Source organism: Kitasatospora sp. NPDC001603, from assembly GCF_040298365.1.
In the GTDB taxonomy this organism is placed as follows: domain Bacteria; phylum Actinomycetota; class Actinomycetes; order Streptomycetales; family Streptomycetaceae; genus Kitasatospora.
The window spans coordinates 1-45,230 of record NZ_JBEPAA010000064.1; the positions used below are offsets into that span (position 1 = coordinate 1).

Here is a 45,230-nt window from a genome sequence, read left to right on the forward strand (position 1 = left end):
CGGCGGCCCGCCGCCGTCCGGGATCTTCCGGACGGCGGCGGGCGCCGCTGCCTTCGCCGAGGGCCGAGCGCCTGGGGCCGAGCGCCGGGCTGTGAGCGCCGGGCCGCGAGCACCGCACCGCCCCGGCCCCGCCCCGCGCGTCAGAGCGTGCGGAACCACTCCGCCGTTCGCTCCAGCCCCTCGCGCAGCGCCACCGGCCGGACGTCCGGGAAGAGCTCGCGCAGCCGCGCGTTGTCGGCCTGCGAGTCCCGGACGTCGCCGGGCCGCGGGTCGGTGTGGGTCACCGCGACCGGCCGCCCCAGCACCGACTCCATCGTGCCGACCAGCTCCAGCAGCGACGTCCGGGTGCCGAAGGCCAGGTTGACCGGATCGGCGTGCACCACCCGGCGCAGCACCGCCTCGGTGATCACCTCGGTGACGGTGCCGATGTAGGTGAAGTCCCGGCTCTGGCCGCCGTCCCCGTGCACCGTCACCGGCCGCCCGGCCAGGGCCGCGTCCAGGAAGGCCGGTACCACGGCCGCGTAGGCGTGCCCGGCGGGCTGGAGCGGGCCGAAGACGTTGAAGAACCGCAGCGGCAGCACGCCCAGCCCGTAGCAGTGGTGGTAGGCGGCCAGGTAGGACTCGGAGGCCAGCTTGCTGACCGCGTAGGGGCTCATCGGCGCGGTGCGCATGGTCTCGCGCTTGGGCAGCTCGCGGTTGGCGCCGTAGACCGAGGACGAGGAGGCGGCGGCCACGTACAGCCCGCCGGCCCGGCGGGCCGCCTCCAGCACCTCCAGGGTGCCGGTCGCGTTGGCGTGGTGGCTGGCCAGCGGGTCCGCGACGGAGCGCGGGACGGACGGCAGGGCGGCCAGGTGCACCACCGCGTCGGCGCCCGCGAAGGCCTCGTCCAGCAGGGCGGGGTCGAGGATGCTGCCCTCGTACAGGGCGGCGTCGACGCCGGCCAGGTTCGCCTTGTGGCCCGTGGACAGGTTGTCCACCACCCGGACCAGCTCCACCTCGGGGCGGGCCAGCAGGGCCCGGACCAGGTTGGCCCCGATGAATCCGGCTCCGCCGGTGACGACCACGCGCATGGCTGGGGCTCCCCCTCCGCACCCGCCCGGCCCGCCCGGCCCGGCCCTGTGCCGATGGTAGCCGGGTGGTCACCCGCGGTGGGGCGGAACGGCGAGAAGGGTCCGGCGGTCCCGGCCCGCTCAGTCCTTGCGCTGGCGGTACGCCTCCTCGGCCGCGTCCAGGACCGCGGCGAGGTCGCCGCCGGCGGTGGCCGTCGCGACCGCGGCCACCGCGCCCTCCACGAACGGTGCGTCGGCGAACCGGACCGGGAACGGCAGCCCGTGCTCGTCCGCGTCGGAGAGCAGGGCCCGGACGGTGGTCACCGCGCTGCCGAGGTCGGCGAGCATCACCACCCCGTGCCCCTGGTCGACCCGGCGGGTGGCGGCGGACACCAGGACGGCGCTGATGCCCGGACCGGAGTCCGGGTCGCCGCCGGTCGCGGCCACCGGGGAGGGGGAGTCGGTACCGGCCAGCGCGAGCGCCAGGGCGCGTACCGCGGCGGCCAGCTCCTGGCTGTGCGAGACCAGGACGACCCCGACCCGTCCGTGCAGGGGCGGCCGGCCGGGGGCCGACCGGGGCAGGGGGGTGCGCGCGGGCGGGGTGCGGGGCGCCGGGGGGTGGGCCGAGGGGGCCTCGGAGATGGGGATGACATCGGCGCTGGTGCCGTCCCGGCGGCTCATCGGCTGCTCCTGGGGGCGTCGGGGTGCGGGCCCTCCTCACTCTGGCAGCTCGGGCGCCGCCCGGCGGGGCGGGACACGCTCCGGACGGGGCGCCCGGCCCGATCGACGGACGCTTTCCGGCCGTGGGCCCTAGGTGTGTGCGCCGCGGCCTGATCCGACGCGACTTCGCCCCCATCCCCTAGCACAGCGCGGCGGCCCGCGGGGCCCGCCGGCGGAGCGCCGCCCCCGGTCGGGGGAGTCCTCGGCAACCCGCTGACCGGGGCGGCGGCGGTGACTAGGCTGGCCTCGAAAGCCGTCGGGAGGAGACCAGTAATGGCAGCCAATATCGGGACTGACGTGGAGTCGGCCGTGGGCACGGGCGTCGAGGTGCCCGCACCGTCGCCGGAGCTCGCGCCGAGCGGGAAGCCGAAGGTGGACTTCACCGGGGCGACCTGGCTGTGCAGCAGTCAGGGGGTCGGGGATGTCCAGATCGCGTTCGTGGACGGCTACATCGGCATGCGGGACGGCCGCCAGGAGGACGGGCCGGTCCTGGTCTTCACACCGGGCGAGTGGCGGGCCTTCGTGCTCGGCGCCCGGGACGGCGAGTTCGACCTCACCTGAGGCCCGCCCGGCCCGCCCGGCCTGCCCGACCCGCCTGATCGCCCGTCCTGGCCGCCGCGCACCGGCCGGGGCGCAGGGAGGGAAGTGCCGGAACGGGTCCCGTGAGGGGCCCGTTCCCATCTTGTGATCAGCCTTGAGCGTACCCGGTCATAAATTCTGTTGACTGTTAGACAAGCGCAGCTCAGAGTATGAGCACAGGCAGACGCCGTGCCCACCGCCCCCACGCGGCCAGACACGGCGCCTGCTGTGCAGCCCGGCAGTCACGCCGGACCTGCCTCCCAGTCATCCCCTGCGCACCGGGGGTGCGTTGGCCGGTCCCGGCCCACAAGGGGCCGGCAGTCGCCGGGAGGCTGACACCGCTGCCGAGAGCGACTCGACGTCGGTGCCGGGTGCTCGGGACCCGCACGCCCCCACGCGGCGGCGTCCCGAGCAGATCCGCGGGAGCGACGGGCCGGGGCCCCGCGGACCTTGCTTGTGTGGCTTCGAACTGCTGGCTTGTGTGCTGTGCTGTGTGCGACGACGAAGCTGGGTGCTCGGCGGATCGGCACGACGATGTGCACAGTGAGGGATACGCGTGTAGGGCCGCGTTGCGACATGCCGTCCCCCCGAAGGGTGAAACCCAGAACGGCTGTCGTGCTGAACCGAACGTAGCCCGGACGGTTGCTCAGAGTCAACATTGGTCTCTGAGCGTGGATCTCCGTCCAGCGCCCCACCCACCCCGCGAGAGTGGTGTGCCGGGCACGTACGATGTTCCCATGTCTTTTCTCCGCCGTCGCTCCGGACAGCCCACCGGCCCGGACTTCGACGTGCTCGCCATGGACCCGGGCGACTGGCCCGGCGACTTCGGCGCGGCCATGATGACCGGCCCGGACGGCTCCTGTCAGGGGATTTTCCTCCGCTACGACCTGTTCGGAGGCAGAGGCCCGGCGATGTTCATCGGCAACCTCCCCGAGGGCTCGCCGGCCCGCGAGACCGGGGACGAGGTGCCCTTCGAGGTCCGGCAGCTGCTCGCGGCGCTGGAGAACGAAGAACCGGTCGAGTTCGTCTCGGCGGAGGACTTCCCGGTGATGCTCGGGGACGACCTGCTGATCGTGAAGAAGGTCAAGGTCAGCGAGGGCCGGGTGTTCTGCTCGCAGTTCGGCCGCAGCGACGGCGTCCAGGTCACCATCGCCTCCTGGGACCGACCGATTTCGGACGACCTCTACCAGCTGCTCAAGCCGCTCCCGGCGGACATGTTCCAGCAGGGCTGACCGGCACTCCCGCGGCGGCGCGGCCGGGGCCGTTCCGCGCTCCGGGCACTGCTTGACGGTTTCGATCATCGCTTCGTACAGTCGCGAACATGTCGTGCCGTCTCCCGCTGCTGACCCGTCGCAGCTACCTGGACCTGCGGCGCACCGCAAGCGCGGCGTGTCCGGGCCACTGAGGGGGATCCGTCCCCGAGGCGGCGGGTGCCCGGCCGAGTGGCCGGCGCCGATCCGGGGGCGGGTGTTGCGCTGACTTCCGGGGCCGTCCACCGGTACCGCGCGCCCGTCCGGCGTGCCGCCCGCACTTGCCGAGCCCACGCTGCCGCCCGGAGGCACCAGCACCATGACCACCACCGCTGCCGATCAGTCGCCCGTCGCCGCCGCCCTCGCCGGGCTGCCCCGGGTCGTGGACCTGCTGGCGGCCCGCGCCGAGGAACACGACCGCGACGCCACCTTCCCCTACCAGGGCATCGAGGCGGTGCACGAGGCCGGTCTGCTCACCCTCACCGTCGGACAGCGGTACGGCGGCCCCGGCGGCACGCTCGCCGACACCGTCCGGGTGCTCGCCCAACTCGGCAGGGGGGACGCCTCGGTGGCCGTGGTCACCGCCTTCACGCTGCTGCAGCACGCCGAGCAGGCCCGGGTGGCCGCCTGGCCGGCGGCCGGCTACCGGCGGCTGCTCACCGAGTCCCGCCGGGGGCCCGCCCTGGTCAACACCCTGCGCGCGGAGCCGGGCGGCCAGGGCGGCGCCCAGCCGGCCACGGTGGCCAGGCGGGACGGTGACGGCTGGCTGCTCAGTGGCCGAAAGACGTACTGCGCCGGTGCCGAGGCGCTGGCCTGGATGGCCGTCACCGCACGGACCGAGGAGCCGGTGCCGCGGATCGGCACCTTCCTGGTGCGCGGGGACAGCGAGGGCATCGAGGTCGATCCGACCTGGGACCAGCTCGGCCTGCGGGCCAGCGCCAGCCACGACGTCGTCCTGGACGCCGTCCGGGTGCCGGGCGAACTCGCGCTCGGACTCACCGCCCCGAGGGGCACCGGCCCGAGGACCACCGGCCGGGCCGGCGGGCCCGCCCGCGCCGGAACCGCGCCGTCCGGTGCCGAGGCCAGGGGCGTCGAGGTCAGGGGCGCCGAGGCCGGCGGCATCGAGGACGCGGGTGCCGCGGCCGCGGTGCCCGCCGCCGAACTCACCCGCGCCTGGCACGATCTGGCCCTGTCCGCGGTCGCCCTCGGGGTCGCCCGCGCCGCCGAGCAGTGGCTGGTCCGCTTCCTCCACCAGCGCACTCCGGCCAACCTCACCGAGCCGCTCGGCAGCCTGCCCCGGTACCGCTGCGCGCTGGGCGAGATCGAGGCCCAGCTGATCGGCGCCGAGGAACTGGTCAACGGACTGGCACCGCGGGTGGACCGGGCCGAACCGGACGCCGTCGCCCGGACCGGTCCGGCACAACTGCTCGCCACCCGGGCGGCGATAGCGGCCGTCCAGCAGGCGGTCTCGCTCACCGGCAACCCCGGCCTGAGCCGGCGTCACCCGCTGGAGCGCTATCTGCGGGACGTGCTCAGCAGCCGTGTCCACTTCGCCCCGGACGAGGCCGTCCTGGACGCCGCCGGCCGGGCCGCCCTGGAGCGCGGGCGACGCCTCTGACCGGCCTGGCCCGGCCGCGGCCCGAACGGCCCGGGCCCCGACCGATCGTGCGCGAGCGGTCGGGGCCCGGGCCGTTCGCCCGGCTCAGCGGGTGCCGACGGCGGCGCGGACGGCCCGGCGGGCCAGCGCCGCGTCGTCGTACAGCCGGCGGATCATGATCCGCTGCTCCTCGCCGGCGCCGGGCACGTCGTACAGCCGGATCTCCCGCATCAGCACGAGCACCAGGTTCACCAGGAACGCGTCCCGGGCCAGTGTGCCGCCGCTCTGCGCGAGTTGGCTGATCTGCCGGCGGGCGGCGGTGTCCCCGGAGAGGACGCTCCAGAGCACGGCCAGGTCGTAGCCCGGCAGGTACCAGCCGGCCTGCTCCCAGTCGACCAGGACCGGCCCGGAGGGCGCCAGCAGCATGTTGCTGAGCAGGGCGTCGCCGTGACAGAGCTGGAGCGGGGCGTGGCTCAGGCCGTGCAGCAGGCCGCGCAGGTCGCCGGCGTCCCGGTCGGTGAGCTGTCCCACCGAGTGGTAGCGGGCGATCTCCACCTGGTAGTCCAGCCGTGGCTGGAAGACGTCGGTCGGCGGCCGCCACAGGTTGAGCGTGCGGACCGCGCCGAGCAGCGCCCGCACCTCGCCCGGGGTCGGCGCGTTGGCGGGGTGGCGCTCCCGGGCGGCGGGCCGGCCGGGCACGCGCTCCATGACGAGCACGCAGCGGTCGTGGTCGGCCGCGACCAGCCGGGGCAGCCGCACCGGCGGGCGGTGCCGGACGAAGGCGCGGTAGACCGCGACCTCGTGGTGGAAGTCGGCCACCAGCTGCTCGAAGTACTCGCTCCGCACCGCCTGCGGGGCCAGGCACTTGGCGACCACCGGCGCGCGCCCGATGGTGCCCGCCACCAGGATGTGGCGGCTGCCCTCGCGCAGCACCTGGCGCGGGGTGAAGGCGGGGCATATCCGGGCGACACCCGCCAGCGCGGCCCGTACGGCCGGGGTCTGCAGCGCCGCCGGGTCGATCCGCTCGGGGGCACCGGGCTGACCGGGCCGCATCGGCGGGCGGAGCATCCGGCCGTCGCCGGGCCGGACGGCCGGCATCCGGGCGCCCGGGGGCAGGACGGACTCGGGGGCGCGCAGCCCCAGCGCCGTCCGGGCGGCCTGGCCCCGCGCGTCCGTGGTCCGGCCGTCGGCGCCGCGCGGCACCGCGGGGCGGCTCGGCGGCAGCTGCTTCGGACCGGGACGGCCGGCGGCCGCGCCCGGGGGGCGCAGCGGGGTGCGGGTCGCGGTCGGCGTGGGGGAGGTCGCGGAGGAGTACATGGGGTGAGGGTGGTCCCTTTCTGTCCGTCGGCGGGTGCGCCCCGCGGTGCGGGGAGGGCCGGTGCCGCGTGCTTGCTGGCGTGACGGCGGCCCTGTCTCGGTGCGGTGGGTGGAGCGCGGGCGCCGGGCACGGACGCGGGGGCCGGAGCCCCTTGCTTCGGCGGTGACCCGGTCGTTCCGCACCCTGGGGAATGCGGACGACCGGACTGCCGTGGCCGTGCCCGGCGCCCCCGCGCCACCCGGCCGCGCCACCCCCTCGGGTGAGGACCGGGGACGCCCCGTGACACGGTCGGGGGAGCACCCCCCACCTGCCCGGGGCGCCGCCCGACCCGAGGGGCGAGGTGGCGCACCTCTACATCACACCCGGACGGCACTGGTTAGTAATGTGGCGGACCCTGGCGAAGCCTGGCGAATGCTCGCCTGGCACATGACGGAGCATCTAGCCTGAACCAGCCGAGGAACCTGGGGGCTTCACGTGAGCAGGGGACCCAACACCCGACTCGCCGATCTGTTCGTCCTGGCCGGATGGTCGAAGGGCGAGCTCGCACGGCTGGTCAACCGGCGTGGTGCGGCCATGGGAGAGCAGCAGCTGTCCACCGACACCTCGCGGGTCCGGCGCTGGATCGAGCACGGAGAGATCCCGCGCGATCCGGTGCCGAGGGTACTGGCGTCCGTGTTCACGGAGCGGCTCGGCCGTGTCGTCACCATTGAGGACCTCGGTCTGGAACGACACCGGCCCACCAGGACCGGAGCGGCGCAGTCCGCAGCACATCCATGGGAGCCGGATCGTACGGCCGCGGTCCTCACCGAGTTCACGGGAATGGACCTCATGCTCAACCGACGTGGATTGGTGGGTGCGGGCGCCGCGCTCACGGCCGGGGCGGTCATCGCCGACACTCTCAAGGGCTGGCTGGGCGGGGACGCCGTCGCGTACGCGGCCGCCGCGCCGGGCCCCCGACAGGTGGTCACCCAGGGCGGGGCCCGCCCGGTGGTGGACGTGTACGACGCGGGCCCGGTCGGGCTCGACGAGGTGGAGGCACTGGAGCGCTCGGTCCAGGTGTTCCGCGCCTGGGACGCGGCGCGCGGCGGCGGCCTCCAGCGCAAGGCGGTGGTGGGACAGCTCAACGAGGTGGGCGGGCTGCTGACGCACCGCCACGGCCAGGCCGTGGAGCAGCGGCTCTGGCTGGTCGCGGCCAACCTCGCGGTGCTGGCCGGCTGGATGTCGCACGACGTCGGCCTGGAGTCGACCGCGCAGAAGTACTTCATGATCGCCGCCGAGTCGGCCAAGGAGGCCGGCGACCGCCCCCGGGCCGGTGAGGCGATCTCCCGGGCCGCCCGCCAGATGGTGCACCTGGGCCGCGCCGACGACGCGATCGACCTGATGGCCGCGGCCCGGGCGAGCGGCGGCCGGGTGCTGCCCAGAACCCGGGCGATGCTGAACACCGTGGAGGCCTGGGCGCACGCCTCGGTCGGGCACTCGCAGGACACCCGGCGGCTGCTCGGCGAGGCCGAGGACCTCTTCGCCGAGGACGTGTCCGAGCCGCCGCCCTCCTGGATGCAGCTCTTCGACGAGGCCGAGCTGCGCGGGATGCAGGCGCTGGTGCTGCGCACCCTGGCCGAGCACGACCTGACGGCCGCCCTGGAGGCGCGCCGCCAGGCCGAGCGGGTGATCAAGCTGCGCGAGGGCACCGGTCAGCTGCGTTCGGCGCTGTTCGACCGGATCACGCTCGCCTCGGTGCACTGGCTCAGCGGGGAGCCCGACGCGGCGGAACTCCAGGCCAAGATGGTGATGAACCTGATCGGCCAGAACTCCTCGCACCGCACCTGGGACCGGTTGCGCGAGATGTACCGGCTGACCGCCCGCTACCGGGGGCTGCCGGTGGTGGACGAGCTGCGGGTGGAGCTCGGGCGGGAGTTGCGGCAGGCGGACGCCAAGAACCGGCCCAGGTTCGCCTGAGCCGGTCGCGGTCCGTCCGAGCCGCCCGGTGCTCCGGGCGTTCGGGGCTGTGAGCCGCCCGGGGCTGTGAGCCGTCCGGGGCCCGGCGTCGGCCGGGGGCGGCCTGCGTCAGTCGGGGTCGGCGGGGCGCAGCAGCATCCGCAGCGCCGTCACGGTGCCGTCGTTCCCGAGGACCGGCTCGCCCGCGCACTCCACCGTGGTGCGCTCACCGTCGGGGTGGCTGACCTGGAGGGTGCCGAAGGCGTGGCGGCCGTGCACCAGGGCGTCGGTCATCATCCGGCGCAGCTGCGGCCGGTCCGCCTCGGCGAGCCGGTCGGGCAGCCGGTCGAGGCTGAGCGGTCCGTGCCCCGGGTCGCAGCCGAGCAGCCGGTACACCTCGGCGGACCACCGGACGTCGTCGGTGAGGAGGTCCCACTCGGCGGAGCCGACCACGGGACCGGAGTGCGCCTGCGTCGTGCCGTCCACTCTGCCGCCCACCGACCCGTCGTCCGCCCCGGTGTCCGTCCGTCGGGCATCGCTGCGGCGGGCGGCCCGGCGGGCGGCAGTGGCAGGCATGCTCATGGCGATTCCATCGGGTCGAGGCCGGCTCCGGGCCGGCGGAGAGGGAGGTGGGGAGGGTGGCCGCGGGGTGGCCGTGAGGTGGGAAGCTGTCAAGCAGTGAGAAGACTGTCGCACAGCGGAGTCACCCTCGTGGGGGATTTGAGCAGATCTCTGGCAAAATTCCCCCGGCATATGCCACTGCGGCAGGAGGGTCGATCGCCCTGTGTGCGGCGAGGTGTCCGAGGCGGTAACCTTCGGTGATTCCGGCGCCCGGGCGCCCACCGCAGTACCGACCACCGACCCCGGCGACGGAAATCCCGTTGCCACTACGACCGCCGCAACGGATGCTGACCTCATGTTCGAGCCAGTGATAGCACCCAGTGCCAGCCTCCTCGGCCTCCTTCAGCGAGGCCGCGGTGACGGGCAGCTCCACGCGCTGGCCGCCGACCGCACCGACGCCATCGCCGCGCTCCAGGAGTGCGTCACCAGGGACCCGAGAGCCGACTGGCAGGTCGAGAACCGCTCCCTCTACTACGCGCGCCTCTACATGGAACTGGAGGCGCCGCTCGACGGCATCGAGGACCACCTCCACGACCCGGAGGACCTCCTCGACGACGACGAGTACCGCACCGGTCTCGCCCTGTCCGTCCTGGGCCACCTCGCCGCGTACGGCCGGCGCGACGCGCTGCTGATGCTGCGCGAGTACGCCGCCACCGGCACCAACTGGGCCTGGGCGCTGGACGAGCTCGCGCTGCGCGACGACGACCGCGGCCTGCTGCTGCTCGGTACCGCGGTGCTGGACCGGTTCCCGCCGGGCCCCGAGGGCGACGCCGAGCTGCGTGAGTTCATCCGCGGCGCGTACGAGCCACGGCCGTGGCGGCTCTGGGCGGCCTACCACCCGCGGGTCGCGGCGGCGAGCGAGCAGTCCCCGTTCGACCTCTGGCAGCGCCAGGTGAACCGCACCGGCGTGACCCCGGGCTGGTCCACCGCCGACGTGCTCGTCTGGGCCGACCAGGGCGAGCTCGGCGGCCTCGGCGCCGCCGCCTTCGCCGGCCGGCCCGACCGCCCGGAGCCCGCCCGCGACGGCGGTGATCCCGCCGGCCCCGATGCCGTGGACCGCAGGGCCGCCGCCGCCGCCCGCTGCCTGGCCGCCGTGGTCCGCCCCGAGGACCGCCCCGCCGTGCTGGAGGCCGCGCGGAACGGACTGCCCGGTGCCCGCCGGGCCGCCCTGCGCTACCTGGTCGACCAGCGGGACCCGGCCGCCGCCGGCCTGATCGAGGCCGCCGCCGCCGATGTCGACGACCGGACGGTGCGCGCCGCCCTGGAACTGATCGGCCGGATGCGCGGCCCCGAGGCGCTGGCCCACGCCCGCCGCTGGGCCGACCCGGCCACCGGCGGCGCGGACAGCGCCCTCGGCGAGGCCGCCGTCCAACTGCTCGCCGACGCCGGGGAGCCCGGCGACGCGGCGCTCGTGGTGGCCGGGCTGCGCCGCTGGATCTCGGTCCGCGGGGTCGGCGGCCCCGGGCTCGGGTCGCTGGTCGACGGTGCGGGGCGGCTTGCCGCCGCCGAGGCCGTCCCCGTCCTGCGCCACATCTACGGCGAGGCCGCCTCCTCCGAGCTGCGCGGCCGGGCCGCCCGCGCGCTCGCCGCGACCGACGTGGCCTTTCCCGAGGGCCCGGCCGTCGAGTGCCTCTGGGACTGCGAGGAATCCACCCGTGAGCTCGCCGCGAGGCACGTCGCCACCACCGGCGACGCCCGCGTGCTGGAGCGCCTGCGCCGCCTCGCGGCCGACCCGGCCGAGGAGGCCGAGGTCCACGCCGCCGTGCGCGGCCGGCTGACCGCCGCCCGCGAGCGAAGTCGGTAGGACCCCCCGACACCACACCCGGGGCGACACCCCGATCCCGGGTACGACGAAGCGGGCCGGGCACCAGATCAGGTGCCCGGCCCGCTTCGTCGTCCCGGGAGGTCCTCGGTGGAACCGCGTTCTACTTCACCACGCCGGCGTCGGCCGCCAGGGTGCCGGTGCTGACCAGGACGATGATCAGAATGCCCAGCGCCACCCGGTACACCACGAACGGCATGAAGCTGTTGTTCGAGATGTACTTCAGGAACCACGCGATCGCCGCGTAGCCGACCGCGAAGGCGATCAGGGTGGCCAGGATGGTCGGCCCCCACGCCGGTGAGGGGCCCTCGCCGATCTTGGTCAGCTCCAGCAGGCCGGAGGCCAGCACGGCCGGGATGGCGAGCAGGAACGAGTACCGGGCGGCCGCCTCGCGGCTGTAGCCGAGCAGCAGCCCGGCGCTGATGGTGCCGCCGGAGCGGGAGACGCCGGGGATCAGCGCGAGTGCCTGCGCCATGCCGTAGGCGGCGGCGTGCGGCAGGGTCAGGTCGGTGATCGGCTTGGCGTGCCGGACGGCCCGGGTCCGGTCGGCCACCGCCAGGATCAGACCGAAGACGATCAGCGTGGTGCCGATGATCCGCAGGTCGCGGAGGTTGGTCTCGATGGTGTCCTGGAACAGCTTGCCGAGGATGCCGATCGGCAGCGTGCCGATGATCACGAACCAGCCCATCCGGGCGTCCTGGTGCGAGCGCAGCGCCGGGCGGAACAGCGAGAGCGTCCAGGTCTTCACGATCGAGGCGATGTCCCGGCGGAAGTAGATCAGCACGGCGGACTCGGTGCCGAGCTGGGTCACGGCGGTGAACGCCGCACCCGGGTCGTCCCAGCCCAGCAGGGCCGAGAAGACCCGCAGGTGGGCACTGGAGGAGATCGGCAGGAACTCGGTGAGCCCCTGGATCAGGCCGAGGACGGCTCCGTGGAACCAGTCGATCACCGGACACCCGCCCGGGGTATCCGTCGCTCGATGAGCATCAGCGGTCCTTGTAGGTCGGTGCGGGAGCATGCCGTCGGCATGCACGGGGCACATGCCGATGGCATGCGAACCGCCGGGTCCGCCCGGCGCTCGGGCTGCGCGGGCCCGGCGCGCGCCTGATGCTACGCGGTGAAGGTGACAGCCTCGCTTCCGCCCCCGTTCCGGCCTGCCCGGTCCGGCGGCGGCCCGGCTCCGTTCAGTGCGGGACGGGGCGGGCCCGGACCCAGGTCCGGTCCTCGGTCAGGTGGGCGTCCACGGCCAGCCCCGACTCGGCCAGGGCCCGCTCGAACGCGGCGGTGTCGAGCGGGCGGGACAGGAAGGTCTGGGTCCAGCGCGCGTCCGGGAACTCGTACTCGACGTGCACCGAGTTCACGCCGTCCCCGACCGGGGTGACCGACGCCACCCGCACCAGCCCGTCCCGGCCCAGCGGACGCTCGCGCGGCACGTCGCGCATCCAGTCCTCGCCCTCGCGCTGCAGCAGCACCAGGCCGTCGTCCGCGACGTGCCGCCGGCAGGTGTCCAGCAGCCCGCGCCGGACGGCCGGGTCGCCGGCGTGCACCAGGAAGGAGGCGAGCAGGACGACGTCGAACCGCTCGCCGAGGTCCAGCCGCTCGATCGGGCTGCGCACCGTCCGGGCGCCCCGGACCCGGGCCAGCATCTCGGCGGACTCGTCCACGGCCGTCACCGTGAAGCCGAGGTCGAGCAGGGGGTGGGTCATCCGGCCCACCCCGCAGCCCAGCTCCAGGATGCGGGCTCCGGCGGGGACCGCCTTCCTGATCACCTCGGGCTCGCCGTTCAGCGGCAGCCGCTCGTACATCTCCACCGCGCACCCGTCCGGGGTGATCGGGCCCGGTCCGGTTCCCTCGTACCCGTTGCGTCGTTCATCGGCCATGCGTCCCATCGGAGCACGGGCGGGCCGGAGGGGGAAGAGGGCGAGGCGGTGCCCGAACTGCTTGCTCCATACCCCTGGGGGGTATATGTTCGATGACGACGAACCGAGGGGCACGGCACGGAGCAAGCGGAGGACGACATGGCGCATCCCGTAGGGCACGAGCACGGACACCTGCACCAGCACGCCGAGCACGACCATGGCCACGAGGCGCACGCCGACCACGCCGACCACGCCGGTCACGGCGGCCGCGGTGGTCACGGCGACGGTGGGGCGAGCTGGCGGACCGCCGCCCAGGCGACCCTGCACTGCCTCACCGGCTGCGCCATCGGCGAGATCCTGGGCATGGTCCTCGGCACCGCCTTCGGCCTGCACAACGGTGCGACCGTGGTGCTCTCGGTGCTGCTGGCCTTCGTCTTCGGCTACGCCCTGACCATGCGCGGCGTGCTGAAGGCCGGGCTGGACGTCCGCGCCGCCGTCAAGGTCGCGCTGGCCGCCGACACCGTGTCGATCCTGGTCATGGAGCTGATCGACAACACCGTGATGGTCACCGTGCCGGGGGCGATGGACGCGGGCCTCGGCGACGCGCTGTTCTGGGTCGCGCTGGCGGGCTCGCTCGCCCTCGCGTTCACCCTGACCGTGCCGGTCAACAAGTGGATGATCGGCCGGGGCCGCGGCCACGCGGTCGTCCACGCCCACCACCAGCACTGACCACGAGCGGGTTCGCCCCCGCCTCCCGGGCTCGGCCGGGAGGCGGGGGCCGCGGTGTCCCGGGTCAGGCCCGGTCGAGGGCGGCCAGGGTCTCGCGCAGCCAGGCCAGCTCGGCCTCCGTGGTGGCCCGGGCGATCAGCAGCATCCCGCGCCGGAACGGGTCGCCGAACTCCTCGGCGCCCACCGGGCGGGCGCCGTCGTAGAAGAAGCTGGCCGGCTCGCTGAGGAAGGCGAGCCGGCGGCGCAGCACGGCGGCCTGTGCCCGCGGGTCGTCGTCGAGGTGGCGCAGGAAGGCCAGCACGGTGAACCAGCGGTTCTCGTCGCTGATGTCCAGGTCCTCCGGGGTGCGGAGCCGGTCGAGCAGCGCGGTCCGGCCGGCCTCGGTGAGGTGGAGGGTGTGCCGGGGCGCCGCCGCCGTACCCGGCTCGGTCGTACGGACCAGCAGGTCGTCGGCCTCCAGGCGTTTGATCGCCGGGTAGAGCGTGCCGTCGCTGATCGGCCGGACGTGTCCGGTGAGCGCGGCGAGGTGGCGGCGCAGCTCATAGCCGTGCAGTGGCCGGTCGCGGAGGAACCCGAGGATCGCGAGCTTCAGCATGGGGCCACTCTCTCAGATCGGGCTGCGTTGCCTCGCTGTCGCTATACCTCGATGCCGAGGTATGGTCCTTCCGTCGCGGGGATCCGCTGCGCCCCGCCGGCCGGGCGTTCGGCCCCGCGTCAGCCCTGCTCTGCCCTGCTTCAGCCCTGCCCCGAGAAGGAGTACGACCATGCGCCAGGCCATCGTCACCCCGAGCGAGGACCGGATCCGCTGGGTGGAGGTGCCCGGTGCCGAGCCGGCCCGGGTCTATCTGCACGGCCTCGGGGCCAGCTCGCCCGTCTACTTCGCCGGTGCGGCGGCCCACCCGCTGCTGGCCGGGCGCCGCTCGCTCCTGCTGGATCTACTGGGCTTCGGCATCAGCGACCGGCCCACCGACTTCCCGTACACGCTGGAGGCCCACGCCGACGCGGTGGCGGCGGCGCTCGACGAGGCCGGGCTGGCGGAGGTCGAGCTGGTCGGGCACAGCATGGGCGGCGCGGTGGCGATCGTCCTCGCCCACCGGCACCCCCGGCTGGTCGCGAACCTCCTCCTGGTCGACGCCAACCTCGATCCGGTCACGCCGGTCCGCCGCCCGGGCAGCAGTGGGATCGCGACCTTCGGCGAGGAGGAGTTCCTGGCCGGCGGCCGGGAGGAGGTGCGGAGGTGGGTCGGGCCGCTCTGGTGGTCCACCATGCGGCTGGCCGGTCCCGAGGCCCTCCACCGCAGCGCCGTCCACACCGCCCGGGGCACCGTGCCGACCATGCGCGAGATCCTGCTGGACCTGGAGATCCCCAGGACGTTCCTCCACCCGCAGGCCGACGGCGAGCTGCCGGGGGCGGAGCGGCTGCGGGCGTCGGGGGTCGAGGTGGTGGCGGTCCCGGACTGCGGCCACAACATCATGTTCGACAACCTGGACGGGTTCGCCGCGATCGCCGCCACCGCGCTGGCCCGGCGAGCCTGAGACCGCTCCGCCCTGTCCTGCCCCTTCGCCGGGTGGCTGCGCGCCCTGGCCGGCGATCGATCCGAAACCGCTCGCCGGAGACCCGGGCCTCGAACTACCGCCGGCCCTCCGCGACCGCCGGGGCGGCCTCGCCGCCACCGCCGACCTCCGGCTTCCTGCACCGCCGGCTCGACGGGATGACCGATGCCCGGGCGAGTGCCCGGACCCTCGCCCGTGTCATCCAGGACGCGCTCCGGGAGGTCGAGGAGGCCGTTCCTGACTTTCACTCAAAGCGCTGTCTCCGACGCCTCGTTGACCAGCCGGCCCCGAGGTGAAGGGCGCTGCCCGGGGTCAGTAGGATCCACCCGTCCCAGGGGAGGAGACGGGTGTGGGTGCCGACTGGTGCGAGCGGTGCGAGATGTCGTGGTGCGATTGCCCGGCCGACGGGTCGGTGCCGCGGCTCGACCGCGCGATGGCGGTGCTGGGTGCCACCTGGGCGGGCTGGCCGACCGGGGCGACGGCCATCGTCTCGCCCACCGGCTACGCCCATCTGCCGGGGTGCTTCCATCTCACGGAGAGCGTCCTCGCCGCGCCCCGGTACGGCTGGGTGACCGAGCCGGTGTCCGGCCACCACGTCACCCGTGCGCAGCCCCTGCGGGCCACCGCGGGCAACCGCGACCGGATCGCCACCAAGTCCTGCCCGACCTGCTTCGAGTGAGACGCCCGAAGGTGGGCGCCGGGCCCCGTCGACGGCCCCGCGCTCACCCCCGCAGCAGGACGAACCGCAGGGGCGTCCCCGGGCGGGCCTGGGCGGCCGCGGCGAGGTCCGCGGGCGGCACGACGCCCACGACGGGGTAGCCGCCGGTGGTGGGGTGGTCGGCCAGGAAGACCACCGGCCGTCCGTCCGGCGGGATCTGGACGGCGCCCAGCACCATGCCCTCGCTGGGCAGTTCACCGCTGACGGCCCGGCCGACCGGCGGGCCGTCGGTGCGCAGCGCGATCCGGTTGCTCGCCGCCGCCACCCGGTACCGGTCGCGGGCCAGCCGGGCGACCGCGTCCGGTGCGAACCAGTCGGCACGCGGCCCCGGCCGCAGCCGCAGCACCAGCTCGGCCGGGGGAGCGGGCAGGGGCACCAGGTCGGGCGCGGGCCGGTGGGGCGGGGGAGGCCCGACCGGCAGCACGTCGCCGACGGCCAGCGGAGCGGGGCCCAGCCCCGAGAGCAGGTCGGCCGAGCGGCTGCCGAGCACCGGGGGCACCGCGATCCCGCCCGCCACCGCGAGGTAGCCCCGTACGCCGTGGGTGGCGGCGCCGACCTCCACCAGGGCGCCGTCGGGGACGTGGACGGGCGCGCCCCAGGCGGCGGGCCGCCCGTCCACCAGGACGGCGGCGGGCGCGCCGGTGACGGCGACGACGGCCGGCCCGTGCGCGCGCAGGGCGACCCCGCCGAGGGTGGTCTCCAGCGCGGCCGCGCCGGGCCCGTTGCCGACCAGGCGGTTGGCGGCGCGCAGCGCGGGCTCGTCGAGCGCGCCGGCCCGGGGCACGCCGAGGTGGGCGACGCCGCGCCGCCCGAGGTCCTGCACGGTGGTCAGCGGGCCGGGCCGGACGACCGCCAGCGACCGGTCGACCGAGGGCCCGCCGGGCGCCGTCACCCGGCACCGCCGCGCACCGCGGTGAAGCGGACCCGCACGCCCGGGGCCAGCAGGGCGGCCGGCTCCCGGGAGGTGTCCCAGAGCGGCAGGCCGGTGCGGCCGAGGAGCTGCCAGCCGCCGGGGGAGGAGCGCGGATAGACACCGGTGTAGGGGCCGGCCAGGGCGACCGAGCCGGCCGGGACGGAGCTGCGGGGGGAGGCCCGGCGCGGCGTCCCGTACTGCCGGGGCAGGCCGGTGAGGTAGCCGAAGCCGGGGGCGAAGCCGCAGAAGGCGACCACGTACTCGGGCGCGGTGTGGATCCGGACGGCGGCCTCGGGGGAGACCTCCCAGAGCGCCGCGACCTCGGCCAGGTCGGCGCCGTCGTAGACGGTGGGCACCTCCAGCAGGGGGCCGGGGGCGGCGCCGGCCGCCGCGGGGCGGGCGGTGCGCAGCAGGGCGGTGAGCGCCCGGACGTCGGCCACGCCGTCGAGCAGGACGGTCCGCGCGGCCGGGACGATCTCCTCCACCGGGGTCAGCTCACCCGCCGCCTGCCGTTCGCGCAGCCAGCCGTACAGCGCGCCGACCTCGGCCGTCCCGGCGACCTCGACCAGCAGCGCCCGCTCGCCGACCGCCCGGACCAGGGGTGCGTCGCCCGCCGGGGCGCCCGGGGGCCCGCCGGCGGGTGCGCCGCCCGCCCGGCCCGCCGTCCCGCCGCCGGTCGTCACGCGAAGGGCTCCACCCGCACGCCCGCCGAGGCGAGCGCGCCGCGGATCCGCCAGGCCAGCTGGGCGGCCCCGGGAGTGTCACCGTGCACGCACAGCGAGCGCGCCTCGACGCCGATCGGCTCGCCCCCGACGGCCTCGACCACGCCGTCCCGGGCCATCGCGACCGCGCGCGTGATGACCGTCTCGGGGTCGTGGATGACGGCGTCCGGTTCGCTGCGCGGCACCAGGGTGCCCGCCCAGGTGTAGGCGCGGTCGGCGAACGCCTCGGCGACCACCGGGAGCCCGACGCCCTCGGCGACCGCCAGCAGCCGTGAGCCGGGCAGGCCGAGCACCGGGAGCGGGCCGTCGCAGACCGCCCCGGCCCGCAGCACGCCCGCGACCACCGCCTCGGCCTGTTCGGCGTCGGTCACCACCCGGTTGTAGAGGGCGCCGTGCGGTTTGACGTAGGAGACCCGGGAGCCCGCCGCGCGGGCGAACACCTGGAGGGCGCCGATCTGGTAGGCGATCTCGTCGGCCAGCTCCTCCGGGGGGACGTCCATCGCCCGGCGGCCGAAGCCCGCCAGGTCCCGGTAGGAGACCTGGGCGCCGATCCGTACGCCGCGCTCGGCGGCCAGCGCGCAGACCCGCCGCATGGTGGACGGATCTCCCGCGTGGAAGCCGCAGGCGACGTTGGCGCTGGTCACCACGGAGAGCAGGGCCTCGTCGTCGGTCAGCGTCCAGCGTCCGAACCCCTCGCCGAGGTCCGCATTGAGATCGATCACCGCATCGGCCACGCCCGTCCGCCTCCCAGCAGCTGTTGAGCCAGATCGTAGGGCCTGCGCGTGACGGCCGTCGCCGCTGCCCGGGTCGCCGCCGGGTGCACGGGTGGGAGCGCCGCCCGGGCGTCCCCCGGACGGCTCAGCCGGCGACGGCGGCGGCGCCGGCGGCCCGGTCCACCGGCCGGAGCGCGCGCAGCACGACCAGCAGCGGCAGCACGCCGACGATGCCGAACGACATGTCGATGAATCGCCAGTACAGCGGGATGCCCCGGAGCGGTCCGCAGACCAGTGCCAGCGGGATGACGCCCGCGCAGGCGAGGACGGCCCACCGGACGACCCAGATGTTGCGGACCGGGTCCTTGATCGGCCCCCAGAACGCGGCCGCGATGACCAGGTGCGCGAAGGCCAGCCAGTCGGTGCCGTAGGCCAGGAAGGGGTAGCGGGCACCGGTGTCGGCGACGCCGTCGCGGATCCGCTCGATCCACTCCAGGACGCCGGGCAGGTGGTCGGTGACCGGGGCCGCCGGGCCGGTCGCGAGGTCGGCCAGCCAGCGGGTCTCGGTCTCCAGCGGGAAGGCCGTCAGACCGCTCAGCACCAGGCAGACCACGAAGGCCCAGAGCCACCGCCGCACCCGCCGGAGTACGGCCTGTTCCGCCGCGGACGGGGTTCGGGTCAAGCTTTCGGACGTGCCGTTCATACCGGTCGACCCCCATGCCGAAGAGGAGCTGGGACGGGCTGTCCCACCTGCACGGAAGTGACTCTAGACGGTCGAATTGAACGTGTTCAACTAGCCCTGGCCTGCCCCCGCGCCCGGGCTCACCCCGGGGAGCCGCCCGGGCCGCCCCGCCGCCGCGGAGCCCCCGGCACGCGGAAGGGCCCGGCGCCGCTCCCGGCACCGGGCCCCGCCGTACGGCCCCGTCAGGCCGTGTACGTGTACCGGCCCGCCGCCACCGGCGCACTGGTCCCGCCGGCGGTGGTCACCGTCACGTCCACCACGCCGGTGCCGGCCGGGGCGGTCGCCGAGCAGAGCGTCGGCCCGCACGAGTGGCGGGTGGCCGGCACCCCGCCGAAGCGCACCGTGCCGGCGGCCAGTCCGCTGCCCCGGACGTAGATCCCGGTGCCCCCGGCGGCCGGCCCGGTGCTCGTGGTCAGACCGGTCACCACCGGCGCGGGGGGCGCCGGGGGAGCCGCGCCGGTGTAGTCGAAGGCGTGCGGCGCGGCCGCGGAGCCGCCGGGGGTCACCACCGTCACCGGCGCGCTGCCGGCGCCGCCGGGCGCGGTCACGGTGCAGGTGGTGCCGGTGCAGCCGCCGGTCGCCAGGGCGTCGCCGAACAGGACGAAGCCGTTGTCCAGGCCGGTGCCCGTCAGGGTCACGGCGGTGCCGCCCGTCCCGGGGCCGGTGGTCGTGCCGATGCCCGTCACCGCCGGGACGGGCGGGGCGGCCGGGGTCTGCGGGCCACTGCCGAGCAGGTGGTCGGAGACGTTGTCGGACGGGTCGGTGTCGTTCCGGTTCGCCGCCGTGACCTTGATCGTCCCGGTCGGCCCGGTGCCGTGGGAGGCCACGTAGACCTTCATGAACTCGCTGCGCCCGGGAGCCCGGGTGCCCGTGAAGAAGGCGTCCAGCCGGCGGCCGTCGAGTGAGACCGTCTCGGTGAAGGAGTAGTCGGGGAGCGAGGTGATCGCCGCGCCGCTGGTGGTCAGACCGGCCGGCAGTTCGACGGTGAGGTGGGTGACCCCGGTGAGGTCGGCGGTGCCGGAGGACGTCCAGGTCACCGAGAAGTTGGTGCTGTCGACCGGGAAGATCGGGTAGTTGCCGGCCTGGGTCACGCTGACGTTCGGGCCGGTGGCCGCCGTGCGGGCGGCGGTCGCGGCCGGGGTCGCGGCGCCGGCCGCCGCGGTGCCGGCGGTGAGCGTGGCCACGGCCAGGGCGACGGTCAGGCCGCCTCGTACCAGTCGGATGATCATATGAGACATGATGGCCGTGGGGACCGGATCGTGCGGGTACTTTCCCGAAAGCCGGTTCCACCGCCCGCGGTGCGACCGCCTGTCCGGGCCGTCCGTAAGGTCCGTTTCGGTCGATGTCGGTGCCTACCTCTAATCTTGTCCACCGTGACCGCCATCGCTGACCCGCCCACCGAGTCCGGGCCCCGGCCGCCCGCCGGGCCCGCCGCCGCCGCGCGGCCCGCGCCCGGCCCCGCCGCCGACGAGGGCCTGGCCCGCCGGCTCAAGGCGCTGGCCTGCACGGCCCCGCTGCACGACCTGGACAGCCGCAAGGTGATGCTGGCCGGCGAGTACGGCGGCTACGCGATGGCCGAGGTCGGCCTCGCCGCGATCGACCTGGTCACCCTGCACATGGACTTCGACACCGGGGCCGACCGCGAGATAGTGCTCGCCCGGCTGCTGCCCCGGGTCGCCGCCCAGGCCGCCACCCGCCCGACCGCCGAGCACGAGCGGGTCGCCCGCTGGGTGCTGGAGTCGCTGATCAACGTCGGCAGCGTCGACCGCGGGTTCCGCGCCGTCTACGGCACCTTCGGCCAGGACGGCGCGTACGTCCGGCGCGACTACGACTTCAAGCTGATCGAGGAGGTGCCCGGCCCCGACGGCGGCGTCTACCTGCGCACCACCGACGAGGCGGTCAACGTCCTGGTCGGCGCCCTCGACACCGACGTCACCTCCGCGCAGATCGCCGCCGAGGTCAAGCTGGAGGTGCTGATCCGGCGCGGCCGGCTGGCCGACGCCCAGCTCGCCGCCGAGCAGGCCCGCTACCGCACCGTCCAGTACGCCGAGACGCTGCGCCGGGCCCTGGACGCGACCCGGCGCAACGTGCGCGCCGTCGACTGGATGCAGGCCGTCCCCGACCTCATCGACGAGGCGCTCGACCACATCGCCGACCGCTACCGGCACGAGAACGCGATTCTCACCAACATCCGCAAGGCCCGCGACGAGGCCGAGGAGCCCGAGCACAAGCGCCGCGCCGCCGAGCTGGTCGACATCGTCAAGGACTGCATCCGCCGCCACACCCAGCTGCAGACCCGCCTGCTGGAGGCCGGCCCGCTGTTCCGCGCCGAGCAGGACCGCCAGGCCTTCGCCGCGCCCGGCGCCCGCAGCGGCATCGACCTCTACGGGCAGCTGCTCGCCCCCGTGCTGCGGCTGCCGGTGGAGCAGGCCGTCCGGCCGACCGGCGCGTTCTTCACCCGCGGCACCGGTCTGCGCACGCCGGTCTCCGTCCGGGTCGCCGACCTGGTCGACCTGCTGCTCACCCCGCCGGTCGAGCGCGAGCACCTGGGCGCCGAGCTGCCCGATCCGGACCTCGTCGCCACCCCCGACGACAGCCGGTTCACCGAGGCGCAGCTGGAGGCCGCGCTGGTCCTGCTCGACCTGCCCGCCGACGCCCCCCGCCGGCTCTCCGGGCTGCTCGCCGACGCCCGTCGGCAGGATCCCGAACTCCCCTACCTGGTCGCCCTGCTGGCGGTGCACGCGGCCAGCCCGCCGGTCGGCACCGCCTACCGGCAGGGGGAGGAGCGGCTGCTCTTCGCGGTCGACGACGGCACTCCGCTGCGGGACCGCGAGTTCGGCGGCGCCGACCTCATCGTCGGCAGCGCCCTGCTGGACGCGGCCGGCATGGCGGCGGACCGCAAGGACGCCAGTTGACGACCGGACAGCCGACGCACCCCCGGCGCCGCCCCGCGGCAGCCGCGACCGACCGCCCCACCACCCGCACCAGTGGCAACACCCCCGAGGAGCACCGCCCGTGACGACCCACCACGACACGTCCTGGGCACCCGAGGCCGAGCCCGCCGCCCCGGCCCCGATCACCCCGGCCGACGTCGCCGACGCGGCCCGCCTCGTCTCCTTCGGCCTGCAGGCCAAGCTGCTCCCCGCCCGCGACGCCGAGTACGCCGAGCTGGTCCGCCGCCACCGCGAGGACCCGCCCTTCGCCCGTCTCGCCGACGCCGTCGCCACCGGCATGGGCCTGGTCGTCCTGGAGGTCTCGCCGCGCGCCGGCATGGCCGTGGCCGCCGCCGAGGACTCCGTCTTCGCGGTCCGGATGGGCGACTACTCGCGCCGCGCCGCCTCCGAGTCGACCGACCGCTTCCTGCACGGCCTGGCCCACCTCGCCGTCGCCGCGATGGCCTTCCCCCGCCCCGAGGACCTCGCCGACGACGGGTACCTCGGCCGGATCACGGTCAACGGCGTGGACGCCTTCGTCCGCCAGGCCTGCCGCCGGCTGGAGGAGCAGGCCGAGGCCGACGGTGCCAACACCGACCCGCAGAGCGACGCCCCCGGCCTGGAGGCCGCCTGGCGGGTCTGGGCCCGGCGCACCGCCACCGGCGCCACCAAGGACGCCCGCCGGCTGTCCGGCTCCACCATCGGCATCGTCGCCAAGGCCGTGATGTTCCTGGTCGACTCCGGCTTCCTGCAGAAGACCTCGGACGACGCCGGCGGCACCTACCGCACCACCGCCCGCTACCAGCTCCAGGTCCGCGACCTGGCCGGCAGCGCCGCCATGGCCGAACTGCTCGACCTCGGCATCGTCCCGGTCTCCGACGGCACCGCCAGCCTGCTGCCCCCGGACACCGGGGACGAGCTGGTCGCCGACGCGGGCCTGCCGTTCCACGCGCTCTGACCCCGGGCCCCCACCCGGACCGGCCCGCCGCGCCACCGGGCCGGGCACCCCTGACCACGCACTCCTGACCCACCCGCACTGGAGAACCGCCGCACATGTACGAGCTCAACCGGGTCCGCCTGTACTCGATCGGACCGGCCGGCGCCCGCTACGCCGACACGGTGCTCGACCTGCGCGGTGTCGGCGAGCCCGTCTCCGACCCGGCCCCCCAGCAGATCGGCCTCTTCGGCGAGGAGCCGGACGGGCCGATCCGCCGGCCCGCCCCCGCCGGGGTGCTCTTCCTGGAGAACGGCGGCGGCAAGTCCGTCCTGCTCAAGCTGATCTTCTCGGTGATGCTCCCCGGCCACCGCAACACCCTCGGCGGTGCCAGCTCCGGCGTGCTGCGCAAGTTCCTGCTGGCCGACGACTGCGGCCACGTCGCCCTGGAGTGGCAGCACACCGTCACCGGTGAGCCGATCGTGGTCGGCAAGGTCAGCGAGTGGCGGGGCCGGCAGGTCTCCTCCGACCCGCGCAAGTTCGCCGAGACCTGGTACTCCTTCCGCCCCGGGCCGGGCCTGACGCTGGACTCCCTGCCGGTCGCCGAGCGGGTCAGCCTGGCCGGCGACCAGAAGGCCCGCGGCCGCCGCCGCACCATGAAGGGCTTCCGCGACGCCCTCACCGAGGCCGGCAAGGCCCACCCCCACCTCGACCTGGTCTTCGAGGACGGCCACGACCGCTGGACGGAGCACCTCGGCGAACTCGGCCTCGACCCCGAACTCTTCCGCTACCAGCGCGAGATGAACGCCGACGAGGGCGAGGCGGCGGGCCTGTTCGCGGTCAAGCACGACAGCGACTTCACCGACCTGCTTCTGCGCGCCGTCACCGACACCCGGGACACCGACGGCCTGGCCGACCTCGTCCACGGCTTCGCCGCCAAGCTCGGCCGCCGCGCCGAGCTCACCGCCGAACGCGACTTCACCGCCGGCTCGCTGGAGCTGCTGGAGCGCATCGCCGAGTCCACCATCGCGCGGGAGACCGTCCGCGAGGCCCACCGCACCGCCGAGCGCCGCACCCGCCGCCTCGCCCACGCCCTGACCTCGCGCGCCGCCGCCGAACGCGACCGCGCCCAGGACCTCTCCATCGAGGTCGCCGCCGCCGCGAGCGCCGTCACCGCCGCCGAGGCCGACCGCACCCGGCACACCCTCATCACCGCCGAGCTGACCCACCGGCACGCCACCCTCGGCCTGGCCGCCGCCACCACCGAGGCCGCCGCGCTGCGCCGCGAGCTCATCGACGCCCGCACCCTGCACTCCGCCTGGCAGGCCGCCGAGGCCGTGCTGCGCCAGCGCGCCGCCGCCGACCGGGTGGCCAGGGTCGCCGCCGCGATCCGCGAGGCCGAGCTCGACGCCGCCCCGGCGCTCGCCGCCCGCGCCCGCGCCGCCACCGCGCTGGCCCGCGCCCTGGAGAGCGCCGCCGCGGCCGCCGAGGAGCGCGCCGACACCGAGGAGCAGCGCGCCGGCGAGCTCCAGGCGGACGGCGCCAAGGCCCAGTCCGACGCCACCGAGGCCGCCACCGCCGCCCAGAAGGCCCGCAGCGAGTCCGACCACCTGCGCCAGCGCCTCGCCGAGGTCGAGCGGGAGACCGCCGCCGCGGTCGAGGCCGGCTGGATCGACCCCGGAACCGCCGAGCCCGACCCGGCCCGCGCCGCCCTGCACGCCGCCGACGTGGAGAAGACCGCCGCGGCCGCCCTCGCGCAGGCCCGCACGGCAGCCGAGGCCGCCGCGGCCCGGCTGCGCGAGGCCGCCGCGGCCACCGGCCGGGCCGAACTCGCCGAAGCCCGCGCCACCGACGCCCGCAAGGCCGCCGCCCAGGCGCTCGCCACCGAGCAGCGCACCGCGGCCCTGCTCGCCACCGAGCCCCGGCTCGCCGACCTGCTCTCCCTCACCCCGTACCAGGAGGACGCGGACGAGGCCTCCGGCTTCCTCACCCCAGCGGTCCTCGACCGCTCCGCCGAGACGCTCCGGGAACTGCTCGACGACGCGATCGCCACCGCCGAACGCACCCTGTTCGACCTGCGCACCGCGGCCGCGGACGACTCCCGCATCCTCGCCGCGCTCGGCGACGGCGGCCTGCTGCCGCCCGGCCCGGACGTGCTCGCCACCGTCGAGTACCTCGCCGAGCACGGCATCCCCGCGCTGCCCGGCTGGCGCTACCTGGCCCAGTCGGTCGACCCGGCGGACCACGAGGCGATCCTCGCCGCCCGGCCGGAGCTGGTCGACGGCGTGGTGATCACCGACCCCCACTCGCTGGACCGGGCCCGCGAGACGCTGCACTCCGCCGCGCTGCTACCGCGCTCCACCGTCGCGGTCGGCGCCGCCGCCGCGCTGATCGCGCCCATCACCGGCGAGCCCGCCTTCTTCCTCGTCCCGCCGAACCCGGCCATGCACGACGAGACCGCCGCCGACGGCGAGCGCCGCGAGCTGCGCTCACGCGCCACCGCCCGCGAGGAGCACATCCGCGAGCTGGCCGCCCGGCTGGGCGGCGACCGCGCCCTCGCCGCCCGCCTCGCCTCCTGGCACGCCAGCTGCCCGCCCGGGACCCTCGCCGAGCTGGCCGCCGCCGCCGAGGCCGCCCGCGAGCACGCCGAGCAGGCCGCCGCCGCGCTGGCCACCCTGCGGGCCGACCACGACGAGGCCGAGGGCGACCACGCCGCCGCCGCGTTCGCGCACGAGGAGCAGCGCGAGGCCGCCCAGCAGGCCCGGCGCCGCGCCGACGCCCTCTCCGGCCTCGCCTTCCGCCTGCGCGAGCGCGCCGGCTGGACGCGGAGCCTGCGCGAACTCGCCGAGGACGCGACCGAGTGCGACCGCCGCCAGGCCCAGTGCGCCGAGCGTGCCCGCACCTGCGACGAGGACCGCCGCGCCGCCCAGCGGGCCGCCGACGACGCCCGCCGCACCGCCCGCACCCTGCGCGCCGAGCGCGCCGAGATCCCCGCGGCCGAGCAGGCCGACGAGCCCGCCGCCGCCGCCCCCGTCGCCCTGCCCGCCCTGCGCGAGGCCTACCGCGCCGCGTCCCAGCTGTACGAGAAGGTCGGGGTCGGCGCCGACCTGCGCGCCGAACAGGCCCGGGCCGAGGGGGACGAGGCCGCCGCCGCGACCGAACTCGACCGGCTCACCAACAAGGTGCGCACCCGGGCGGAGGAGCTGCTGGGCAGCCCCGACGGCGCCGACGGCCCGGCCCGCCAGGCCGCCGCCGCCCGCGCGGAGGAGCTGGTCGCCACCATCGAGGCCCGCGCCGCCGCCGCCAGCGAGCAGCTCGGCCGGCTGCGCGGCGAGGCCGAACGCTCCGCGCCCGCCGACGGCGAGGCGCACACCGAGCTGCCCGAGGACCTCGTCCCCGCCGACCCCGAGCACGCCCAGGTCCTGCTGCGCACCGCCACCACCCGGCTGGCCGAGCGCCGCGAGAGCGTCGACGCCGCCCGCACCGCCCACGCCGACCTGCAGCGGACCTTCGACGCCGCCCAGGCCGCCGCCGCCGACTTCGACGAGCACGCCGGGCAGCTGCGCGACGGCCTGCGCGAGCACCAGGACGAGGACGGCCGCCCGGTCGAGCCCTACCTGGGCCCGCTCGCCGACGCCCGGACGGCCGCCGCCGAGGCCCGGCGCGCCCTGCGCACCGCCGCCGGCGAACTCTCCGCCGCCGAACTCGCCGTCCGGGACGCCTCCGACGCCCTCGTCCGGCACGCCAACGCGGCGCGCTACGAGGCCGTCCGCACCCCGGCCCGCCAGCAGATCCGCGAACTGCCCGCCGCCGCCCTGCCCGACCACGCCGCCGCCTGGGCCACCGCCTTCGCGCCCCGGCTGCGGGTGCTGACCGACGAGCTCGCCCAGCTGGAGCGCAACCGCGGCTCGATCGTCGACCGGCTGCGCGGCCTGGTCGAGTCCTCGCTCACCACGCTGCGGGCCGCCCAGCGGCTCTCCCGGCTGCCCGAGGGCCTGGGGGAGTGGTCCGGCCAGGAGTTCCTGCGGATCCGCTTCGAGGACCCGGACCACGCCACCCTGGTGGAGCGGCTGGGCGAGGTGATCGACGAGGCCACCCGCGCCGCCGTCCGGAAGAACAGCGACCTGCGCCGCGACGGGATGTCCCTGCTGCTGCGCGGGGTCGCCGCCGCGATCGGGCCGCGCGGCGTCAGCGTGGAGATCCTCAAGCCGGACGCGGTGCTGCGGGCCGAGCGGGTCGGCGTCGGCCAGATGTCGGACGTCTTCTCCGGCGGCCAGCTGCTCACCGCGGCCATCGCGCTGTACTGCACGATGGCCGCGCTGCGGGCCAACGACCGGGGCCAGTCCCAGCTGCGGCACGCCGGCACGCTCTTCCTGGACAATCCGATCGGCCGCGCCAACGCCACCTACCTGCTGGAGCTCCAGCGGGCGGTCGCCGACGCGCTCGGCGTCCAGCTGATCTACACCACCGGCCTGTTCGACACCACCGCGCTGGCCGAGTTCCCGCTGGTCATCCGGCTGCGCAACGACGCCGACCTGCGGGCCGGCCTCAAGTACATCTCGGTGGAGGAGCACCTGCGCCCCGGCCTGCCCGCCCCGCAGGACCCGGACGGCCCGGCCATCCACGGTGAGATCACCGCGACCCGGATGTTCAAGCGCCCGGTGGAGGCCCCGGGCCAGGCCTGACCCCCGCTACCCCGGGCCAGGCCTGACCCCCGCTACCCCTGCGCCACCGGCCCGCCTACCGTGGGGGCATGCTGACGATCGCTCACTTCAGTGACATCCACCTCGGCCAGGAGTGGCGCCGGGACGGCGGCGCCCGCGCGTACCGGCGGGCCGAGCGGGTGATGGCGTACCTCAACGCCCTGCTGGGCCCGCTGGACGCCGTCCTGGTCACCGGCGACCTCGCGGACCACGGCCTGCCGGCGGAGTACGAGCAGGCCGCCGAGGTGCTGGTCTCCCGCCACCCGGTGCTCACCTGTCCCGGCAACCACGACCGGCGCGCGCCCTACCGGGAGGGACTGCTCGGGGAGGCGCCCGCGGACGGCCCGGTCAACCGGCGGCACGGACTGCCCGGCGCCGACCTGCTGCTGCTCGACTCGTCGATCCCCGGCCGCGACGACGGCCTGCTCGACGACGGGACGCTGGCCTGGCTGGACGCCGAGCTGGCCGGGGGCCGTCCGGACCGGCCGGCGCTGGTGGCCTTCCACCACCCGCCGGTCGTCCTCCACCTGCCGACCGTCGACCCGATCCGCCAGTTCGGGGAGGAGCGGCTCGCCGAGGTGCTGGCCCGCCACCCCCGGGTGGCCGCCCTGCTCTGCGGCCACTCCCACACCGGCGCGGCCACCGTGTTCGCCGGTCTGCCGGTGCTGGTCGCGCCGGGTGTGGTGTCGACCGTCACGCTGCCCTGCGAGGGCGGCCCCGGGATCAGCTTCGAGCAGCCGCCGATGCTCGCCTTCCACGTCCTGGACGACGACGGCCGGCTCACCACCCACTACCGGGCCGTCGTGCCGGCCTGACCACCCACCCGGGCGCCCTGCGCGGTGGGCACCCACGGCTGGGGCGCCGTCCCGGTCGGGGGGCCCGCCGGGCGCGGCACCGGCCGGACCCCGGCGGGCGCCCGGCTGCCGGCCATCGGCGAGGCGGAGTTCGGCCCGCGCATCCGCTGGGCGGCGACCTGGCGCGAGATGAGGATCTCCAGCAGGCACCACATGGTGCCGAACACCCCGAGCCCCATCGCCATCAGCGCCGGCGTCATCAGCCAGCTGTCCGCGTACGAGCCCAGCGCCGCGACGACCAGGCCGACCAGGGTGAAGGACAGGCAGAGCACCGCCCGGACGGCGGCTGCGCGCACCTCGTCGGGCAGGCGACGGCGGCGACGGCGTGCGGATGGCATCGGGCGACCCCCAGGCGCGCTCACGACGGCGGGACGGGCGCGCCGGAACGCGCCCCTGCGCACCACTCTGCCCCGTGGTACCCGAACCATGCGCGGGAATCAGCCGAACTGGCGTCAAATCGTGTGATCTGCACCGGAAACCGCGCCCCCCGGGCGAATCACCCCAGCTGCTGGTCGAGCTCCGCCAGCGCGCCCTCGGCGATCGTGCGCATCGCCCGCTCGGCGTGGGCCGCGTCTCCCGCGCAGATCGCCTCCGCGACCTCGCGGTGCAACCGGATCGCGTACGGCTCGGGCTGATGAGGCATCAGATCGTACTCCGTGCGGCCGGTGAGCACCGCACCGACGGTGTCCCCGAGGTGGGCGAACATCTCGTTGCCGGAGGCCTTCAGGACGGTCGCGTGGAAGGCGATGTCGTGCCGGAGGAAGGTGGTCAGGTCGGCGGCCCGCGCCGTCATCGTCAACTCACCGGCGAGGGAAAGCAGTTCGCGGCGCTCGTCGTCGCTGGCGTGCCGGGCGGCGAGCGCGGCCGCGGCCGGCTCCACCGCGACGCGCAGCGAGCCGAGCGAGCGCAGCTGCGCGGGCCGGTCGGTCCCGGCCAGCCGCCAGCGGATCACCAGCGGGTCGAAGACGTCCCAGGCGGACTTCGGCTGGACGGTGCTGCCGACCCGCCGCCGGGAGGCGACCAGCCCCATCCCCTCCAGGATCCGCACGGCCTCGCGGACCACCGTCCGCGACACCCCGTACCGCTGCTCCAGCTCCTCGGCGCGCAGGACCGCCCCCTCGGGGATCTCACCGGAGGCGATGGCCGGTCCGAGGTCGGCGAGCAGTCGGCCGGGCAGCCCCTGGATCTCCATCCGGCCAGCCTAGAGGGCCCGGCCGGCCCGCTCGCCGGGCGGCCCCCGCAACGCGTAAAAGTATGACGATTTGGTTTCCAACTCTTGAATACGTCATATCTTTGGAGCGATAGTGGCGGCCTGGCAACGAAGGAGCACCACCCATGGCTCTCAGCGTCGAGAACCACGACACCCCCGCGTCGCCCCTCACCCTCGTGGTGATGGGCGTCTCCGGTGTCGGCAAGACCACCGTGGCCCGCCTGCTGGCCGACCGCCTCGACCTCCCCTACGCCGAGGCGGACGACTTCCACCCGCCCGCCAACATCGCCAAGATGTCGGCCGGCATCCCGCTGGACGACGCGGACCGCGCGCCCTGGCTGCGCGCCCTCGGCGGCTGGCTGGGGGAGCGGGCCGAGGCCGGCACCGGCGGCGTGGTCACCTGCTCGGCGCTGAAGCACCGCTACCGCGACACCCTGCGCGCGGCCTGCCCGGGCGCCTTCTTCCTGCACCTCAGCGGGGGGCACGAGCTGGTCGGGGACCGGCTCGCCCACCGCACCGGACACTTCATGCCGCCGTCGCTGCTCGACTCGCAGTACGCCGCCCTGGAGCCCCTCGGGGCGGACGAGCGCGGTGCGGTCCTGGACGTCGGCCCGACCCCCGAAGAACTCGTCGAGATGGCCGTGGCACTGCTGCGGCCCGTCAATGGAGACCTCGCGTGACCCCCACCCTGCTCGCGGCGGCCGCCCCACCGGCCCTGCCGCACACCGACAGCGACGCCCAGCTGCTGATCGCGGTCCTGCTCAGCATCGGCGCCATCGTGGTGCTGATCACCCGGCTGAAGCTCCACCCGTTCCTCGCCCTCACACTCGGCTCGGGCCTGCTGGCCGCCGTCGCCGGCGCCCCCTTCGACAAGCTGCTGGGCAGCTTCTCCACGGGGTTCGGCGCGACCGTCGCGGGCGTCGGCCTGCTGATCGGGCTCGGCGCGATGCTCGGCAAACTGCTCGCCGACTCCGGCGGGGCGAACATCATCGCCGACACCGTGCTCGCCCGCTCCGGGCCCAGGGCGCTGCCCTGGGCGATGGCGCTGATCGCGGCCGTCCTCGGCCTGCCGCTGTTCTTCGAGGTCGGTGTCGTCCTGCTGATCCCGATCGTGCTGCTGGTGGCCCGCCGCGGCAACGTCCCGCTGATGCGGATCGGCATCCCCGCGCTGGCCGGGCTCTCGGTGCTGCACGGCCTCGTCCCGCCGCACCCCGGCCCGCTGGTGGCCGTCGACGCGCTGAAGGCCGACCTCGGCATCACCCTGGCGCTCGGCCTGCTGATCGCCGTGCCGACGCTGATCGTCGCCGGCCCGCTGTTCGCCCGGCTCGCCGAGCGCTGGGTCGGCCCGCTGGAGATCCCGCAGGCCACCGCGCCCGAGGAGACGGAGAAGCCCGCGCACACCCCGGGCTTCGGCGCGGTCCTCGCCACCATCCTGCTGCCGGTCGCCCTGATGCTCGGCAAGGCCCTGGTCGACGTCGTCGTCGACGACCCGAAGGCGATGCCGCAGCGGATCTTCGACTTCATCGGCTCGCCGCTGATCGCCCTGCTCGCCGCGACCCTGCTCGGCATGGTGACGCTCGGCCGGGCGGCCGGCTTCACCAAGGACCGGATCTCCGACACCGTCGGGAAGTCGCTCGGCCCGATCGCGGGCATCGTCTTCATCGTCGGCGCGGGCGGCGGCTTCAAGCAGACCCTGATCGACGTCGGTGTGGGCAACGCGGTCAGCGAGTGGTCCGCCAAGTGGCACATCTCGGCGCTGCTGCTCGGCTGGCTGATCGCCGTGCTGATCCGCCTGGCCACCGGCTCCGCCACGGTCGCCACGATCACTGCCGCGGGCATCCTCGCCCCGCTCGCCGCCGACATGTCCGCGACCCACGCGGCGCTGCTGGTGCTGGCCATCGGCGCCGGTTCGCTGTTCTTCTCGCACGTCAACGACGCCGGCTTCTGGCTGGTGAAGGAGTACTTCGGGATGAGCGTCGGCCAGACCCTCAAGTCCTGGTCGGTGATGGAGACCGTGATCTCGGTCGTCGCCATCGCCCTGATCATGCCGCTCAGCCTGATCATCTGACCGCGCCCCCGCGCCCCGGAGGGCGGTACCCGTCTCCACGGGTACCGCCCTCCGGCGTTGCCCGGCGGCGGGTCGCGCGGCCCGACCGCGGTTCGGCGGGCAGCCGAGCGGGTCCTGGGGCCGCCCCGGCAGCCGAGCCGCAGGAGCCCGTGAGCCCGGCCGTGCGGACATGCCGAAGGGCGGGCACCCCCAGCCCGGGGTGCCCGCCCTTCGAGTCCTGTGCGCCGGCCCTACGGGGCCGAGCGCTTCACGGGACGGTCCTCAGCCGGCCACGCGGTCACTTGGCGCGCTTCGCCAGGAAGGCGTCGACCTCGGAGCGGATCTCCGGCGTGTCCAGGCCGCGGACGGTCATCGTGGTGCGGCGGCGCAGCACGTCGTCCGTGGTGTACGCCCACTCGCTGTCGGCGGCGTAGGCGACCTGGGCCCAGACGTCCGGGCCGTCCTCGTGGATCGGCCGGCCGAGCTCCGGGTTCTCGTCGATCATGCGGGCGATCTCGAAGGAGAGCGTGCCGTAGTGGCTGGCCAGGTGCTTGGCGACCAGCGGCTCCATCCGCGAGCCGGGCTCACGGTCGATCAGCAGGCGGTGCGCGACGGCGTTCGGCGCGCCGACGCCGGGCAGCGGGACGGTCCGAGCGATGGTTGACATGTCCTCGCCGAGCGTGGTGCCGGGCACGTGGGCCAGCTTCTCCAGCACGGTCCGGCCGATGTGCCGGTAGGTGGTCCACTTGCCGCCGGCGACCGACAGCATGCCGCCCCGGCCCTCGGTGACGACCGTCTCGCGCTTGGCGGCGGCGGTGTCGCCGGGGCCGCCGGGCAGCACCCGCAGGCCGGCGAAGGCGTAGGTGATCAGGTCGCGGTCGATGTGCTCGTCGCGGATGGCGTGCGCGGCCTCGCCCATGATCTGGTCGATGTCCGCCTCGGTGGCCCGGACGTCCTGCGGGTCGCCGGTGTACTCCTCGTCGGTGGTGCCGAGCAGGACGTGGTCCTCCCACGGGATGGCGAAGGAGACGCGGTACTTGTCGATCGGGATGGTCAGCGCGGCGCGCCACGGGGCACGGCGCTTGACCACGACGTGGGCGCCCTTGGAGAGGCGGATCGACGGCGCGGCGCCGGCGTCCTCCATGGTGCGCAGGTGGTCGACCCACGGGCCGGTGGCGTTGAGCACCAGGCGGGCGTTCACGCCGAACTCGGTGCCGTCCAGGCGGTCCTTGAGGTCGGCGCCGGTGACCCGGCCGCCGGTGAAGCGCAGGCCGGTGACCTCGGCGTGGTTGAGCACCACGGCGCCGGCGTCGACGGCGGCGCGCACCGTCATCACGGCGACGCGCGAGTCGTTCATCTGGTGGTCGCCGTAGACGGCCACCGAGCGCAGGCCCTCGGTGCGCAGCGCGGGCACCTGCTGGGCGGCGTGCGCGGCGGTGGAGACCCGGCCCATGCCGTCGCGGAAGGCGGAGAGCGCCGAGTAGAGGAACACACCGGCGCCGAGCTTGGGCGCGCTGTGCGGGCCGCCCTTGTAGACCGGCACGAAGAAGGTCAGCGGGTTGACCAGGTGCGGGGCCACGTCGGTGGCGAGCGCGCGGCGCTCCTTGTGGTTCTCGGCGACCAGCTTGACCGCCCCGGTCTGCAGGTAGCGCAGACCGCCGTGCACGAGCTTCGAGGAGGCACTGGAGGTGGCCCCGGCGAAGTCGCCGGCATCGACCATGGCGACCTTGAGGCCCGCCTGGGACGCGGTCCAGGCGACGGCCGTGCCGAGGATGCCGCCCCCGATCACCAGCAGGTCGTAGGTGGCCTTGCCCAGCAGCTCGCGGGTCTCGGCGCGGGAGGCGGTGCGGCCGGCGAAGCGCTCGGCGCCCAGGGTCGGGATGGTAGCCATGGTGTGTGTACGGCGGCGCGGGTCGGGCGGCGCCGTTACTCCTCTCGGTGTGCGGTGCGGCCCCTGCTGAGAGGCCGGTTCGGCCCGGTGCGGCGGGCCGGTGAAACGGGAGCGGGCCGGCCGGGGCCCGGGGGCCCCGACCGGCGTCCGCGGTCAGATCTGCTCGTCCTCCTCCACCCAGCCCATGGTGCGCTCCACGGCCTTGAGCCACTTCTTGTACTCGCGCTCCCGGGTGGCCTCGTCCATGCGCGGGGTCCACTCGGCGGCGCGGTGCCAGTTGGCCCGCAGGGTGTCCAGGTCGCTCCAGAAGCCGACCGCCAGGCCGGCCGCGTAGGCGGCGCCCAGCGCGGTGGTCTCGGCCACGTACGGGCGCTCGACCGGAGCGTCCAGCACGTCGGCGATGTTCTGCATGAGCAGGTTGTTGCTGGTCATGCCGCCGTCGACCTTGAGGGCGGTGAGCTCGACGCCGGAGTCCTTCTGCATGGCGTCGACGACCTCGCGGGTCTGCCAGGCGGTGGCCTCCAGCACGGCCCGGGCCAGGTGGCCCTTGGTGACGTACCGGGTCAGACCGGCGATCACACCGCGGGCGTCGGAGCGCCAGTACGGGGCGAACAGGCCGGAGAAGGCCGGGACGAAGTAGGCGCCGCCGTTGTCCTCGACGGTGTTGGCGAGGGTCTCGATCTCGGCGGCGGTGGAGATGATGCCGAGCTGGTCGCGCAGCCACTGGACGAGCGAGCCGGTGACGGCGATCGAGCCCTCCAGCGCGTACACCGGCTTCTGGTCGCCGATCCGGTAGCCGACGGTGGTCAGCAGCCCGTGGTACGAGTTGACGACCTCCTCGCCGGTGTTCAGCAGGAGGAAGGTCCCGGTGCCGTAGGTCGACTTGGCCTCGCCCTTGTCGAAGCAGGTCTGGCCGAACAGCGCGGCCTGCTGGTCGCCGAGGGCGGAGGCGACCGGCACGCCGGCCAGGTCGCCGACGGCCTCGCCGTAGACCTCGGCGGAGGAGCGGATCTCCGGCAGGACGGCCATCGGCACGCCCATCGACTCGGCGATCTTGTCGTCCCACTCCAGCGAGCGCAGGTTCATCAGCATGGTGCGGCTGGCGTTGGTGACGTCGGTGACGTGCTTGCCGCCGTTGACACCACCGGTGAGGTTCCAGATCACCCAGGTGTCCATGGTGCCGAACAGGATGTCGCCGGCCTCGGCGCGCTCGCGCAGGCCCTCGACGTTGTCCAGCAGCCAGCGGATCTTCGGGCCGGCGAAGTAGCTGGCCAGCGGGAGGCCGGTCTCGCGGCGGAAGCGGTCCTGGCCGACGTTGCGGCCCAGCTCGCGGCAGAGGCCCTCGGTGCGGGTGTCCTGCCACACCAGCGCGTTGTGCACCGGCTCGCCGGTGTTCTTGTCCCACAGGACGGTGGTCTCGCGCTGGTTGGTGATGCCGATCGCGCGGATGTCGTCCTTGGTCAGACCGGCCTTCTCCAGCGCGCCGCGGACCACCGACTGCACCCGGGTCCAGATCTCGGCGGCGTCGTGCTCGACGTAGCCGGGCTGGGGGAAGATCTGCCGGTGCTCCTGCTGGTCGACGGCGACGATCCGGCCGTCCTCGCCGAAGATGATGCAGCGGCTGGAGGTGGTGCCCTGGTCGATCGCGGCGATGTAGTTACCGGTGCCAATGGAGGTCATGAGGGTCCTCGGCTCAAGAAGGGGGTTGCGGGGTGGGTGGGTCCGACTCTCGGGTCAGTCCCCGTGCTCGGGTGGGGTGGAAACCCGAGGAGCGTCAGAAGGCGACGTGGTACAGGCCGCCGGCCAGCAGGCCGCCGATGACCGGGCCGGCCACCGGGATCCAGGCGTAGGACCAGTCGGAGCCGCCCTTGTTCGGGATCGGCAGGAGCGAGTGCACGATGCGCGGGCCCAGGTCGCGGACCGGGTTGATCGCGTAGCCGGTCGGGCCGCCGAGCGAGAGGCCGATGCCGACGACGGTGAGGGCGACGATCAGGATGCCGGTGCCGGAGAGGCCGAGGCCCTTGTTCAGGCCCTGGGTGAGGATGCCCAGGCAGAGGACCATGGTGCCGATGATCTCGGTGAGCAGGTTCTGGACCGGGTTCCGGATCTCGGGACCGGTCGAGAAGATGCCCAGGGTCGCCTCCTTGTTGGCCTGGAACTGGCCGAGGTAGGTGACCCAGACGAGGACGGCGCCGATCATCGCGCCGAGCAGCTGGGAGCCGAGGTAGACCGGCACCTTGCTCCAGTCGCCGCTGTCGACGGCGAGGGCCAGGGTGACGGCCGGGTTCAGGTGTGCGCCCGACTTGGGGGCCGACATGTAGGCGGCGATCATCACCGCGAAGCCCCAGCCGAAGGTGATCGCCAGCCAGCCGGCGTTGAGGGCCTTCGACTTCTTGAGCGTCACGGCGGCACAGACGCCGCCGCCGAGAAGTATCAGCGCGGCGGTGCCGAGGGTTTCGCCGACGAAGATGTCGCCGTTGGAGAACGCGGACACAAAGACTCCCTTGTCCATATGGCCCGGAGGTGCGGGTGGGGGCAGGTGGCTGAGCGATCGCTGTGCGGGTGAGCGCATTGTGGGAGTGATCTGCTCGGCCATCGTTCGACAATGTCGACCGTCATGCGGAAGCTTCCTCCCCAGGCCGCCTTCACGTCAAGGCCGGGTTACGCAGCTGTGACCCTTCACTCGAAGTTACCAATCGACTCACGTCAAATATGGACAAAACGCTAAGGCGCGGACAGGCATCCCGCCTGTCCGCGCCTCAGCGTGAACGTCAGATGTCCGCGGCCGCGGCCGCCGGCGCCGGGGTCAGAACCGTCCGGCGCCCAGGTCCCGGGAGATCGCCCGGGCCGCGCTGCGCACCGAGGCGACCAGCGAGGGCCGCACGAAGCCGTCCTCGCAGACCCGCTCCACCGGGCCGCTGACGCAGACCGCGCCGACCGGGTTGCGCCGCCGGTCCTGGATCAGCGCGCCGATCGAGGCCACGCCCTCCCAGGTCTCCTCGATCGAGTCGGTCCAGCCGCGCTCACGGGTCAGCGCCGCCTCGGCGTCCACGTCCGCCAGGTCGGTCAGGGTCCGCGCGGTGTACGCCTCCAGCGGGCCCTCGCCCAGCTCCCCGCGGGCCACCGGGTCGTACGCCAGCAGCACCTTGCCGAGGGCGGTGCTGTGCAGCGGCTGCATCGAGCCGACCTCCAGCACCTGCCGGGTGTCGTCCGGACGGAAGACGTGATGCACGATCAGCACGCCCTGCTGGTGGAGCACCCCGAGGTAGACGGTCTCGCCGGCTGCCCTGGCCAGGTCGTCCGCCCAGACCAGGGCCCGGGCGCGCAGCTCGTGCACGTCCAGGTAGCTCTGGCCCAGCCGCAGCAGCTCCGCGCCCAGCTGGTACTTGCCGCTCTCCGGGTCCTGCTCGACGAACCCCTCCTGCTGGAGGGTGCGCAGGATCCCGTGGGCGGTGCCCTTGGCGAGGCCCAGGGCCGTCGCGACCTCGGACAGCCCCAGGCGGCGCTCGCCGCCGGCCAGCAGGCGCATGATCGCGGCGGCCCGGGAGAGCGACTGGATCGGGCCGGGCATTCGGTACCTCCGCGCTGACAGGCGGTCGACAATGTCGACCGCAGTGGTAACGGGACGAGTCTGCCAGGCCGCGCCCCGTCCGTGCACCTTCCCCCTCGGTAATCTCCCTCCGGCGCGGTCAGTCCCGCTCGCGCGCCACCTCGGCGGCCAGCGCCGCGATCTCCCGCGGGCCCACCCGGCAGCAGCCGCCCACCAGCCGCGCGCCGTCGGCCAGCCACCCCGCCACCCCCGCCCGGCCGCCGCCGGGAGCTGCCCCGGGCACGCCGAACGTCGCCGCACCGCGCCAGGCACGGGCCCCGGCGTCCCAGCGCTCGCCGCTGTTCGGATAGACCACCACGGGCTTGCCGGTCACCCGGGCCGCCGTCGCCACCGCCCGGTCGGCGTCCTGCGGCGTGCAGCAGTTCACCCCCACCGCGACCACCTCGTCGGCGTCCGCGGCCAGCGCGAAGGCCTCCGCCAGCGGCTGCCCGGCCCTGGTCCGGTCGCCCGCCACGCTGAACGACAGCCAGGCCGGCACGCCCAGCCCGTGCACCGCCCGCAGCAGCGCCCGTGCCTCGTCCGCGTCGGGCACCGTCTCCAGCGCCAGCACGTCCGGCCCGGCGGCCGCCAGCACCTCCAGCCGCGGCCGGTGGAACGCCTCCAGCTCGGCGGTCGTCAGCCCGTACCGGCCCCGGTACTCCGAGCCGTCGGCCAGCGCGGCGCCGTACGGCCCCACCGACGCGGCGACCCACAGCGGCCGGTCCGCCCGGACCGGCGCCGCGGCGCGGCGCGCCAGCTCCACCCCGAGCGCCAGCAGCCGCTCCGCGTCCGCCCGGCCCAGCCCGCGCCGGGCGAACCCCTCGAAGCTCGCCTGGTAGGTCGCGGTGATCGCGACCTCCGCCCCGGCCTCGAAGTACGCCCGGTGCGCGGCGACCACCGCCTCCGGGGCGTCCGCCAGCAGCCGGGCCGACCACAGCGCGTCCGACAGGTCATGGCCGGCCGCCGCCAGCTGGTTGGACAGCCCGCCGTCCAGGACCAGCGGACCGGCGGCCAGCGCGGCGGCGAAGCCCGACGGGGCAGGGGCGGGCATGGCGGCCTCCTCGGGGGCAAAGCTCCTGGTCACAGAGTAGAAGACCGGACGCCCCCGGCCGGCCCGAAAACCATTTGCCGCCCGGCCCCCGGATCGCTACGTTGTGCTCACCCCGAGAACGACGGCAGGTCGGCGGCCCGCCGGTCCTCCCGGTACCGCCGACCGCACGACACGCCCGCCACACCCGGCAGCGACCGACCGGCCCGACGAAGCGCCAGCGGAGAGGAGCCCGCCATGACCGTGGAACGACCGCCCGCCCACGAGAACGACTGGCTCGCCGCCTACGACCCGCGCGCCTACACGCCCGTCGCCGTCACCGTCGACGTCGTCGCCCTGACGCTGCGCCACGGCAGCCTGCACGTCCTCCTGGTCGAGCGCGCCGCGCCGCCCTACCAGGGGTACTGGGCACTGCCCGGCGGCTTCCTGCGGGCCGGCGAGGAAGGGCTCGACGAGGCCGCCGCCCGCGAGCTCGCCGAGGAGACCGGCCTGCTCGGCACCGCCGACGCCGAGGCCGCCCTCAGCCGGATCCACCTCGAACAGCTCGGGACGTACGGCGCCCCCACCCGGGACCCGCGCATGCACGTGGTCTCCGTCGCCTACCTCGCCTTCGCCCCCGACCTGCCCGACCCGCGGGCCGGCTCGGACGCGGCCACCGCCGCCTGGCACGCCGTCACCGACCTCGACCTCCGGCCGTCCACCGGCCGGTCCCCAGCCGCCGGTGTGCCCGCCGACACCCACGGGGGTGGCGTCGGCGGGCACACCGGCCACCAACCCGCGGCCGACGGCCCCGCCGGCACCACGACGCTCGCCTTCGACCACGCCCGGATCGTCGCCGACGGCCTCGACCGCGCCCGCGCGAAGATCGAGTACAGCCCGCTGGCCACCGCCTTCCTCCAGTACGACTTCACCATCCCCGAGCTGCGCGCCGTCTACGAGGCGGTCTGGGACGAGAAGCTCCACCCCGGCAACTTCCACCGCAAGGTGCTCTCGGTGCCCGGCTTCGTCGAGAGCACCGGGACGACCACCGAGCGCGGCGGCGCCCGCGGCGGCCCACGGGCCCGCACCTACCACGCCGGCGACGCCCACCTCCTGCACCCCGCGCTGCTCCGGCCCACCCGGGAGGACGAGATCCGCTGACCGGCGCCACCGGTCGCGCCCGCGCACTACCATCCGGCCATGACGACTCAAGAGGTGAGCAGGACGAGCAACCGGCCGAACTCCCACTGCCACTGGTGCGGCACGCCCTACCCGCCCGGTACCACGGCCTGGCCCCGCACCTGCCCCGGCTGCTCCGAGATCAGCTACCGCAACCCGCTGCCCGTCGTCGTCACCCTCCTCCCGGTCACCCAGGAGAGCGGTGCGCCCGGCCTCGTGGTCATCCGCCGCACCATCGAGCCCGGCTACGGCCAACTCGCCCTGCCCGGCGGCTACGTCGACTACGGGGAGAGCTGGCAGCAGGCCTGCGTCCGCGAACTGCGCGAGGAGACCGGCATCCTGGCCGAGGCCGGTGACGTCACCCTGGTCGCCACCGACTCCGACACGCACGGCGGCTTCCTCTGCCTCTTCGGCCTGCTCCCCGCCCGCCCGCTCGCCGAGCTCCCGCCCTCGGTCCCCACCGAGGAGACGGAGGGCTGGCAGCTCGCCGACCCCACGACCGCCCTCGTCTTCGCCTTCCACACCCGGGTCTCCCAGGCCTGGTTCAACGGTGAGTACGCCCACCACTGACCGTGCCCGGGGACGGGGCTGACCAGGCTCGCACGGCCGCGGCAGACCCTGGCGCACCGCGCGATCACATGGCATGGTCTGCTCCGACAGCCCCAACCGGACGGGCCCTGCCACAAGCACCCCCGTCCCATCCAACGGCCGGGAGACCACCACCGTGAGCACCCCATCCCAGGACCAGCCGCTCTGGCGCCCCAACCCCGCTCGCGCCGCAGCCGCCGGCCTCGTGGCCTTCCAGGCCTGGGCCGCCGAACACCACGGCGCACCGGCCGCCCCGCTGGCCCCCGTCGACAGCGACGAGCAGGCCGCCCGGCGCTACGCCGACCTGCACAGCTGGTCCACCGAGGACCTCGACCGCTTCTGGACGGCCGTCACCCAGTGGTTCGGCGTCCGCTTCACCGAGGCCCCCGAAGCCGTCCTCGCCGAAGCCGCCATGCCCGGCGCCCGCTGGTTCCCCGGCGCCCGCCTCAACTACGCCGAGCACGCCCTGCGCGCCGCCGACGACGAGGCCAACGCCGACAAGCCGGCGATCCTCCACCTGGACGAGACCACCGAGCAGCCGACCGTCCTCACCTGGTCCGAGCTCCGCCGCCAGGTCGGCTCGCTCGCCGCCGCCCTCCGGGCCCGCGGCATCGGCCCCGGCGACCGCGTCAGCGCCTACCTGCCCAACATCCCGCAGGCCGCCGTCGCCCTCCTCGCCAGCGCCGCCGTCGGCGCCGTATGGACCAGCTGCGCCCCCGACTTCGGCGCCCGCAGCGTCCTCGACCGCCTCCAGCAGATCGAGCCCGCCGTCCTCTTCGCCGTCGACGGCTACCACTACGGCGGCAAGGACCACGACCGCGCCGAGGTCGTCGCCGAACTCCGCCGCGAGCTCCCCAGCCTGCGCACCGTCGTCCACGTCCCGCTGCTCGGCGCACCCGCCCCCGACGGCGCCCTGCACTGGGACGACCTGGTCGCCGACGACGTCGAGCCGGTCTTCGAGGCCGGCCCCTTCGACCACCCGCTCTGGGTCCTCTACTCCTCCGGGACCACCGGCCTGCCCAAGGCCATCGTCCAGAGCCAGGGCGGCATCCTGCTGGAGCACCTCAAGCAGGCCGGGCTCCACCTGGACCTCGGCCCCGAGGACCGCTTCCTCTGGTACACCTCCACCGGCTGGATGATGTGGAACTTCCTCCTCGCCGGCCTGCTCACCGGGTCCACGATCGTCACCTACGACGGCAGCCCCGGGCACCCGGACACCGGTGCCCTCTGGTCCGTCGCCGCCCGGACCGGCGCCACCGTCCTCGGCACCTCCGCGGCCTACGTCATCGCCAGCCGCAAGGCCGAGCTGCACCCCGGCCGCGACCTCGACCTCTCCGCCGTCCGCTGCATCGGCACCACCGGCTCCCCGCTCCCGCCCGACGGCTTCCGCTGGATCTACGACGAGGTCAAGCAGGACGTCTGGCTCGCCTCCGTCAGCGGCGGCACCGACGTCTGCTCCTGCTTCGTCGGCGGCGTCCCCACCCTGCCGGTGTACCTCGGTGAGATCCAGGCCCCCTGCCTCGGCGCCGCCGTCGAGTCCTGGGACGTCCACGGCCGCCCGCTCACCGACGCGGTCGGCGAACTCGTCGTCACCAAGCCGATCCCGTCCATGCCCACCGGCTTCTGGAACGACCCCGACGGCGCCCGCTACCACGACAGCTACTTCGAGATGTACCCCGGCATCTGGCGCCACGGCGACTGGATCACCGTCACCTCCCGCGGCACCGTGGTCATCCACGGACGCTCCGACTCGACGCTCAACCGCCAGGGCGTCCGGATGGGCTCCTCCGACATCTACGAGGTCGTCGAGCGCCTCCCCGAGATCGCCGAGTCCCTGGTCATCGGCCTGGAGGAGCCCGACGGCGGCTACTGGATGCCGCTCTTCGTCGTGCTCGCCCCCGGCGCGGTCCTCGACGACGGCCTGGTCGGCCGGATCCGCACGTCGCTGCGCACCGAGCTCTCCCCGCGCCACGTCCCCGACGAGGTCATCGCCGTCCGCGGCCTGCCGCACACCCTCACCGGCAAGCGGATCGAGGTCCCGGTGAAGCGCCTGCTCTCCGGCACCCCGCTGGAGCAGGCCGTGAACCCGGGTTCGGTCGACGACATCGAGCACCTGCGCTACTTCGAGCAGCTCCGCCGCGACCGCCGGGCCTGACCCCGGACGGCACGAACCCGGACAGCACGAAGGGGTGCCCCCATGACGGTGGGGGCACCCCTTCGCAGTCCTCGCTCCGGCCGCGCGCCGGGTGTCACTCGCCGGACAGCACCTGCTGGGCCGCGGCCCGCGCGTCCTCGGCGCTGTCCGCGGCGCGGGCGGCCTCGGCGGCCCGGCGGCACTGCGCCAGCGTGTACTTGGCCAGCGTCGCCCGCACATAGGGGATCGACGCCGCGCCCATGGAGAGGCTGGTGACGCCGAGCCCGGTCAGGACCACGGCGAGCAGCGGGTCGGAGGCGGCCTCGCCGCAGACACCACAGCTCTTGCCGGTGGCCCGGGCGGCCTCGGCCGAGAAGGCGACCAGGTCCAGCAGAGCCGGCTGCCACGGGTCCTGCAGCCGCGCCAGCGCACCCACCTGGCGGTCGGCGGCGAAGGTGTACTGCGCGAGGTCGTTGGTCCCCAGCGAGAGGAACTCCACCTCCTGGAGGATCGACCGCGCCCGCAGCGCCGCCGACGGGATCTCCACCATCGCCCCGTACTTGGCGCTCAGCCCGGCCTGGCGACACGCGTCCGCGAAGTCCTTGGCGTCCTTGCGGTCGGCCACCATCGGGGCCATCACCTCAAGGTGCACCGGCAGCCCCTCGGCCGCCTTCGCCAGCGCGCGCAGCTGGGTCCGCATGACCTCGGGGTGCTCCAGCAGGGTCCGCAGACCGCGCACACCCAGCGCCGGGTTGGGCTCGTCGGCGGGGGTCAGGAAGTCCAGCGGCTTGTCCGCGCCCGCGTCCAGCGCCCGGACCACGACCCGGCCCTCCGGGAACGCCTCCAGCACCTTGCGGTACGCCTCGACCTGCTTCTCCTCGCTGGGAGCCTTGGCCGAGTCGTCCAGGAAGAGGAACTCCGTGCGGAACAGGCCCACGCCCTCCGCCCCGGCCTCCAGCGCGGCCGGCAGGTCCGCGGGACCGCCGACGTTGGCGAGCAGCGGCACCCGGTGCCCGTCCGAGGTCTGCCCCGGTCCGGACGAGGCGGCCAGCGCGGCCTTGCGCTCGGCGGCCGCGCGGCGCAGTTCGTCCTGCTTCTCCTGCGACGGCTCCAGCAGCACGTCGCCGGAGCTACCGTCCACCGCGACCACGGTGCCCTCGGCGACATCGGTCGCGCCCGGCAGCGCGACGACGGCCGGCACGCCCAGGGCGCGGGCGAGGATGGCGCTGTGGCTGGTCGGCCCGCCCTCCTCGGTCACGAAGCCGAGCACCAGGGTCGGGTCCAGCAGCGCGGTGTCGGCCGGCGCCAGGTCACGGGCGAACAGCACGTACGGCTCGTCGCTGTCCGGAACGCCCGGCATCGGCACGCCCAGCAGCCGCGCCACGATGCGGTTGCGCACGTCGTCCAGGTCGGCGACCCGGCCGGCCAGGTACTCCCCGGCGGAGGCGAGCAGCGCGCGGTAGGCGGCGAAGGCGTCGTAGACGCCGCGCTCGGCGCTGCTGCCGACGGTGATCCGGCGGGCCACGTCGGCCATCAGCTCCGGGTCCTGGGCCATCAGCGCCTGGGCCTCCAGCACGGCCTGCGCCTCGCCGCCGGCCAGGTTGCCGCGGGCGATCAGGTCCGCGGCCACCGCCTCGACGGCAGCCTGGGCGCGGGCCTGCTCACGGGGGGCGTCCTCGGTCGGGATCTGGGTGGCCGACGGCTCCAGCACCGCCGTCCCCATGTGCCGCACCTGGCCGATCGCGACCCCGTGGCTCACACCCACGCCGCGCAGCGTCTTCTCCATGTCACCTGTCTCCGCTGAGAGAAGCGGCCCCGCCGGGTACCGCTGTGTGCCGGGCCGCCCCACCGAGACCGGAGGGGCGGGTCTGCAGTAAAGAAAGAGGTCAGCTCCAGCTGAAGAGGGCGTCGCCCACGGCGACGTCCCCGTCCTCGCGGAGGTCGCCGAGCGAGTCGGGGGCGGCCTCCAGAGCGACGATCGGCGAGATCGGCGACTTGCCCGCGGCCTCGACGGCGGCCGGGTCCCACTTGATGACGGCCTGGCCGCGGGTCACCGTGTCGCCCTTGTTGACGAGGAGCTCGAAGCCCTCGCCGTTGAGCTGCACGGTGTCGATGCCGAGGTGCGTCAGCACGCCGTGTCCGTCCGCGTCCACGACGACGAACGCGTGGGGGTGCATGGAGACGACGACACCGTCCACCGGGGCCACGGCCTCGGTCGGCCGGCGCACCGGGTCGATCGCGGTGCCGGGGCCGACCATCGCGCCGGAGAAGACCGGGTCGGGCACGCCGGCGAGCCCGACGACACGGCCGGTCAGCGGCGACGTCACAGTGGTCATGGTTGAGCCTCCCAAGTGCGCAGTACAGAGAGCGGCCGCGAACTGCGGCAAGGGCATCGACTGAAGCCTAAATCATGTCAACTTCGGACATCTGCTGACATTCCCGGGCGAACACTCACGCCCTGCCCGCCCTCACCGGCCGGCCATCTCACCGACCGCTAGTGGTCTAGTCCTCTTGGCCGATGCGCCGCACTCTACAGGCATCTTGGCGAATCGGGACCATTGCTGTATATGCTCGCGAGAGCAACAAATCATGCCTCCGAGCGGGTGAAGCTCGGCGTGCCCCGATTCGCGCTCCGGCCGACGACCCGCTATGGTTGGTCGAGTCGCCGCAAGTCGACGGTTAACAGCAGATTTCAGAAGCGAAAAGCACCGGTAAACGGAGCGGAAAACATCTGGTAAGCTGGAAACACGAAAGAACGAAGCGCCCGGAGGGCCCGCTGGAAGGCGGTCCGAAGGAAGTGTCCGTTCCTTGAGAACTCAACAGCGTGCCAAAAGTCAACGCCAGATATGTTGACATCCCCGGCCTTGATCCTTGTGATCGGGGTTGGAGATTCCTTTATGAAGTAAACACTAGCGAGGACGCAGTGCGCGGGGCCGCCCTATTCCGGTGGTTGCCGTGCCGCTCGACGCGAGTGCAGCCCGCGCTCTTCATTGAGCACAGTCGGGAAGACATTCACGGAGAGTTTGATCCTGGCTCAGGACGAACGCTGGCGGCGTGCTTAACACATGCAAGTCGAACGGTGAAGCCCTTCGGGGTGGATCAGTGGCGAACGGGTGAGTAACACGTGGGCAATCTGCCCTGCACTCTGGGACAAGCCCTGGAAACGGGGTCTAATACCGGATATGACCTTCCTCCGCATGGGGGTGGGTGTAAAGCTCCGGCGGTGCAGGATGAGCCCGCGGCCTATCAGCTTGTTGGTGGGGTAATGGCCTACCAAGGCGACGACGGGTAGCCGGCCTGA

At 74.7% G+C, this 45,230-nt stretch carries 38 protein-coding genes and 1 rRNA gene; 18 read left to right on the forward strand and 21 right to left on the reverse strand.

Annotation, left to right across the window (positions count from 1 at the left end; all coding sequences use genetic code 11):
• Window positions 1-140: 140 nt before the first annotated feature.
• Window positions 141-1,070, reverse strand: coding sequence for an NAD-dependent epimerase/dehydratase family protein (locus ABT263_RS29835; protein ID WP_352295045.1), 930 nt, complete (start codon window positions 1,068-1,070; stop codon window positions 141-143).
• Between the two features lie 120 nt (window positions 1,071-1,190).
• Window positions 1,191-1,730, reverse strand: coding sequence for a PTS-dependent dihydroxyacetone kinase phosphotransferase subunit DhaM (locus ABT263_RS29840; protein ID WP_329490833.1), 540 nt, complete (start codon window positions 1,728-1,730; stop codon window positions 1,191-1,193).
• Window positions 1,731-2,042: 312 nt separating this feature from the next.
• Between ABT263_RS29840 and ABT263_RS29845 the strand changes: the two genes are divergently transcribed.
• The 3 genes from ABT263_RS29845 to ABT263_RS29855 all read left to right on the forward strand — a co-directional run bounded on the left by ABT263_RS29845 (window position 2,043) and on the right by ABT263_RS29855 (window position 5,216).
• Window positions 2,043-2,330, forward strand: coding sequence for a DUF397 domain-containing protein (locus ABT263_RS29845; RefSeq protein WP_352295047.1), 288 nt, complete (start codon window positions 2,043-2,045; stop codon window positions 2,328-2,330).
• A 755-nt stretch (window positions 2,331-3,085) separates the two neighbouring features.
• Entirely contained in the window at window positions 3,086-3,580 is a 495-nt protein-coding gene (locus tag ABT263_RS29850; protein WP_329490835.1) for a hypothetical protein, read from the forward strand.
• Window positions 3,581-3,917: 337 nt separating this feature from the next.
• A complete protein-coding gene (locus ABT263_RS29855; RefSeq protein ID WP_352295049.1) occupies window positions 3,918-5,216 on the forward strand; it encodes an acyl-CoA dehydrogenase family protein in 1,299 nt (432 codons plus the stop codon).
• Between the two features lie 84 nt (window positions 5,217-5,300).
• On the opposite strand, the gene ABT263_RS29860 is transcribed toward ABT263_RS29855, so the two are convergent.
• On the reverse strand, window positions 5,301-6,293 hold the full coding sequence (locus ABT263_RS29860) for an aminoglycoside phosphotransferase family protein (protein WP_380391653.1): 993 nt from the start codon (window positions 6,291-6,293) through the stop codon (window positions 5,301-5,303).
• Window positions 6,294-6,987: 694 nt separating this feature from the next.
• Here ABT263_RS29860 and ABT263_RS29865 point away from each other — a divergent pair.
• Window positions 6,988-8,469, forward strand: a complete 1,482-nt coding sequence (locus ABT263_RS29865) for a DNA-binding protein NsdB (RefSeq protein ID WP_352295053.1) — start codon at window positions 6,988-6,990, stop codon at window positions 8,467-8,469.
• A gap of 108 nt (window positions 8,470-8,577) precedes the next feature.
• Here the strand turns inward: ABT263_RS29865 and ABT263_RS29870 are convergent, their stop codons facing one another.
• Window positions 8,578-9,030 carry a PAS domain-containing protein gene (locus tag ABT263_RS29870; RefSeq protein WP_329490839.1) on the reverse strand — a complete coding sequence of 151 codons (453 nt, stop codon included), beginning with the start codon at window positions 9,028-9,030 and terminating at the stop codon, window positions 8,578-8,580.
• A 334-nt stretch (window positions 9,031-9,364) separates the two neighbouring features.
• On the opposite strand from ABT263_RS29870, the gene ABT263_RS29875 reads away from it, so the two are divergent.
• Window positions 9,365-10,873 (forward strand): HEAT repeat domain-containing protein, encoded by a 1,509-nt coding sequence (locus ABT263_RS29875; RefSeq protein WP_352295055.1) that lies wholly within the window; start codon window positions 9,365-9,367, stop codon window positions 10,871-10,873.
• Between the two features lie 121 nt (window positions 10,874-10,994).
• Here ABT263_RS29875 and ABT263_RS29880 read toward each other — a convergent pair whose 3' ends face one another.
• Both ABT263_RS29880 and ABT263_RS29885 read right to left on the reverse strand, forming a co-directional pair.
• Window positions 10,995-11,837, reverse strand: coding sequence for an undecaprenyl-diphosphate phosphatase (locus ABT263_RS29880; protein WP_329492356.1), 843 nt, complete (start codon window positions 11,835-11,837; stop codon window positions 10,995-10,997).
• Between the two features lie 238 nt (window positions 11,838-12,075).
• Window positions 12,076-12,771, reverse strand: a complete 696-nt coding sequence (locus tag ABT263_RS29885; RefSeq protein WP_352295057.1) for a class I SAM-dependent methyltransferase — start codon at window positions 12,769-12,771, stop codon at window positions 12,076-12,078.
• A 138-nt stretch (window positions 12,772-12,909) separates the two neighbouring features.
• Here ABT263_RS29885 and ABT263_RS29890 point away from each other — a divergent pair, with 138 nt between their 5' ends.
• Complete coding sequence (locus ABT263_RS29890; protein WP_352295059.1) at window positions 12,910-13,479, forward strand: DUF4396 domain-containing protein; 570 nt, start codon at window positions 12,910-12,912, stop codon at window positions 13,477-13,479.
• A gap of 64 nt (window positions 13,480-13,543) precedes the next feature.
• Here ABT263_RS29890 and ABT263_RS29895 read toward each other — a convergent pair whose 3' ends face one another.
• Window positions 13,544-14,074, reverse strand: coding sequence for a PadR family transcriptional regulator (locus ABT263_RS29895; protein ID WP_352295061.1), 531 nt, complete (start codon window positions 14,072-14,074; stop codon window positions 13,544-13,546).
• A 169-nt stretch (window positions 14,075-14,243) separates the two neighbouring features.
• Between ABT263_RS29895 and ABT263_RS29900 the strand changes: the two genes are divergently transcribed.
• Window positions 14,244-15,014, forward strand: a complete 771-nt coding sequence (locus ABT263_RS29900) for an alpha/beta fold hydrolase (RefSeq protein WP_352295063.1) — start codon at window positions 14,244-14,246, stop codon at window positions 15,012-15,014.
• Window positions 15,015-15,381: 367 nt separating this feature from the next.
• Window positions 15,382-15,711 (forward strand): hypothetical protein, encoded by a 330-nt coding sequence (locus ABT263_RS29905; protein ID WP_329490846.1) that lies wholly within the window; start codon window positions 15,382-15,384, stop codon window positions 15,709-15,711.
• A 43-nt stretch (window positions 15,712-15,754) separates the two neighbouring features.
• On the opposite strand, the gene ABT263_RS29910 is transcribed toward ABT263_RS29905, so the two are convergent.
• The 5 genes from ABT263_RS29910 to ABT263_RS29930 all read right to left on the reverse strand — a co-directional run bounded on the left by ABT263_RS29910 (window position 15,755) and on the right by ABT263_RS29930 (window position 20,069).
• On the reverse strand, window positions 15,755-16,642 hold the full coding sequence (locus ABT263_RS29910) for a 5-oxoprolinase subunit C family protein (RefSeq protein ID WP_352295065.1): 888 nt from the start codon (window positions 16,640-16,642) through the stop codon (window positions 15,755-15,757).
• A complete protein-coding gene (pxpB, locus tag ABT263_RS29915; protein WP_352295091.1) occupies window positions 16,639-17,262 on the reverse strand; it encodes a 5-oxoprolinase subunit PxpB in 624 nt (207 codons plus the stop codon). The genes ABT263_RS29910 and pxpB overlap by 4 nt, the downstream gene beginning before the upstream one ends.
• An 80-nt stretch (window positions 17,263-17,342) precedes the next feature.
• On the reverse strand, window positions 17,343-18,119 hold the full coding sequence (locus tag ABT263_RS29920; protein WP_352295067.1) for a LamB/YcsF family protein: 777 nt from the start codon (window positions 18,117-18,119) through the stop codon (window positions 17,343-17,345).
• 124 nt (window positions 18,120-18,243) lie between these two features.
• Window positions 18,244-18,780 carry a hypothetical protein gene (locus ABT263_RS29925; protein WP_352295069.1) on the reverse strand — a complete coding sequence of 179 codons (537 nt, stop codon included), beginning with the start codon at window positions 18,778-18,780 and terminating at the stop codon, window positions 18,244-18,246.
• 242 nt (window positions 18,781-19,022) lie between these two features.
• Complete coding sequence (locus tag ABT263_RS29930; RefSeq protein WP_352295071.1) at window positions 19,023-20,069, reverse strand: IPT/TIG domain-containing protein; 1,047 nt, start codon at window positions 20,067-20,069, stop codon at window positions 19,023-19,025.
• Between the two features lie 144 nt (window positions 20,070-20,213).
• On the opposite strand from ABT263_RS29930, the gene ABT263_RS29935 reads away from it, so the two are divergent.
• From ABT263_RS29935 to ABT263_RS29950, 4 genes are all read left to right on the forward strand, one after another.
• The gene (locus ABT263_RS29935; RefSeq protein ID WP_396491343.1) at window positions 20,214-21,755 is read left to right on the forward strand and encodes a hypothetical protein; all 1,542 of its coding nucleotides are present in this window, start codon (window positions 20,214-20,216) and stop codon (window positions 21,753-21,755) included.
• 100 nt (window positions 21,756-21,855) lie between these two features.
• Window positions 21,856-22,731 carry a hypothetical protein gene (locus ABT263_RS29940; protein ID WP_329490851.1) on the forward strand — a complete coding sequence of 292 codons (876 nt, stop codon included), beginning with the start codon at window positions 21,856-21,858 and terminating at the stop codon, window positions 22,729-22,731.
• 95 nt (window positions 22,732-22,826) lie between these two features.
• A complete protein-coding gene (locus ABT263_RS29945) occupies window positions 22,827-27,392 on the forward strand; it encodes a hypothetical protein (protein WP_352295073.1) in 4,566 nt (1,521 codons plus the stop codon).
• A 68-nt stretch (window positions 27,393-27,460) separates the two neighbouring features.
• Complete coding sequence (locus ABT263_RS29950; RefSeq protein ID WP_352295075.1) at window positions 27,461-28,225, forward strand: metallophosphoesterase; 765 nt, start codon at window positions 27,461-27,463, stop codon at window positions 28,223-28,225.
• Here the strand turns inward: ABT263_RS29950 and ABT263_RS29955 are convergent.
• Both ABT263_RS29955 and ABT263_RS29960 read right to left on the reverse strand, forming a co-directional pair.
• Window positions 28,201-28,602, reverse strand: coding sequence for a hypothetical protein (locus ABT263_RS29955; RefSeq protein WP_329490855.1), 402 nt, complete (start codon window positions 28,600-28,602; stop codon window positions 28,201-28,203). The two genes, ABT263_RS29950 and ABT263_RS29955, sit on opposite strands and share 25 nt — an antisense overlap.
• 158 nt (window positions 28,603-28,760) lie before the next feature.
• Window positions 28,761-29,456, reverse strand: a complete 696-nt coding sequence (locus ABT263_RS29960; protein WP_352295077.1) for a FadR/GntR family transcriptional regulator — start codon at window positions 29,454-29,456, stop codon at window positions 28,761-28,763.
• A gap of 143 nt (window positions 29,457-29,599) precedes the next feature.
• Between ABT263_RS29960 and ABT263_RS29965 the strand changes: the two genes are divergently transcribed.
• Together ABT263_RS29965 and ABT263_RS29970 are read left to right on the forward strand one after the other, a co-directional pair.
• Window positions 29,600-30,154 carry a gluconokinase gene (locus ABT263_RS29965; RefSeq protein WP_329490857.1) on the forward strand — a complete coding sequence of 185 codons (555 nt, stop codon included), beginning with the start codon at window positions 29,600-29,602 and terminating at the stop codon, window positions 30,152-30,154.
• Entirely contained in the window at window positions 30,151-31,542 is a 1,392-nt protein-coding gene (locus tag ABT263_RS29970) for a GntP family permease (protein WP_329490858.1), read from the forward strand. The genes ABT263_RS29965 and ABT263_RS29970 overlap by 4 nt, the downstream gene beginning before the upstream one ends.
• Window positions 31,543-31,819: 277 nt before the next feature.
• On the opposite strand, the gene ABT263_RS29975 is transcribed toward ABT263_RS29970, so the two are convergent.
• The 5 genes from ABT263_RS29975 to mmuM all read right to left on the reverse strand — a co-directional run bounded on the left by ABT263_RS29975 (window position 31,820) and on the right by mmuM (window position 38,052).
• The gene (locus tag ABT263_RS29975; RefSeq protein WP_329490859.1) at window positions 31,820-33,412 is read right to left on the reverse strand and encodes a glycerol-3-phosphate dehydrogenase/oxidase; all 1,593 of its coding nucleotides are present in this window, start codon (window positions 33,410-33,412) and stop codon (window positions 31,820-31,822) included.
• Between the two features lie 153 nt (window positions 33,413-33,565).
• The gene (glpK, locus tag ABT263_RS29980; RefSeq protein ID WP_329490860.1) at window positions 33,566-35,092 is read right to left on the reverse strand and encodes a glycerol kinase GlpK; all 1,527 of its coding nucleotides are present in this window, start codon (window positions 35,090-35,092) and stop codon (window positions 33,566-33,568) included.
• Between the two features lie 94 nt (window positions 35,093-35,186).
• On the reverse strand, window positions 35,187-35,924 hold the full coding sequence (locus tag ABT263_RS29985; RefSeq protein ID WP_380391237.1) for an MIP/aquaporin family protein: 738 nt from the start codon (window positions 35,922-35,924) through the stop codon (window positions 35,187-35,189).
• A gap of 294 nt (window positions 35,925-36,218) precedes the next feature.
• Window positions 36,219-36,983 carry an IclR family transcriptional regulator gene (locus tag ABT263_RS29990; RefSeq protein WP_352295079.1) on the reverse strand — a complete coding sequence of 255 codons (765 nt, stop codon included), beginning with the start codon at window positions 36,981-36,983 and terminating at the stop codon, window positions 36,219-36,221.
• Window positions 36,984-37,101: 118 nt separating this feature from the next.
• Window positions 37,102-38,052 (reverse strand): homocysteine S-methyltransferase, encoded by a 951-nt coding sequence (mmuM, locus tag ABT263_RS29995; RefSeq protein WP_352295081.1) that lies wholly within the window; start codon window positions 38,050-38,052, stop codon window positions 37,102-37,104.
• A 234-nt stretch (window positions 38,053-38,286) separates the two neighbouring features.
• Between mmuM and ABT263_RS30000 the strand changes: the two genes are divergently transcribed.
• The 3 genes from ABT263_RS30000 (at window position 38,287) to ABT263_RS30010 (ending at window position 41,950) form a co-directional block, all read left to right on the forward strand.
• Window positions 38,287-39,189, forward strand: a complete 903-nt coding sequence (locus ABT263_RS30000) for an NUDIX hydrolase (RefSeq protein WP_352295083.1) — start codon at window positions 38,287-38,289, stop codon at window positions 39,187-39,189.
• Window positions 39,190-39,228: 39 nt separating this feature from the next.
• Window positions 39,229-39,777, forward strand: coding sequence for an NUDIX domain-containing protein (locus ABT263_RS30005; protein ID WP_329490865.1), 549 nt, complete (start codon window positions 39,229-39,231; stop codon window positions 39,775-39,777).
• Between the two features lie 154 nt (window positions 39,778-39,931).
• The gene (locus ABT263_RS30010) at window positions 39,932-41,950 is read left to right on the forward strand and encodes an acetoacetate--CoA ligase (RefSeq protein WP_352295085.1); all 2,019 of its coding nucleotides are present in this window, start codon (window positions 39,932-39,934) and stop codon (window positions 41,948-41,950) included.
• Between the two features lie 94 nt (window positions 41,951-42,044).
• Here the strand turns inward: ABT263_RS30010 and ptsP are convergent, their stop codons facing one another.
• Together ptsP and ABT263_RS30020 are read right to left on the reverse strand one after the other, a co-directional pair.
• Window positions 42,045-43,715, reverse strand: a complete 1,671-nt coding sequence (gene ptsP / locus ABT263_RS30015) for a phosphoenolpyruvate--protein phosphotransferase (protein ID WP_352295087.1) — start codon at window positions 43,713-43,715, stop codon at window positions 42,045-42,047.
• A 100-nt stretch (window positions 43,716-43,815) separates the two neighbouring features.
• Window positions 43,816-44,265 carry a PTS sugar transporter subunit IIA gene (locus ABT263_RS30020; protein ID WP_352295089.1) on the reverse strand — a complete coding sequence of 150 codons (450 nt, stop codon included), beginning with the start codon at window positions 44,263-44,265 and terminating at the stop codon, window positions 43,816-43,818.
• A 675-nt stretch (window positions 44,266-44,940) separates the two neighbouring features.
• Here ABT263_RS30020 and ABT263_RS30025 point away from each other — a divergent pair.
• Window positions 44,941-45,230 (forward strand): 16S ribosomal RNA (locus tag ABT263_RS30025); the annotation flags it as partial.

Bases quoted from the DNA above. Each gene is read 5' to 3' on its own strand.
- ABT263_RS29835 (WP_352295045.1), bottom strand. From the start codon at position 1,070: ATGCGCGTGGTCGTCACCGGCGGAGCCGGATTCATCGGGGCCAACCTG.
- ABT263_RS29840 (WP_329490833.1), bottom strand. From the start codon at position 1,730: ATGAGCCGCCGGGACGGCACCAGCGCCGATGTCATCCCCATCTCCGAG.
- ABT263_RS29845 (WP_352295047.1), top strand. From the start codon at position 2,043: ATGGCAGCCAATATCGGGACTGACGTGGAGTCGGCCGTGGGCACGGGC.
- ABT263_RS29850 (WP_329490835.1), top strand. From the start codon at position 3,086: ATGTCTTTTCTCCGCCGTCGCTCCGGACAGCCCACCGGCCCGGACTTC.
- ABT263_RS29855 (WP_352295049.1), top strand. From the start codon at position 3,918: ATGACCACCACCGCTGCCGATCAGTCGCCCGTCGCCGCCGCCCTCGCC.
- ABT263_RS29860 (WP_380391653.1), bottom strand. From the start codon at position 6,293: ATGCCGGCCGTCCGGCCCGGCGACGGCCGGATGCTCCGCCCGCCGATG.
- ABT263_RS29870 (WP_329490839.1), bottom strand. From the start codon at position 9,030: ATGAGCATGCCTGCCACTGCCGCCCGCCGGGCCGCCCGCCGCAGCGAT.
- ABT263_RS29875 (WP_352295055.1), top strand. From the start codon at position 9,365: ATGTTCGAGCCAGTGATAGCACCCAGTGCCAGCCTCCTCGGCCTCCTT.
- ABT263_RS29885 (WP_352295057.1), bottom strand. From the start codon at position 12,771: ATGGCCGATGAACGACGCAACGGGTACGAGGGAACCGGACCGGGCCCG.
- ABT263_RS29890 (WP_352295059.1), top strand. From the start codon at position 12,910: ATGGCGCATCCCGTAGGGCACGAGCACGGACACCTGCACCAGCACGCC.
- ABT263_RS29895 (WP_352295061.1), bottom strand. From the start codon at position 14,074: ATGCTGAAGCTCGCGATCCTCGGGTTCCTCCGCGACCGGCCACTGCAC.
- ABT263_RS29900 (WP_352295063.1), top strand. From the start codon at position 14,244: ATGCGCCAGGCCATCGTCACCCCGAGCGAGGACCGGATCCGCTGGGTG.
- ABT263_RS29930 (WP_352295071.1), bottom strand. From the start codon at position 20,069: ATGATCATCCGACTGGTACGAGGCGGCCTGACCGTCGCCCTGGCCGTG.
- ABT263_RS29945 (WP_352295073.1), top strand. From the start codon at position 22,827: ATGTACGAGCTCAACCGGGTCCGCCTGTACTCGATCGGACCGGCCGGC.
- ABT263_RS29950 (WP_352295075.1), top strand. From the start codon at position 27,461: ATGCTGACGATCGCTCACTTCAGTGACATCCACCTCGGCCAGGAGTGG.
- ABT263_RS29955 (WP_329490855.1), bottom strand. From the start codon at position 28,602: ATGCCATCCGCACGCCGTCGCCGCCGTCGCCTGCCCGACGAGGTGCGC.
- ABT263_RS29960 (WP_352295077.1), bottom strand. From the start codon at position 29,456: ATGGAGATCCAGGGGCTGCCCGGCCGACTGCTCGCCGACCTCGGACCG.
- ABT263_RS29965 (WP_329490857.1), top strand. From the start codon at position 29,600: ATGGCTCTCAGCGTCGAGAACCACGACACCCCCGCGTCGCCCCTCACC.
- ABT263_RS29975 (WP_329490859.1), bottom strand. From the start codon at position 33,412: ATGGCTACCATCCCGACCCTGGGCGCCGAGCGCTTCGCCGGCCGCACC.
- glpK (WP_329490860.1), bottom strand. From the start codon at position 35,092: ATGACCTCCATTGGCACCGGTAACTACATCGCCGCGATCGACCAGGGC.
- ABT263_RS29985 (WP_380391237.1), bottom strand. From the start codon at position 35,924: ATGGACAAGGGAGTCTTTGTGTCCGCGTTCTCCAACGGCGACATCTTC.
- ABT263_RS29990 (WP_352295079.1), bottom strand. From the start codon at position 36,983: ATGCCCGGCCCGATCCAGTCGCTCTCCCGGGCCGCCGCGATCATGCGC.
- mmuM (WP_352295081.1), bottom strand. From the start codon at position 38,052: ATGCCCGCCCCTGCCCCGTCGGGCTTCGCCGCCGCGCTGGCCGCCGGT.
- ABT263_RS30000 (WP_352295083.1), top strand. From the start codon at position 38,287: ATGACCGTGGAACGACCGCCCGCCCACGAGAACGACTGGCTCGCCGCC.
- ABT263_RS30005 (WP_329490865.1), top strand. From the start codon at position 39,229: ATGACGACTCAAGAGGTGAGCAGGACGAGCAACCGGCCGAACTCCCAC.
- ptsP (WP_352295087.1), bottom strand. From the start codon at position 43,715: ATGGAGAAGACGCTGCGCGGCGTGGGTGTGAGCCACGGGGTCGCGATC.
- ABT263_RS30020 (WP_352295089.1), bottom strand. From the start codon at position 44,265: ATGACCACTGTGACGTCGCCGCTGACCGGCCGTGTCGTCGGGCTCGCC.